The sequence below is a fragment of the Stenotrophomonas sp. NPDC047960 genome (assembly GCF_043204395.1).
In the GTDB taxonomy this organism is placed as follows: Bacteria; Pseudomonadota; Gammaproteobacteria; order Xanthomonadales; family Xanthomonadaceae; genus Stenotrophomonas.
Genome location: NZ_JBIDBX010000002.1, coordinates 284,128 through 341,397, shown reverse-complemented (window position 1 = coordinate 341,397; position 57,270 = coordinate 284,128). Strand labels below are relative to the sequence as shown.

47 protein-coding genes and 1 pseudogene (2 of these 48 cut by a window edge) are annotated in these 57,270 nt (G+C 66.8%); 37 read left to right on the top strand and 11 right to left on the bottom strand.

Translation table 11 applies throughout. The annotated features are described in order from the left end of the window. The 3 genes and pseudogenes from smeD to ACGFZ3_RS07115 form a co-directional block, all read left to right on the top strand. Positions 1-268, top strand: partial view of a multidrug efflux RND transporter periplasmic adaptor subunit SmeD gene (gene smeD, locus ACGFZ3_RS07125; protein WP_392918409.1) — the 3' portion only. 908 nt of this gene lie to the left of the window's left edge; the window shows 268 of its 1,176 coding nt (coding positions 909-1,176); its start codon lies off the left edge, out of view; it ends in the stop codon at positions 266-268. 12 nt (positions 269-280) lie between these two features. After that, the gene (gene smeE / locus ACGFZ3_RS07120; RefSeq protein WP_392918406.1) at positions 281-3,457 is read left to right on the top strand and encodes a multidrug efflux RND transporter permease subunit SmeE; all 3,177 of its coding nucleotides are present in this window, start codon (positions 281-283) and stop codon (positions 3,455-3,457) included. Further along, a pseudogene (locus ACGFZ3_RS07115) lies at positions 3,450-4,842 on the top strand (efflux transporter outer membrane subunit). Before smeE ends, ACGFZ3_RS07115 begins: the two are co-directional and overlap by 8 nt. Positions 4,843-4,900: 58 nt before the next feature. Here the strand turns inward: ACGFZ3_RS07115 and ACGFZ3_RS07110 are convergent. From ACGFZ3_RS07110 to ACGFZ3_RS07100, 3 genes are all read right to left on the bottom strand, one after another. Beyond that, positions 4,901-5,305: a low affinity iron permease family protein gene (locus tag ACGFZ3_RS07110; protein ID WP_392918403.1), complete on the bottom strand. Its 405-nt coding sequence runs from the start codon at positions 5,303-5,305 to the stop codon at positions 4,901-4,903. 69 nt (positions 5,306-5,374) lie between these two features. Next, complete coding sequence (locus ACGFZ3_RS07105) at positions 5,375-5,707, bottom strand: hypothetical protein (protein ID WP_392918400.1); 333 nt, start codon at positions 5,705-5,707, stop codon at positions 5,375-5,377. Positions 5,708-5,900: 193 nt separating this feature from the next. Beyond that, complete coding sequence (locus ACGFZ3_RS07100) at positions 5,901-6,353, bottom strand: nucleoside deaminase (protein WP_392918398.1); 453 nt, start codon at positions 6,351-6,353, stop codon at positions 5,901-5,903. A gap of 71 nt (positions 6,354-6,424) precedes the next feature. Between ACGFZ3_RS07100 and ubiE the strand changes: the two genes are divergently transcribed. The 4 genes from ubiE to ACGFZ3_RS07080 all read left to right on the top strand — a co-directional run bounded on the left by ubiE (position 6,425) and on the right by ACGFZ3_RS07080 (position 10,954). Then, positions 6,425-7,186 carry a bifunctional demethylmenaquinone methyltransferase/2-methoxy-6-polyprenyl-1,4-benzoquinol methylase UbiE gene (ubiE, locus tag ACGFZ3_RS07095; protein ID WP_392918395.1) on the top strand — a complete coding sequence of 254 codons (762 nt, stop codon included), beginning with the start codon at positions 6,425-6,427 and terminating at the stop codon, positions 7,184-7,186. A gap of 68 nt (positions 7,187-7,254) precedes the next feature. Next, positions 7,255-8,121, top strand: a complete 867-nt coding sequence (locus ACGFZ3_RS07090; RefSeq protein WP_392918392.1) for a diguanylate cyclase domain-containing protein — start codon at positions 7,255-7,257, stop codon at positions 8,119-8,121. 60 nt (positions 8,122-8,181) lie between these two features. Then, positions 8,182-10,113, top strand: coding sequence for a M1 family metallopeptidase (locus tag ACGFZ3_RS07085; RefSeq protein WP_392918389.1), 1,932 nt, complete (start codon positions 8,182-8,184; stop codon positions 10,111-10,113). 109 nt (positions 10,114-10,222) lie between these two features. Further along, positions 10,223-10,954, top strand: coding sequence for a hypothetical protein (locus ACGFZ3_RS07080; protein ID WP_392918387.1), 732 nt, complete (start codon positions 10,223-10,225; stop codon positions 10,952-10,954). 247 nt (positions 10,955-11,201) lie between these two features. Here ACGFZ3_RS07080 and ACGFZ3_RS07075 read toward each other — a convergent pair whose 3' ends face one another. Beyond that, entirely contained in the window at positions 11,202-12,140 is a 939-nt protein-coding gene (locus ACGFZ3_RS07075; protein ID WP_392918385.1) for a carbohydrate kinase family protein, read from the bottom strand. A 274-nt stretch (positions 12,141-12,414) separates the two neighbouring features. Here ACGFZ3_RS07075 and ACGFZ3_RS07070 point away from each other — a divergent pair, with 274 nt between their 5' ends. The 8 genes from ACGFZ3_RS07070 (at position 12,415) to ACGFZ3_RS07035 (ending at position 22,598) form a co-directional block, all read left to right on the top strand. Next, the gene (locus ACGFZ3_RS07070; protein ID WP_038686189.1) at positions 12,415-13,461 is read left to right on the top strand and encodes a rod shape-determining protein; all 1,047 of its coding nucleotides are present in this window, start codon (positions 12,415-12,417) and stop codon (positions 13,459-13,461) included. A gap of 159 nt (positions 13,462-13,620) precedes the next feature. Beyond that, on the top strand, positions 13,621-14,631 hold the full coding sequence (gene mreC / locus ACGFZ3_RS07065) for a rod shape-determining protein MreC (protein ID WP_392918382.1): 1,011 nt from the start codon (positions 13,621-13,623) through the stop codon (positions 14,629-14,631). Beyond that, the gene (gene mreD / locus ACGFZ3_RS07060; protein WP_282247217.1) at positions 14,628-15,113 is read left to right on the top strand and encodes a rod shape-determining protein MreD; all 486 of its coding nucleotides are present in this window, start codon (positions 14,628-14,630) and stop codon (positions 15,111-15,113) included. Before mreC ends, mreD begins: the two co-directional genes overlap by 4 nt. A 1-nt stretch (position 15,114) precedes the next feature. Further along, positions 15,115-17,178 carry a penicillin-binding protein 2 gene (gene mrdA / locus ACGFZ3_RS07055; protein WP_392918378.1) on the top strand — a complete coding sequence of 688 codons (2,064 nt, stop codon included), beginning with the start codon at positions 15,115-15,117 and terminating at the stop codon, positions 17,176-17,178. Beyond that, positions 17,175-18,287 (top strand): rod shape-determining protein RodA, encoded by a 1,113-nt coding sequence (gene rodA / locus ACGFZ3_RS07050; RefSeq protein ID WP_392918374.1) that lies wholly within the window; start codon positions 17,175-17,177, stop codon positions 18,285-18,287. Before mrdA ends, rodA begins: the two co-directional genes overlap by 4 nt. 609 nt (positions 18,288-18,896) lie before the next feature. Then, positions 18,897-20,042 (top strand): lytic murein transglycosylase B, encoded by a 1,146-nt coding sequence (gene mltB / locus ACGFZ3_RS07045; protein WP_392918371.1) that lies wholly within the window; start codon positions 18,897-18,899, stop codon positions 20,040-20,042. Beyond that, positions 20,039-21,283, top strand: coding sequence for a septal ring lytic transglycosylase RlpA family protein (locus ACGFZ3_RS07040; protein WP_392918368.1), 1,245 nt, complete (start codon positions 20,039-20,041; stop codon positions 21,281-21,283). Before mltB ends, ACGFZ3_RS07040 begins: the two co-directional genes overlap by 4 nt. Positions 21,284-21,380: 97 nt before the next feature. Next, a complete protein-coding gene (locus ACGFZ3_RS07035) occupies positions 21,381-22,598 on the top strand; it encodes a D-alanyl-D-alanine carboxypeptidase family protein (protein WP_392918365.1) in 1,218 nt (405 codons plus the stop codon). Positions 22,599-22,694: 96 nt separating this feature from the next. Here ACGFZ3_RS07035 and ACGFZ3_RS07030 read toward each other — a convergent pair whose 3' ends face one another. Then, on the bottom strand, positions 22,695-23,756 hold the full coding sequence (locus tag ACGFZ3_RS07030) for a lipid A deacylase LpxR family protein (RefSeq protein WP_392918362.1): 1,062 nt from the start codon (positions 23,754-23,756) through the stop codon (positions 22,695-22,697). Between the two features lie 192 nt (positions 23,757-23,948). Between ACGFZ3_RS07030 and ACGFZ3_RS07025 the strand changes: the two genes are divergently transcribed. The 8 genes from ACGFZ3_RS07025 to gnd all read left to right on the top strand — a co-directional run bounded on the left by ACGFZ3_RS07025 (position 23,949) and on the right by gnd (position 31,819). Further along, positions 23,949-24,227 (top strand): DUF493 family protein, encoded by a 279-nt coding sequence (locus ACGFZ3_RS07025; protein WP_392918359.1) that lies wholly within the window; start codon positions 23,949-23,951, stop codon positions 24,225-24,227. Next, positions 24,215-24,922 carry a lipoyl(octanoyl) transferase LipB gene (gene lipB, locus ACGFZ3_RS07020; protein ID WP_392918356.1) on the top strand — a complete coding sequence of 236 codons (708 nt, stop codon included), beginning with the start codon at positions 24,215-24,217 and terminating at the stop codon, positions 24,920-24,922. The genes ACGFZ3_RS07025 and lipB overlap by 13 nt, the downstream gene beginning before the upstream one ends. A gap of 18 nt (positions 24,923-24,940) precedes the next feature. Then, a complete protein-coding gene (gene lipA, locus ACGFZ3_RS07015) occupies positions 24,941-25,951 on the top strand; it encodes a lipoyl synthase (RefSeq protein WP_392918353.1) in 1,011 nt (336 codons plus the stop codon). A 311-nt stretch (positions 25,952-26,262) separates the two neighbouring features. Next, on the top strand, positions 26,263-26,412 hold the full coding sequence (locus ACGFZ3_RS07010; RefSeq protein ID WP_392918349.1) for a hypothetical protein: 150 nt from the start codon (positions 26,263-26,265) through the stop codon (positions 26,410-26,412). A 113-nt stretch (positions 26,413-26,525) separates the two neighbouring features. Continuing rightward, positions 26,526-28,703 carry a carboxy terminal-processing peptidase gene (locus tag ACGFZ3_RS07005; protein ID WP_392918345.1) on the top strand — a complete coding sequence of 726 codons (2,178 nt, stop codon included), beginning with the start codon at positions 26,526-26,528 and terminating at the stop codon, positions 28,701-28,703. Between the two features lie 220 nt (positions 28,704-28,923). Beyond that, positions 28,924-29,610, top strand: coding sequence for a DUF2242 domain-containing protein (locus tag ACGFZ3_RS07000; protein WP_392918342.1), 687 nt, complete (start codon positions 28,924-28,926; stop codon positions 29,608-29,610). Between the two features lie 13 nt (positions 29,611-29,623). Beyond that, on the top strand, positions 29,624-30,910 hold the full coding sequence (locus ACGFZ3_RS06995) for a hypothetical protein (RefSeq protein WP_392918339.1): 1,287 nt from the start codon (positions 29,624-29,626) through the stop codon (positions 30,908-30,910). 3 nt (positions 30,911-30,913) lie between these two features. Then, on the top strand, positions 30,914-31,819 hold the full coding sequence (gene gnd, locus ACGFZ3_RS06990; RefSeq protein WP_392918336.1) for a phosphogluconate dehydrogenase (NAD(+)-dependent, decarboxylating): 906 nt from the start codon (positions 30,914-30,916) through the stop codon (positions 31,817-31,819). A gap of 2 nt (positions 31,820-31,821) precedes the next feature. On the opposite strand, the gene ACGFZ3_RS06985 is transcribed toward gnd, so the two are convergent. After that, positions 31,822-32,865, bottom strand: coding sequence for an oxidoreductase (locus ACGFZ3_RS06985; RefSeq protein WP_392918333.1), 1,044 nt, complete (start codon positions 32,863-32,865; stop codon positions 31,822-31,824). 173 nt (positions 32,866-33,038) lie between these two features. Between ACGFZ3_RS06985 and ACGFZ3_RS06980 the strand changes: the two genes are divergently transcribed. The 4 genes from ACGFZ3_RS06980 (at position 33,039) to ACGFZ3_RS06965 (ending at position 37,387) form a co-directional block, all read left to right on the top strand. After that, positions 33,039-33,416, top strand: a complete 378-nt coding sequence (locus tag ACGFZ3_RS06980) for a BON domain-containing protein (protein ID WP_392918330.1) — start codon at positions 33,039-33,041, stop codon at positions 33,414-33,416. Positions 33,417-33,605: 189 nt separating this feature from the next. Beyond that, positions 33,606-35,426, top strand: coding sequence for an ATP-binding protein (locus tag ACGFZ3_RS06975; RefSeq protein ID WP_392918327.1), 1,821 nt, complete (start codon positions 33,606-33,608; stop codon positions 35,424-35,426). Continuing rightward, positions 35,423-35,863, top strand: coding sequence for a response regulator (locus tag ACGFZ3_RS06970; protein ID WP_392918323.1), 441 nt, complete (start codon positions 35,423-35,425; stop codon positions 35,861-35,863). Before ACGFZ3_RS06975 ends, ACGFZ3_RS06970 begins: the two co-directional genes overlap by 4 nt. A 3-nt stretch (positions 35,864-35,866) precedes the next feature. Beyond that, positions 35,867-37,387: an ATP-binding protein gene (locus ACGFZ3_RS06965; protein WP_392918320.1), complete on the top strand. Its 1,521-nt coding sequence runs from the start codon at positions 35,867-35,869 to the stop codon at positions 37,385-37,387. A 50-nt stretch (positions 37,388-37,437) separates the two neighbouring features. Here ACGFZ3_RS06965 and ACGFZ3_RS06960 read toward each other — a convergent pair whose 3' ends face one another. Next, complete coding sequence (locus tag ACGFZ3_RS06960) at positions 37,438-38,175, bottom strand: 20S proteasome subunit A/B (RefSeq protein ID WP_392918317.1); 738 nt, start codon at positions 38,173-38,175, stop codon at positions 37,438-37,440. A gap of 84 nt (positions 38,176-38,259) precedes the next feature. Here ACGFZ3_RS06960 and folK point away from each other — a divergent pair, with 84 nt between their 5' ends. Further along, positions 38,260-38,742 (top strand): 2-amino-4-hydroxy-6-hydroxymethyldihydropteridine diphosphokinase, encoded by a 483-nt coding sequence (folK, locus tag ACGFZ3_RS06955; protein WP_392918314.1) that lies wholly within the window; start codon positions 38,260-38,262, stop codon positions 38,740-38,742. A 208-nt stretch (positions 38,743-38,950) separates the two neighbouring features. On the opposite strand, the gene ACGFZ3_RS06950 is transcribed toward folK, so the two are convergent. Further along, the gene (locus tag ACGFZ3_RS06950; protein ID WP_392918311.1) at positions 38,951-39,688 is read right to left on the bottom strand and encodes a pteridine reductase; all 738 of its coding nucleotides are present in this window, start codon (positions 39,686-39,688) and stop codon (positions 38,951-38,953) included. A gap of 55 nt (positions 39,689-39,743) precedes the next feature. On the opposite strand from ACGFZ3_RS06950, the gene ACGFZ3_RS06945 reads away from it, so the two are divergent. After that, positions 39,744-40,928: a class I SAM-dependent methyltransferase gene (locus tag ACGFZ3_RS06945; protein ID WP_392918308.1), complete on the top strand. Its 1,185-nt coding sequence runs from the start codon at positions 39,744-39,746 to the stop codon at positions 40,926-40,928. A 1-nt stretch (position 40,929) separates the two neighbouring features. Then, the gene (locus tag ACGFZ3_RS06940; protein WP_392918305.1) at positions 40,930-41,319 is read left to right on the top strand and encodes a VanZ family protein; all 390 of its coding nucleotides are present in this window, start codon (positions 40,930-40,932) and stop codon (positions 41,317-41,319) included. A gap of 200 nt (positions 41,320-41,519) precedes the next feature. Here the strand turns inward: ACGFZ3_RS06940 and ACGFZ3_RS06935 are convergent, their stop codons facing one another. The 3 genes from ACGFZ3_RS06935 to ACGFZ3_RS06925 form a co-directional block, all read right to left on the bottom strand. After that, positions 41,520-43,856, bottom strand: coding sequence for a family 20 glycosylhydrolase (locus ACGFZ3_RS06935; RefSeq protein WP_392918303.1), 2,337 nt, complete (start codon positions 43,854-43,856; stop codon positions 41,520-41,522). 90 nt (positions 43,857-43,946) lie between these two features. After that, entirely contained in the window at positions 43,947-46,610 is a 2,664-nt protein-coding gene (locus ACGFZ3_RS06930) for a TonB-dependent receptor (protein ID WP_392918300.1), read from the bottom strand. Between the two features lie 62 nt (positions 46,611-46,672). Then, positions 46,673-47,644: a glucokinase family protein gene (locus ACGFZ3_RS06925; RefSeq protein WP_392918890.1), complete on the bottom strand. Its 972-nt coding sequence runs from the start codon at positions 47,642-47,644 to the stop codon at positions 46,673-46,675. Between the two features lie 414 nt (positions 47,645-48,058). On the opposite strand from ACGFZ3_RS06925, the gene ACGFZ3_RS06920 reads away from it, so the two are divergent. The 7 genes from ACGFZ3_RS06920 to ACGFZ3_RS06890 all read left to right on the top strand — a co-directional run. Beyond that, the gene (locus tag ACGFZ3_RS06920) at positions 48,059-49,351 is read left to right on the top strand and encodes a sugar MFS transporter (RefSeq protein ID WP_392918298.1); all 1,293 of its coding nucleotides are present in this window, start codon (positions 48,059-48,061) and stop codon (positions 49,349-49,351) included. 42 nt (positions 49,352-49,393) lie between these two features. Beyond that, the gene (locus tag ACGFZ3_RS06915) at positions 49,394-50,461 is read left to right on the top strand and encodes a LacI family DNA-binding transcriptional regulator (RefSeq protein ID WP_392918296.1); all 1,068 of its coding nucleotides are present in this window, start codon (positions 49,394-49,396) and stop codon (positions 50,459-50,461) included. A gap of 7 nt (positions 50,462-50,468) precedes the next feature. Continuing rightward, positions 50,469-51,497 carry an SIS domain-containing protein gene (locus ACGFZ3_RS06910; protein WP_392918294.1) on the top strand — a complete coding sequence of 343 codons (1,029 nt, stop codon included), beginning with the start codon at positions 50,469-50,471 and terminating at the stop codon, positions 51,495-51,497. Beyond that, a complete protein-coding gene (nagA, locus tag ACGFZ3_RS06905; protein WP_392918291.1) occupies positions 51,497-52,645 on the top strand; it encodes an N-acetylglucosamine-6-phosphate deacetylase in 1,149 nt (382 codons plus the stop codon). Before ACGFZ3_RS06910 ends, nagA begins: the two co-directional genes overlap by 1 nt. Then, entirely contained in the window at positions 52,642-53,709 is a 1,068-nt protein-coding gene (locus ACGFZ3_RS06900; protein WP_392918288.1) for an acyltransferase family protein, read from the top strand. The genes nagA and ACGFZ3_RS06900 overlap by 4 nt, the downstream gene beginning before the upstream one ends. Positions 53,710-53,840: 131 nt before the next feature. Further along, positions 53,841-56,813: an autotransporter domain-containing protein gene (locus tag ACGFZ3_RS06895; RefSeq protein WP_392918284.1), complete on the top strand. Its 2,973-nt coding sequence runs from the start codon at positions 53,841-53,843 to the stop codon at positions 56,811-56,813. Positions 56,814-56,876: 63 nt separating this feature from the next. Beyond that, positions 56,877-57,270 carry the 5' portion of an IclR family transcriptional regulator gene (locus tag ACGFZ3_RS06890; RefSeq protein WP_392918281.1) on the top strand. It continues 326 nt past the right edge of the window, so 394 of the gene's 720 nt are visible here — the first part of the coding sequence; it begins with the start codon at positions 56,877-56,879; its stop codon lies off the right edge, out of view.

Genomic DNA, 57,270 nt, shown 5'->3' with positions numbered 1-57,270 from the left:
GGTGCCCATGCAGGGCGTCGCCCGCGACGCCAAGGGCGACACCAGCGCCATGGTGGTCGGCAAGGACAACAAGGTCGAAGTACGACCGGTCAAGGTCAGCCGCGCGCTGGGCAGCAAGTGGCTGGTCGAAGACGGCCTGAAGCCCGGCGACAGGGTCATCGTTGAAGGCCTGCAGAAGATCCAGCCGGGCATGCCCGTGCAGGCCGCCGAGATGGGCGCCGCGCCGGCCAAGCCGGCCACGCCGGCGGCCGCGGCCGACAAGCAGTAAGCGGAGAATTCCATGGCTCGTTACTTCATTGATCGCCCCATCTTCGCGTGGGTGATTGCGATCATCATCATGCTCGCCGGTGCGCTGGCGGTGCTCAAGCTGCCGGTGTCGATGTACCCGGAAGTGGCACCGCCCGCCGTCGAGATCAGCGCGTCCTACCCGGGCGCATCGGCCAAGGTGGTCGAGGACTCGGTGACCCAGATCATCGAGCAGAACATGAAGGGCATCGATGGCCTGATCTACTTCTCCTCCAACAGCTCGGCCAACGGCCAGGCCACCATCACCCTCACCTTCGAAAGCGGCACCGATCCGGACATCGCCCAGGTCCAGGTGCAGAACAAGCTGCAGCTGGCCATGCCGCTGCTGCCGCAGGAAGTGCAGCGCCAGGGCATCAACGTGGCCAAGTCCAGCAGCGGCTTCCTGCAGGTGATCGGCTTCGTCTCCAACGATGGCAGCATGGATGCCAATGACATTTCCGACTACGTCGGCTCCAATGTCGTCGATCCGCTCAGCCGCGTGCCCGGCGTGGGCAACATCCAGGTGTTCGGTGGCAAGTACGCCATGCGCATCTGGCTGGACCCCAACAAGCTGCACACCTACAAACTCTCGCTGGATGACGTCACCGCGGCGATCACCGCACAGAACGCCCAGGTGGCCATCGGCCAGCTCGGCGGCGCGCCGTCGGTCAAGGGCCAGCAGCTCAACGCCACCATCAACGCGCAGGACCGTCTGCAGACCCCGGAACAGTTCCGCAACATCCTGGTCCGCGGCGGCACCGATGGCAGCGAGCTGCGCCTGGGCGATGTCGCCCGGGTCGAGCTCGGCGCCGAAAGCTATGACTTCGTGACCCGCTACAACGGCAAGCCCTCCAGCGGTATCGCCATCACCCTGGCCACCGGCGCCAACGCGCTGGATACCGCCAATGGCGTGCGCGCCGCGCTGGAGGACCTGAAGGAAAACTTCCCGGCCGGCCTCGAATCGGTGGTGCCGTATGACACCACCCCGTTCGTGCAGGTCTCGATCAAGGGCGTCATCAAGACGCTGATCGAAGCCATCGTGCTGGTGTTCGTGGTGATGTACCTGTTCCTGCAGAACTTCCGCGCCACCCTGATCCCCACCATCGCCGTACCGGTGGTGCTGCTGGGCACGTTCGGCATCCTGGCCGCGCTGGGCTTCTCGATCAACATGCTGACCATGTTCGCCATGGTGCTGGCGATCGGCCTGCTGGTGGACGATGCCATCGTGGTCGTGGAGAACGTCGAACGCATCATGTCCGAAGAAGGGTTGTCGCCGTTGGAGGCCACCCGCAAGTCGATGAGCCAGATCACCGGCGCACTGGTCGGCATCGGCCTGGTGCTGTCGGCGGTGTTCGTCCCGATGGCCTTCATGAGCGGCTCAACCGGCGTCATCTACCGGCAGTTCTCGGCCACGATCGTGTCCGCGATGGCGCTGTCGGTGCTGGTCGCCATCGTGCTCACCCCGGCGCTGTGCGCCACCATGCTCAAGCCGCTGAAGAAGGGCGAGCACCACGTGGCACACAAGGGCCTGGCCGGTCGCTTCTTCGGCGGCTTCAACCGCGGCTTTGACCGTTCCAGCGAAACCTACCAGCGCGGGGTCAAAGGCATCCTGGCGCGGCCGTGGCGCTTCATGGCCATCTTTGTGGCGCTGGCCGTGGCGATGGGCGTGCTGTTCGCGCGCCTGCCCAGCTCGTTCCTGCCCAATGAAGACCAGGGCATCCTGATGGCGCTGGTGCAGACCCCGGTCGGCGCCACCCAGGAACGTACCCTGGAGGCGATGTACAAGCTGGAAGACCACTTCCTGAAAAACGAAACCGACGCCGTCGAATCGGTGTTCTCGGTGCAGGGTTTCAGCTTCGCCGGCATGGGCCAGAACGCGGGCATGGCCTTCATCAAGCTCAAGGACTGGAAGGAGCGCGATGCCGACCAAGGCGTCGGCCCGATCACCGGGCGTGCGATGGCCGCACTGGGCCAGATCAAGGACGCCTTCATCTTCGCCTTCCCGCCGCCGGCCATGCCGGAGCTGGGCATCGGTTCGGGCTACACCTTCTTCCTGAAGGACAACAGCGGCCAGGGCCACGAGGCCCTGCTCAACGCGCGCAACCAGCTGCTGGGCGGCGCCGGGCAGAGCAAGCTGCTGGCCAACGTGCGCCCGAATGGCCAGGAAGACACCCCGCAGCTGCGCATCGACGTGGACGTGGAAAAAGCCAACGCGCTCGGTCTGTCCACCAGCTCGATCAACAGCACCCTGGCCGCCGCGTGGGGCAGCAGCTACATCGATGACTTCATCGACCGGGGCCGGGTCAAGCGCGTGTACGTGCAGTCCGATGCGCCGTTCCGCATGAACCCGGGCGACTTCAACCTGTGGTCGGTGAAGAACAGCGCCGGTGAGATGGTGCCGTTCAGTGCCTTCGCCTCCAAGCGCTGGGATTACGGTTCGCCGCGCCTGGAGCGCTACAACGGCGTGTCGGCGATGGAAATCCAGGGTGAGCCCGCACCGGGCGTGGCCTCGGGCGACGCCATGGCCGAGATCGAACGCATCGCCAAGGACCTGCCGCCGGGCTTCGAGATCGAATGGACCGCGCTGTCCTACCAGGAACGCCAGGCCGGTTCGCAGACGCCGCTGCTGTACACGCTGTCGCTGCTGATCGTGTTCCTGTGCCTGGCTGCACTGTATGAAAGCTGGAGCGTGCCGACCTCGGTGCTGCTGGTGGCGCCGCTGGGCATCCTTGGCGCGGTGCTGGCCAACACCATGCGCGGCATGGAGCGCGACATCTACTTCCAGGTGGCGATGCTGACCACGGTGGGCCTGACCAGCAAGAACGCGATCCTGATCGTGGAGTTCGCCAAGGAAAACCTGGAGAAGGGCGTGGGCGTGCTGGAAGCCACCATGCACGCGGTACGCGACCGCCTGCGGCCGATCATCATGACCTCGCTGGCCTTCGGCCTGGGCGTGCTGCCGCTGGCCATCGCCTCCGGGGCCGGCTCGGGTGCGCAGCGCGCGATCGGCACCGGCGTGCTCGGCGGCATGATCGTCGGCACCGTGCTGGGCCTGTTCTTCATTCCGCTGTTCTTCGTCGTGGTGCAGAAGCTGTTCAACCGCGGCAACAGAAACAGTGGGTCCCGACCGTCGGTCGGGACGAACTCCAATCAAGGTGACACCCATGAATAAGGCGCTCCTTGCCCTGGCCATGACCGCCGCCCTCTCCGGCTGCGCCATGCTCGAGCCGCGCAGTACCGAGGTCCCCGGCGATCCCGGCGCAGTGGCCGGCCACCACTTCCACCGCTGCGGCGGTGGAAGTGGCCGACATCGGCTGGCGCGATTACTTCGTCGACGAACGCCTGCAGTCGCTCATCGCCCAGTCGCTGGAGAACAATCGCGACCTGCGCGTGGCCGTGCTCAACGTGGACAAGGCGCGCGCGCAGTACCGCATCCAGCGTGCTGATCGGGTGCCCGCGCTCGGCGTGCAGGGGCAGATGACCCGCAGCGGCGGCGATGTGCCGGTCACCGAGCAGTTCAGCGCCAACTTGGGCGTGGTCGAGTTCGAACTGGACCTGTTCGGCCGCGTGCGCAACCTGAGCCAAGCGGCGCTGCAGCAGTACTTCGCCGAGGCGGCCAACCGCCGCAACGCGCAGTTGTCGCTGGTGGCCGAAGTGGCCAATGCGTGGCTGACCCTGGGCGCCGACAGCGAACAGCTGAAGATCGCCGAGGCGACCCTGGCCACCCATGAGGATTCGCTACGCCTGAGCGAGGCACGGCACCAGCTCGGTGGCGCCTCGGCGCTGGAGCTGAGCCAGACCCGCACGCTGGTGGAAACCGCGCGCACCGATGTGGCCCGCTACCAGGGCCAGGTCGCGCAGGACCGCAACGCGCTCGCGCTGCTGGCCGGTGGCCCGATCGACGAGGCGTTGCTGCCCGACAGCGAAGCCACCGACGTGGCCGCAGTGCGCGCGGTGCCGGCGGGCGTGCCCGGTGAGGTGCTGCTGCGCCGCCCGGACGTGATGGCGGCCGAGCACACGCTGCTGGCAGCCAATGCCAACATCGGCGCCGCACGCGCGGCGTTCTTCCCGTCGATCAGCCTTACCGGCAGCGTCGGGTCCACCTCGTCGGAACTGTCGGGGTTGTTCGACTCGGGCACCCGCGCGTGGAGCTTCATGCCCACGCTGAACCTGCCGATCTTCCAGGGTGGCAAGCTGCGCGCCGGGCTGGGCGTGGCCAATGCCAACCGCGATATCGCGCTGGCGCAGTACGAGAAGGCGATCCAGTCCGGCTTCCGCGAGGCCGCCGATGCACTGGCGCTCAACGACAGCCTGGATGCGCAGCTGTCTTCACAGCAGGCGCTGGTGGCGGCGGCCGAGCAGGCACGGACACTGTCGCAGGCGCGCTATGACGCTGGGCTGGACAGCTTCCTGACCCTGCTCGACGCGCGGCGGACGGCGTACACCGCGCGGCAGTCGCTGGTGACCACGCAGTTGAACCGGTTGTCCAACCAGGTCGCCTTGTACAAGGTGCTGGGCGGCGGGTGGTATGAACGCGGCGACGTTGCCGCGCGGTGATGGGGTAGGTGGGACACGCCATGCGTGTCAACGCGGCGCCGGAACGACACGCGCGGCGTCAGCCGTTCGGTTTGTCGGCCCGCACCTTTTCCAGGGCTTTTGTCGCATCGCGTGCCATCTGCTCGTAGGTGCGGCGAATCTCTTCCAGCCGCTCCTCATCCAGTTCTTCAAGGTCCAGCAGTTCGTTGTTGGCCTCGGCAGTCACCCGGATCAGCTCGTCGAGCTTGATCTGGATCGCGGCGGTGTCGGCGTTCTGGCTGTGCTGGATCAAAAACACCATCAGGAACGTGATGATGGTGGTGCCGGTGTTGATCACCAGCTGCCAGGTGTCGTTGAATTTGAATACCGGCCCGCTCAGGGCCCAGATCAGCACGATGCTGACCGCACTGAGGAAGGTCCACGGCGTACCCGCCGCGTAGGCCGCCTTCTTGGCGACGAGGTTGAAGACGCTGCGAAGTTTCATGGGTGCCAGGGCGGTGGATCGGGACCCATCAATGGCAGGCGCGCCGTGTAGGCGTCGTGCAGCCGCGGCTCAGGCGGTGGCGGTCAGGCGCGGGCGGGCATTCTGGTCGTGCTGGCTCATCAGATACACGTGTTCCCATACCTGTTCAACGAACCTGCGTGCCTCGTCCGGACTCAGCTTCGCCATGATCTGGCCCGCATAGTGGCTCTGGAAAGCCTGCTCACGGTCTTCATCGCTCGCCTTGGGATGGGTGATCAGCGAATCGCAGGCGAACTTGATCCAGGGCATGTAGTGCCCGAACGAGGCGGACGGAAGATCGCCGTCCGAGTGCTTCTGTCGCCAGTAACCGACTTCAGCGTCCACATTGATCACGGCGGGGATGGAAAGCGGGACAGAGGACATGGTTGCTTCGATTCGAATGAAGGAAAGGCATGCTGATAGTGCGTAACCGCCGGTGCATGCAGCGTCATGGCGATGTGCAGCGGGTGTGCGCGGGGCCCCATTCAACTGAAGCATTCATGACTGCGCTGCGCCGTCCGCATGAGGGACGGCGCATCCGGCATGTTCGACTGCGCCGATGCGCAGCAACCGGCGCTTACTCGCCGATGTCTTCGTTCCAGACCTCGGGATGTGCGGAGATGAATCCGCCCAGCAGGTCGATGCATTCCTGGCTCTGCATGTCGATCACCTGCACGCCGTTCTCGCGCAGCCAGTCGATGCCGCCCTGGAAGGTGACCGATTCACCGACCACCACCGTGCCGATGTTGAACTGGCGCACCAGGCCACTGCAGTACCAGCAGGGGGCCAGGGTGGTGACCATGATGGTGTCCCGATAGCGGCGCTGGCGGCCGGCCTTGCGGAATGCATCGGTCTCCCCGTGCACGGACGGGTCGCCTTCCTGGACCCGGCGGTTGTGGCCGCAGCCGAGCAGGCGGCCGTCGTTGTGGTAAAGCGCCGCGCCGATGGGGATGCCGCCCTCTGCCAGGCCCTGGCGGGCTTCGGCAATGGCGGTCTGGAGCAGGGCGGCGTAGTCGGGAGTGCTGATCATGGGCGGTCCGTTCAACTGAAGGGGCCATCATAAGGTGCCGCCGGCCGGCCAGCGGTGCGATAATCGGGGCCATGAGCGAATCCCCCTACAAGACCGGCACCACCCATTTCGGCTTCCGCGATGTCGCCGCCAAGGACAAGCAGAAGCTGGTGGGCGAAGTGTTCACCTCGGTCGCGCGCAACTACGACCTGATGAACGACCTGATGAGCCTGGGCATCCACCGGGCGTGGAAGCGCTACTACGTGGCCACCGCGCAGGTGAAGCCGGGCGACAGCGTGCTCGACCTGGCCGGCGGCACCGGCGACATCGCCGCACTGCTCAAGGAACGCGTGGGCGACGACGGCCAGGTGGTGGTCGGCGATATCAATGCCGGCATGCTCACCGTGGGGCGCGACCGCCTGACCAACCGCGGCCTGGTGGCCGGCCTGGATTTCGTCCAATGCAACGCCGAGGCGCTGCCGTTCCCGGATGCCAGCTTCGACCTGGTGACCATCGCCTTCGGCCTGCGCAACGTGACCGACAAGGACGCCGCCCTGCGCGAGATGTACCGCGTGCTCAAGGTGGGCGGCCAGGCGCGGGTGCTGGAGTTCTCCGAAGTCACCGCCGACTGGTTCAAGCCGATCTACGATTTCCACTCGTTCAAGATCCTGCCCAGGCTGGGCCAGCTGTTCGCCCGTGACGGCGACAGCTACCAGTACCTGGCCGAGAGCATCCGCAAGCATCCGCCGCAGGAACAGCTCAAGACCATGATGGGCGAGGCCGGTTTCGCGCGCTGCCATTACAAGAACCTGACCGGCGGCATCGTGTCGATCCACTCCGGCTACAAGGTTTGAGACACCGGTCCGGTTCCCGCTGAGGGAGCTCGGCCACACTGCAGGCAGGTTGCCAGAGAGGGCCTGCCATGCGTCTCTACCGCGGCCTGGCCCGCGTGTTTCCCCGTTCGTTCAGCGCCAAGCTGATGACGGTCGTGTTCATTGGCGTACATGTGCCGCTGCTTGTGCTGCTGCTGTGGATGGCCTTCAGCGGCCGCTACCAGCAGGAGACCATGTGGGCCGTGGTGGGCGTGGTGCTGGGCGCCACCCTGGTGGGGACGGGCATGGCGATGATGGCGCTGTACCGGCTGATGGCGCCGCTGCGCCAGGCCGCCGAGGCGCTGGAGGCGTATTACGACGAGCAGCGCCTGCCGCACCTTCCGGACCTGGGCCACGACGAAATCGGGCGCCTGCTGCGCGGGATCAACCGCAGCCTGCACGGTGTCGATGCCGGCCTGCGCGACCTGCGCCGCAGCGTGCTGCTCGACCCGCTCACCCAGGCGCTGAACCGGCGCGGCTGCGAACAGGCGCTGGCCGATTCGGCCCGGCAGGCGCAGGCGCGGCGGCAGCCGCTGACCCTGTTCGTGGTCGATCTGGACAACCTCAAGCCCATCAACGACGCGCACGGCCACCTGGCCGGCGACCAGGTGCTGGTGCGGCTGGTGGTGTCGGCGCGGCAGTGGCTGCAGCCCGGCGACTGGATCGGGCGCTGGGGCGGGGATGAGTTCCTGCTGGCGGTGCACGATAGCCACGAGGTGGCCTGCCGGCGGCTGAGGGAGTGGCTGGAACGACTGGCCGGGCCGGGCGACCCGGCCGACCCGCCGCTGAGTGCCAGCGCGGGCGCCGCCGGATACCGGCCGGGCGAGGACCTGCGCGAGTTGTACCGGCGTGCCGATACCGCGATGTACCGGGCCAAGGCCGCCGGCGGCGCCCGGCTGTTGTGCGAGGGTGACTGAATGGGGAATAAGGCGTAGACGGGGGTAAACTGGCGGTTTCACCCTGATCGGTCCCGATTCATGCGATCCCCGTTCCTGCTGATTCCCCTGGCCGTCGCGCTTGCCGCCGGCTGCTCCAAAGAGCCCGCCGCGCCGACCGCGGCCCCCGCCGCCCAGCCGAGCGCCGACACTGCCGTGAAAGCCGTCAACCGCAGCCACGATGAAAGTTCCTACGCCGAACCGGACAAGGTCGTCATCAAGGACCTGGGCCTGGACCTGAAGCTGGATTTCGACAGCAGGCAGATCGGCGGCACCGCCACCTACACCCTGGAGTGGAAGGACAAGGCAGCCAAGCAGCTGGTGCTGGACACCCGCGAGCTGACCATTGAAAAGGTCGAAGCCGTCGCCGCCGATGGCACCACCGCGCCGCTGCAGTTCGTGCTGGCGGCGGCCGACAAGGTATTCGGCAGCAAGCTGACCATCGAAGCCCCGCAACAGCCGGGCAAAGTGCGGGTCACCTACCACACCGCGCCGACCGCCTCGGGCCTGCAGTGGCTGGAGCCGTCGATGACCGAAGGCAAGCAGCTGCCCTTCATGTTCAGCCAGTCCCAGGCCATCCACGCGCGTTCGTGGGTGCCGCTGCAGGACACCCCGAGCGTGCGCTTCACCTATAGCGCGCACGTGGCCTCGCGCCCGGACGTGATGGTGCTGATGAGCGCCGACAATGATCCCAAGGCCGCGCGTGACGGTGATTACACCTTCAAGATGCCGCAGCCGATTCCGTCCTACCTGCTGGCCATCGCCGCCGGCGACCTGGTGTTCGAGCCGATCTCCGGCCGTTCCGGCGTCTGGGCCGAACCGACCATGGTGGGCAAGGCCGCCAAGGAGTTCGAAGACACCGAGAAGATGATCGGTGCAGCCGAGAAGCTCTATGGCGAGTACCGCTGGGGCCGCTACGACATGCTGGTGCTGCCGCCGTCGTTCCCGTTCGGCGGCATGGAAAACCCGCGCCTGACCTTCGCCACCCCGACCGTGATCGTGGGCGACAAGTCGCTGGTCTCGCTGGTGGCCCATGAGCTGGCGCACAGCTGGTCGGGCAACCTGGTGACCAACTCCAGCTGGAAGGACATCTGGCTCAACGAAGGCTTCACCACCTACGTGCAGGGTCGCATCACCGAAGCGCTGTATGGCCAGGAAATGGCCGAGATGGAGCGCGAAATCGACCAGAACGACCTGCTGGCCGAGGTCAAGGACATGAGCCCGGCCGACCAGGCCCTGGCGCTCCCGCCGCTGACCGAACGCGATCCGGACGAGGCGCTGAGCAACGTGGCCTACGTCAAGGGCTCGTGGTTCCTGCAGTTCCTGGAACAGCGCTTCGGGCGCGAGGTGTTCGATCCGTTCCTGCGTGGCTGGTTCGATGACCATGCGTTCCAGAGCGCCAACACCGACCAGTTCGTCGAATACCTGAAGAAGAACCTGCTGTCCAGGAAGCCCGGCGCGGTGACCGACGCCGAGCTGAAGGCATGGCTGGACGAGCCGGGCATCCCGGCGTTCGCCACCAAGGCGCGTTCGCGCAACTTCTCCATCGTGGATACCGCGCGCATTGCGTGGCAGGGCAGCGGCAAGCTGCCGAGCGCGCAGATCACCAGCGAGTGGGGTACCCAGGAATGGGTGCACTTCATCGACGGCATGGGCAAGACCCTGCCCGTGGACAAGCTGGCCGCGCTGGACAAGGCATACGCGTTCACCGGCACCGCCAACGGCGAAATCGCCATGCGCTGGTACCCGCTGGCGATCCGCAGCGGCTACCTGGAGGCCAATGAGGCCGCCGGTGCCTTCATCGAGCGCGTTGGTCGCCGCAAGCTGATCCTGCCGATCTACGCCGAACTGGTGAAGACCCCGGAAGGCCTGGCATTCGCCAAGGCGGCCTTCGAGAAGGCCAAGCCCAGCTACCACCCGATCACCACCGCATCGGTGCAGGACATGCTGGACAAGGCAAGCGCCGGCAAGTAACCGCCAGCACTGCGTTGATCAGGAACGGCGGGGGAAACCCCGCCGTTTTTCATTGTTAAAGTAGGCAGGTGACGCCCGCTGGCGTCCTCGCTGACACCTGGAGCCCGTAATGAAACGACTGATCCTTGCCGCCACTTGTGCGCTCGCCCTGGCTGCCTGCAGCAACCCGGAAGAAGAGCGCAAGGCGCAGGAAGCCGCGACCGCCGCCGCCAAGGCACAGCAGGAAGAGAAGGCCGAAGGCGTGGCCAAGCAGTACGACATGGCCGTGGCCGCGCAGGACTGGGAGCGCGCGCGCATCCATGGCGGTTCGCTGCTGGACCAGTACAAGGACACCGATGTGGCCGCGCGGATCGAGCCGGGCTACGCCGAGGTCAAGGCCAAGGCCGAAACCGCGCGCGAGCTGCGCCGCATGCAGGGCCTGTGGCAGTACAACCAGGTGCCGGTGGGCAGCAAGGGCAACCAGGTCTCGGCGTCGATCTACAGCAAGGAGCGCGTGGATGTGGACGGCAGCGGCCCCAAGCCGGTGCAGCTGATCTTCCGCGACCACCCCGAGTGGAAGCGCCATGCCTACCTGGTGCTGCAGGCCGGTGATTTCCGCTGCCCGCAGTGCACGGTGAAGGTGACCGTCGACGACGGCAAGCCGATCTCGATGGCCGCCTGGCGCCCCAAGACGGATGAGGCCATCGCCATGTTCATCACCGACCAGAAGGCGCTCTGGAAGCTCGCCCGCAAGGCCAAGACCATCACCATCGAATTCCCGGTCAAGGCCGGCGGCACCCGCACCGCAGTATTCGAAACCGGCGGCGTAGACGCCAGCCGAATGCCGAATTGGTGGAATTAACCGAGCGGTGAGGCAAAGTGTCGACCAACGATCGACACCTACCGAAATGACGGGCACCCCATGGCCCGATATCACGCGACCCGGTAGGTACCGACCGTTGGTCGGTACGGACGGCAAGGGTACTTTGCTGGAGAAACAGCCCCCTTCTGTTAAGGGGGCGCGCCGACAGGCGCGGGGTTAGGTGGAATGCAATGGGGCCCGCGATTCGCCAACGGCGAATCGTGGGCAGCGGTTGATCGCAGCGCGATCAACCGTTAAGCGCGTAACCGAACTGCTGTTTGAACTGCTCGTTGAACTCTTCGAACGTGAAACGCTGGTTCTGGGTACCCGGGTGCTCCACCTTGAGCGCGCCCATCAGGTTGCCCATGCGGCCGATGGTCAGCCAGTCGTAGCCCTTCTCGATGCCGTAGATCAGGCCGGCGCGGAAGGCATCGCCGCAGCCGGTCGGATCCACCACGCGACGCTCGTGCGCCGGCGGGATGTCATAGGTCTTTTCCGGGGTGTGGATGACCGCGCCCTTGGGGCCGCGGGTAGTGATGTAGGCCTTGACCCGGCTCACGATCTCCTTTTCGTCCCAGCCGGTGCGCTCCTGCAGCAGGTTGGACTCGTAGTCGTTGACCACCACGTAGTCGGCCTGCTCGATGAAGGTGCGCAGCTCCGGGCCGTTGAACAGCGGCATGGCCTGGCCCGGGTCGAAGATGAATGGCACGCCGGCCTCGAAGAACTCCTGCGAGTTCTGGATCATGCCCTCGCGGCCATCCGGGCCGACCAGGCCCAGGGTCACGCCCGGTACGTCCTTCACGTGGTTCTCGTAGGAGCGCATCATCGCGCCCGGGTGGAAGGCCGTGATCTGGTTGTTGTCGTGGTCGGTGGTGATGAACGCCTGCGGGGTGAACAGCTCGTCGATCACCTTGATCCGGCTCAGGTCGATGCCCAGGCCCTGGAAATACTCGCGGTACGGGCCGAAGTCCGAGCCCACCGTACCCATCGGGATCGGCTCCCCGCCCAGCAGGTGCAGGTTGTAGGCGATGTTGCCGGCGCAGCCACCGAACTCGCGGCGCATGCGCGGCACCAGGAACGACACGTTCAGGATGTGCACCTTGTCCGGCAGGATGTGATTCTTGAACTGGTCCGGGAACACCATGATGGTGTCGAAGGCAAGAGAACCACAGATCAAAGCGGACATCGATTAAGGCCTATGCGGAAGGGGTCTGAGGCCCGGCAGGCGGGCAACGAAACGGCGCCCTCAGGCGCCCAATGGCGCAAAGGTTAACGGGTGCGGCGCCGCAGGGCCAGAACCCCGGCTGTCCGGATTGGGCTGAATGGCCGCCAAGGCTGGCGTTGACGGACATTTCTCCTTGCTCGCGCACAGGGGGATTGCTAGGCTTGTCGACCTCGAATTCTGCCCAATTTTTCGCCATCCCGCGTTGGGCGCGACACCCCTCAGGATCAACTCCCAGATGTTCAAGAAACTGCGTGGCATGTTCTCCAATGACCTGTCCATCGACCTGGGCACGGCCAATACCCTCATCTACGTGCGCGGGCAGGGGATCGTGCTGAACGAACCGTCGGTCGTGGCCGTGCGCCAGGACCGTGCCATCGGTGGCACCCGCTCGGTGGCCGCCGTCGGCGCTGAAGCCAAGCAGATGCTGGGCCGTACCCCGGGTCACATCACCACCATTCGCCCGATGAAGGACGGCGTCATCGCCGACTTCACCTACACCGAGGCGATGCTCAAGCACTTCATCAAGAAGGTGCACAAGTCGCGCTTCCTGCGCCCGAGCCCGCGCGTGCTGGTCTGCGTGCCGGCCGGTTCGACCCAGGTCGAGCGCCGCGCCATCAAGGAATCGGCCGAGGAAGCCGGAGCCCGCGATGTGTTCCTGATCGAAGAGCCGATGGCCGCCGCGATCGGCGCCGGCATGCCGGTCACCGAAGCCCGTGGCTCGATGGTCATCGACATCGGCGGTGGCACCACCGAAGTGGCGGTGATCTCGCTGAACGGCATTGTCTATTCGGCCTCGGTGCGCATCGGCGGCGACCGTTTCGACGAGTCGATCACCAACTACGTGCGCCGCAACCACGGCATGCTCATCGGTGAAGCCACCGCTGAGCGGATCAAGGTCGAGCTGGGCTGCGCTTACCCGCAGGCAGAGGTCATCGAGATGGAAATCTCCGGCAGGAACCTCGCCGAGGGCGTGCCGAAGATGATCAAGATCAATTCCAACGAAGTGCTTGAAGCCCTGCACGAACCGCTGTCGGGCATCGTCAGCGCGGTCAAGCTGGCGCTGGAGCAGACCCCCCCGGAACTGTGCGCCGACGTCGCCGAGCGCGGCATCGTGCTGACCGGTGGCGGCGCCCTGCTGCGCGACCTGGACCGCCTCATTTCCGAAGAAACCGGCCTGCACGTGCAGGTGGCTGACGACCCGCTCACCTGCGTGGCCCGTGGGGGCGGTCGTGCGCTGGAGCTGGTGGACATGCACGGCAACGAGTTCTTTGCGCCGGAGTAAGCCGTACCGGTCCTGTGTGTTGGACGCGCCCCTGCGGCGTGATGCCCGCTGCGTGCCCGCCACGCCGGGCATCGCAGCGCCGGGGCGTTGTTGCATCCTGGTGCCGCCGAACATGGCGGCACCGCGCTCCCTTTCCACCTTGTCCAGTCGAAGCCAGTCGTGCCGCCCTACGCCGGTCCTCCCGTAGCCTCCCGCCAGGGTGATGCCAGCAGCCCCCTGCGGCTGCTTGCCTATCTGGCCCTGGCCATCACCCTGATCGTGCTCGACGACCAGGCCGGCTGGCTGGCGCGCGCACGCGCCCAGGCCAACGTGCTGGTGCAGCCGGTATGGGCACTGGCCGGACTGCCGGGCCGGCTGGGCACGCAGGTCAAGGACAACGCTGCCAGCCACGGCCAGCTGGTGGCTGAAAACCGCGAGCTGCGCAACCAGCTGCTGATCGCCAATGCACGCCTTACCCGCCTGCAGACCGCCGCGCTGGACAACGCGCAGCTGCGCGAGCTGCTGAACGTGGCCGAGCGCAGCGGACTGGACGTGCAGTTGGCCCCGATCCTGGACATCGACCTGGACCCGGTCCGGCAGCGCCTGGTGCTGGCTGCCGGCACCCGCGATGGCGTGCACACCGGGCAGGCGGTGATCGATGCCGGTGGCCTGATGGGGCAGGTGATCGCCACCACCGGCAGCACAGCCACCGTGCTGCTGCTCACTGACCCGGACCACGCGGTGCCGGTCACCGTGGCCCGCAATGGCGTGCGCCTGATCGTGTACGGCCGCGGTGATACCCTGGAACTGCGCGACATTCCGCTCAGTGCCGGGGTGGAAGTAGGCGACGAGATCGTCACCTCCGGCCTCGGCGGCCGTTTCCCGGCCGGTTTCCCGGTCGGAAAGATCACCGCCCTGCGCCCGGACGACACCCACGCCTTCCTGGTCGGCGAACTCAAGCCCGCCGCCCAGCTCGACCGCGGCCGCGACGTACTGCTTTTGAGACCGGGGGCAGCAATCCGCGTGCCTGTGGCACGCGAACTGCTTCAGCCGGATTCGTCTGCGACCAATCCGGCTGCCGGGGGGGCATCCCCCCTTGTCCCCGCGCCTTCGGCGCGCCCCCTTGGACAACAAGGGGGCTCCTCGCCGGCGACATTGGTGCCGCCATTGTCAACGGGGCCGACCCCATGAGCCGCCTGCGCGACAAACCCTGGGTGCTCCCGGTCAGCATCGTGCTGGCGCTCCTGCTGGGCCTGCTGCCGTTGCCGGCGCTGCTGCAGCCGCTGCGTCCGTACTGGCTGGCGCTGGTGCTGGCGTACTGGGTCATCGAGGCACCGGACCGGGTCGGTCTGGGCGTGGCCTTCAGCTGCGGCGTGATCGCCGACCTGCTCTACGGCGGCGTGCTCGGCGAACAGGCGCTGCGGTTGGTGATGCTCACCTTCATCCTGCAGCGCTTCCGTGCGCGCATCCGCTTCTTCCCGATGTCCCAGCAGGTGCTGGCGATCGGCGGCCTGCTGTTCAACGACCGCATCGTCAGTGCCGTGGTCCACATCGCCGTGGGCGAGCCGACCCTGCCATGGTCGTACTGGTGGGCGCCGCTTCTGGGCATGGGCCTGTGGCCGCTGGTGTTCGTGCTGCTCGACGCAGTCCGTTTCGGACGTCGCGGGCGCTGACATGTACGTGCGCCGCCAGGCCAAGAATCCGCGCGCCGAAGCCGAGCAGTTCCGGCGCCGTGCCGCGCTGGGCTTCCTTGGCGTGCTGGTCTGCCTGGTCGGGCTGGGCGGCTGGTACTTCAAGCTGCAGGTGCTGGACCACGACATCTACGCCACCCGTTCTGAAGCCAACCGCATCAAACCGCGGCCGGTGGTGCCCGGGCGCGGCATGATCTACGACCGCAACGGACGCCTGCTGGCCGAGAACGTGCCCGCCTTCCGGCTGGACATCACCCCGGACAAGGTCAAGGACATGGATGCCACCCTGGCGGGGTTGGCGAAGATCCTCACGATCACGCCGGAAGACCTGGAAACCTTCAACAAGTCGCGCAAGGCCCGCCGCAGCTTCCTGCCGGTAACGCTCAAGCTGCGGGTCACCGATGAGGAGATGGCGCGTTTCGCGGTGGACCGCTGGCGCTATCCCGGGGTGGAGCTGGAACCCTACCTGACCCGTCGCTACCCCTATGGCGACCTCTTCGCGCACATCATCGGTTACGTCGGCCGGGTCGACGACAAAGACCTGGAGACGCTGGGCGAGGGCAATGCTGCGCTGACCCACATCGGCAAGTCCGGGCTGGAGCGCTATTACGAGCAGCAGCTGCGCGGCAAGGTCGGTTACGAACAGGTCGAAACCAACGTGCAGGGCCGGGCCATCCGCACCATCGGCCGGGTCGCGGCGCAATCGGGCAACGACCTGCGCCTGTCCATCGATGCCGACCTGCAGCGGGCCATGGTGGCGGCCTTCGGCGATTTCGACGGCGCCGCCGTGGCGATGGATCCGCGCACGGGCGAGATCCTGGCCATGGTCAGCCTGCCCTCTTACGACCCGAACCTGTTTGTCAACGGCATCTCGCATGCCGACTTCAAGGCACTCAACGACAACCCCTCGCGGCCGCAGTTCAACCGCCTGGTGCTGGGTGGCGTAGCGCCCGGCTCGACCATCAAGCCGCTGATCGGCCTGGCCGGGCTGGACAGCGGCGTACGCAAGCCCGAGGACAAGGTTCTCTCCACCGGCATGTTCTACCTGCCCGGCACCTCGCGTGGCTGGGGCGATGCCAACCGCGGCGGCCACGGCTGGACCGACCTGCGCAAGTCGATCACCCAATCGGTCAACACGTATTACTACAAGCTGGCGCTGGACCTGGGCATCGAACGCTTCGACCACTACATGGGTTACTACGGCTTCGGCGAGCCGACCGGCATCGACCTCACCGGCGAGATCGGCGGCATCCTGCCGTCGCCGCAGAACAAGTACAAATCACGCAAGGAACGCTGGTATCCCGGGGACACGGTCAATGTCAGCATCGGCCAGGGCGACTGGAAGGTCACCCCGCTGCAGCTGGTGCATGGGGTGGGCGGCATTGCCGATGGCCAGCTGCGCACTCCGCATCTGGTGATGCAGCAGCGCGAGAGCTTCGACGCGGATTGGGTGTCCACCCCTGTCGGCAAGAGCAAGCCGGTGAGCCCCAGTCCCGGCAACCTGCAGGCCGTGCGCGAAGGCATGATGGGCACCATGCGCCCGGGCGGCAGTGGCGCGCGGGCGGCGGCCGGCGCGCCGTACACCATCGCCGGCAAGACCGGCACCGCCCAGGTGATCAGCCGGCGCGGCACCGCGGCGGTGAACCCCAAGAGCCTGCCGATGCACCTGCGTCACCGCTCGCTGTTCGTGGGCTTTGCCCCGGCCGAAAACCCGGTGATCGTGCTGGCCATTGCCGTCGAAGGCGGTGGCTACGGTGGCTCGGCGGCGGCGCCGATCGCGCGCAAGCTGTTCGATGCCTGGCTGCTGGGCAAGATGCCCGAGGGCATGGAGCCGCTGGACAGCCTGCGCGGCACCACCGCGATCGGCATCACCGCCGTTGAGGGCGACAGCGCCGCGCGCGAGGCCGGCGACGCCGCTGCCGCTGCGCTGGAGTCGTTGCCGGTGCTGGTGGGCCTGCCCGAACCCGCCCCCGTGCCTGTCCCCATGCCCGGTACGCCCCTGGTGCCCGCCGCCCAGCCACCCGCCCCGCCGGAGCGCACGCGATGAAGGACTTTCTGCGCTGGGCACGCGACATGGTCGTGCGCTTCTGCAGCACCCTGGACTGGGTCCTGTGCCTGGCACTGGGCGCGCTGATGCTGATCGGCCTGGCCGTACTCAAGAGCGCCGGCGGGGATGGCCTGGTGTTCGCCCAGGGCGCGCGCTTCGTGGTTGGCCTGGGCGCGATGTGGGCGATTTCGCGGATGCCGATCCTGCGCATCCGCTCGGCCACTCCGCTGATCTACGCAATATCCATGATCCCGCTGCTGGCCGTGTTCGTGCTCGGCACCGGCAAGTACGGCCGGCAGTGGCTGGATCTGAAGCTGTTCTACCTGCAGCCGGCCGAGCTGCTCAAGGTGAGCCTGCCGATGATGGTGGCGTGGTACCTGCACCGCATGCCGCTGCCGCCGCGCTTCTCCACGGTGATGGTCAGCGCGGTGATCATCGGGGTGCCGACCGGGCTGGTGATGCTGCAACCGGACTTCGGTACCGGCGTGCTGATCGCCGCCAGCGGCGCGTTCGTGCTGCTGCTGGCCGGACTGCCGTGGTGGTGGGTGGGCGTGGCGGTGGGCGGTGTTGCTGCGGCGGCCCCGGTTGCCTGGATCTGGCTGCTGCGGCCTTACCAGAAGGATCGCATCATGATGTTCCTGGACCCGGAAATGGACGCGCTGGGCGCCGGCTGGAACATCATCCAGTCCAAGATCGCCATCGGTTCCGGTGGTTTCGACGGCAAGGGCTGGGGGCAGGGTTCGCAGTCGCACCTGAATTTCATTCCCGAACAGACCACCGACTTCGCCTTTTCCGTGCTCAGCGAGGAATTCGGCTGGATTGGCGTGGCGCTGGTGCTGTTCCTGTATCTGGTGGTGATCGGGCGCTGCCTCTGGATCGCCTCACAGTCGCGCGATTCCTACTCGCGGCTGTTGGCCGGCGCCACCGGCCTGGCCTTCTTCGTCTACGTACTGGTCAACGGCGGGATGATCTCGGGCCTGCTGCCCGTGGTGGGCGTGCCGATGCCGCTGATCAGCTACGGCGGCACGTCGGCGGTCTCGCTGCTGGCCGGATTCGGGTTGGTCATGGCCGCACGAAGCCACAACCCGGTGCACGGCGGCTATAGCTGAGCGGGGCTCCCCCTGGCGGCATTCTGTCGCGCGGCCGGGAAAACGGATATGTCTAGTCAAAACTTCGGCGGCTGAGCGGCGCAATTCTGCGCAGATTCGTTATTGCAGTGTGATGGATATGCCGAAACCGGCACTCAGGCTGCAGTAAGCGTCAAGTTGCCGTCAAGAAAGTGGGATGAAGCGCACAAATATGAATGCGCTTGATTACGATCAATGGACTTGTCGCAATCGGCCTGCACAATGGCGGCCCGCAAGCAGCTGCGCATCGAGCCAAGCGACGCGCCAGGCACTGCGGGACGTAGTTGACCTAACGGGTACAGGGGGTGCGGCGTTGCGCTGGGGAGTAGCGCGCCGTGCCAGTATCGACCGGGTCGGTAGCCCGGTTGCGCCCATGGGGATGGGGGCGCAACCGGACGACCTTATCCGCCTTCGGCAGATTAGGTCCGGGCATTCTTCCTTCCTGGCCACCCGATCCGGAACCGCCGGGCATCCGCCCCGGGCACGTTAGGTTTACACGTGGTCTTAACGAACTCGCCGTACTTCAGGCAAATCGTTGGGATTCATGGTGTTAGGGGTTTTATTTCATCTTTGACCTGCTAACCTGCGGCGATGATTCGACGCACCTTGGCTTGCATGCTTACGCTCGGTTTGGTTGCCTGCGCGACCCAGCCGCACTCCCCGTCACCGCCGCCACAGGCGTCGGGTGCGCCCAACAAGCCGGGGGTTGCCCACAAGGGGCCCGCCGAAGCGGCGCCGGAAAGCGCCGCCGCCGCCGCGCCGCCGGTCGACCTGACCCCGGTACCGTTTGAAGTGGCACGCGCCAATTTCGTGCGCGAGACCGCCGCGCGCTACGGCATCCCCGCTGGACAGATCGAGGCCACGCTGGCCCAGGCGCAGGTGCGTGATCCGATCATTGCCGCCATGTCGCGCCCGGCTGAACGGGTCAAGCCGTGGAACGAATACCGGCCGATGTTCATCAGCCAGGCGCGGATCGAGGGCGGCAGGAAATTCCTTGCCCAGCACCGTGATGAACTGATGCGCGTGCAGGAGCGCACCGGCGTCCCGGCCGAAGTGATCGTGGCAATCATCGGCGTTGAAACCAGTTACGGCGCCAACACCGGCAGCTACCGCGTGCTCGATGCGCTGTATACGCTGGCCTTCAACTACCCGCGCAGTGGCGACCCGGCCAAGCTGGAACGCGAAGTGCGCCGCGAGCTGTTCTTCCGCGATGAGCTGGCGCGCCTGTTCGCGCTGAGCCGCGACGAGAAGCTCGACATCCTGTCCATCAAGGGCAGCTATGCCGGCGCGATGGGCATGGGCCAGTTCATGCCGTCCAGCTACCTGGACTTCGCCGTGGACGGCAACGGCGATGGTCGCCGCGACCTGTTCACCAGCTACGACGATGTGTTCTCGTCGATCGCCAATTACTTCGTCAAGAAGGGCGGCTGGGTGCGCGGCGGCCCGGTTGCGGTGCCGGCCACGCTTGCCTCCGGCCGCGCGCCGTTTGACCCCACCGACTGGACCCCGAGCTGGACCCTGCCTGATCTGGCCCAGCGTGGTTATCAGCCCACCGCAGCGGTACCGGCCGGGCTGACCGCCACCCCGATCACGCTGGAAGGCAGCACGGGCAAGCAGTACTGGCTGGGCTTCCAGAACTATTACGCGATCACGCGCTACAACCTGTCCAAGATGTACGCGATGGCCGTGTACCAGTTGTCACAGGCAATCGCCGGCCAGGAGCTGCCGCCGGCATGAACGTACGCGCACGCTGCAGATGGACGCTGCCCGGCCTGCTGATCCTGGCATTGGCGGCCTGCAGCAGCGCGCCCAAAAAACCGGCCACCGCCGGCGGCACGACCGGCAAGCCCGGCGGCACGCTGGTACAGGGGCAGGGCAAGGGCAAGGGTGGGCGTCCGGCGCACTGCCCTGAAGGCTCCCCGTACAAGGCCGCCGCCGAGGATCCCAGTACGCGGGGTGATTACCGCGCGGGCGGGCTGTACAAGCCGGGCGTCAATGACAGCACGCCCACCTACATTCCCAACGTGGCCTGCATTCCGGAACCGGACGTGGTGGACCTGCCGCGCTCGGCGATCGGCAACAAATCGCCCTATGTGGTGTTGGGCAAGAGCTATCAGGTGCTGGACCGGCCAAAAGGCTACGCGGAGAAGGGCACCGCGTCCTACTACGGGGCCAAGTTCCATGGGCGGCTCACCTCCAACCGCGAGGTGTATGACATGTACGCCTTCACCGCCGCGCACAAGACGCTGCCGCTGCCGAGCTTCGCGCGGGTGACCAACCTGGACAACGGTGAGTCGGTGATCGTGCGCGTCAACGATCGCGGCCCGTTCCATGATGGCCGGGTGATCGATCTCAGCTACGCCGCCGCCGTGCGCCTGGGCATCACCCAGCGCGGCACCGGCAACGTGGAAGTGCGCGCGCTGACCCCGGGCGAAGACAACCTGCTGGCCGACAAGCCTTCGCGCCGTGAGCGGCGCACGGCTGAAGCGGCCCCGACCGTGGCCGCCACAACGCCACCGGCCGCGGTACGCCGCGCCAGCGAAATGGACAGACTGGTTGGCGCATTGCCGGCCCCTGCCGCACATCCGGTGGGCGCTGCCCAGCCGGCAACGACCCAGGCGGCGACGCTGGATTCGGGATCCGTCGCGGTGAGCACACTGCCAGCGGCCGCACCCGGGATAGCCGCTGCGCGCCCCACCGCCGTGCCGGTCCCGCCCGCACCCCGCCCCTCGCTGCAGCAGCAGGTGGGCAATGTGCTGCTGCAGGTGGCCAGCTTCGCCAGCCGCGAAAACGCCACCAAGGCCTTGGGCCAGCTGTCCTCGGCCGGCATCGTCGGCGCCAGCATCAGCGACATCGTCAGCGGTGGCCGTACGCTGTGGCGCCTGCGTGTGCCGGCGGCCGACCATGCCAGCGCCTCGGAACTCGCCGGCCGCATTGTCGGTCTGGGATTCGGGTCGCCGCAGATCGTGAAAGAGTGAATGCGTCCTCCCGGGCGCGTCTGCGTCCCGGCACCCCGTGGGCCTACAATGGCCGTCCCTGTAACCCCCTTGGCGCCCTTCTGGAGCTTGCTGTCCGATGAAATTCCGCTTTGCCGCTGCTGCCATGGCCACGACCCTGTTCGTGGGCATGGTCTCCGCCCAGACCCCCTTGCCGACGCCGGCCCCGGCACCCGCTCCTGCCGCCGCCGCCCCCGTCACCGTGGCCACTCCGCCGGCGCCCAAGCCCAGCGTGGCCAAGGCCTGGATCCTGATGGATTACGCCACCGGGCAGGTGCTGGCCGGCGAGAACGTCCATGAACCGCTGGCGCCGGCCAGCATCACCAAGGTGATGACGTCGTACGTGGTCGCCGCCGAAGTGAAGAACGGCAAAGTCCGCACCGACGATCAGGTGATGATGAGCGAGCGCGCCTGGCGCGAAGGTGGCGCCGGCACTGACGGCAGCTACAGCGGGTTCCCGGTCAACCAGACCGCGCGTCTGGAAGACATGGAAAAGGGCATGGCGATCCAGTCGGGCAACGACGCCGCCATCGCGCTGGCCGAACACGTGGCCGGCAGCGAAGAAGCCTTCGCCTCGCTGATGAACAGCTACGCCGCCAGGATCGGCATGAAGGACTCGCACTTCGTCAACGCCCACGGCCTGAGCGCCGAAGGCCACCGCACCACCGCCTACGACCTGGCGCTGCTGGGCCGTGCGTTCGTGCGCGACTACCCGGAAACCTACGCGTACAACAAGGTGAAGGAATTCACCGTGGGCAATATCACCCAGCCCAACCGCAACCTGCTGCTGTGGCGCGACCAGAGCGTGGACGGCATCAAGACCGGGCACACCTCCGAAGCCGGTTACTGCCTGATGAGCTCGGCCCAGCGCGGCGACCAGCGCCTGATCGCGGTGGTGCTGGGCGGTGCGTCGGAGAAGCAGCGCGCCGATGACAGCCTGGCGCTGCTCAACTGGGGCTTCCGCTTCTTCGAAACGCACCGCATGTACGAGCCGGGCAAGGCCGTGGCCGAACACAAGGTGTGGAAGGGCAAGGCCGATACGCTGCAGCTGGGCGTGGCCCAGCCGCTGCTGGTGAGCGTGCCGCGCGGTCGTTACAACGATCTGAAGCCGAGCATCGACGTGCCCAAGACCCTGGAAGCGCCGTTTACCGCGGGCCAGGCAGTGGGCACGCTGAAGGTGACCCTGGACGGCAAGGTGGTGGCGCAGGCCCCGCTGGTGGCGGTGGCCGCCGTGGAAGAAGCCGGCTTCTTCAAGCGCCTGTGGGACAGCTTCTGGATGTGGTGGGAATCGGAATAACGGTTTCCCACGGAAGAGGCAAAAAAAAGACCGGCGGATGCCGGTCTTTTTTCTTTTCGGTGTACCGACCAACGGTCGGTACCTACAGCCGGTCGCTTAGAGCGACCGGCTGATCGTGAAGGACCCGTAGATCGGCGACTGGTCCTGCAGGTCGAACTCGCGGGTGCTGTGGTAGCGGGCGAGGGCGAACTTCCAGCGGTTGTACATCACCGCCAGGCCGTAACCGCCCTGGGCGACCCAGTTGCGCTTGTCCACGCTGTGGCTGTTGCGGAAGGTGTTGCCGTCCAGGGTGATGTCCCGGATCACCCAGGCCGCATCGGTGGTGGCGAACAGGTGGAACGACCAGCCCGTGGGCTTGCCGCCGCGGGTAGGCGCGGTGTTTTCGCCGGCCGGGCGCAGCGGTGTGCTGCCGAAATCATCCGGCAGCTTCCAGCCGAAGCGGACTTCGCCACCGGCGTTAAGGTGGGTGGCGAGGTTGCCGACCGCGCCGCCGTAGTGGCTGATCGCATCCCAGCCCCAGCCGGCCAGGTTGTCCTCGGCATCGCCCCAGCGGTGCATGCGCTCATGGGTCAGCATGAACACCGGCTCGTTGCGCAGCTGGTTGTCCCAGCCCTGGAATTTCTCATCGCCGAGCGCGTCATGCACCGCGTCCTGCACTTCCTTGCCCAGTGCCCACGGCCCGACCACGCCAAGCGCCAGCTGGGTGGTCTGCAGGCGGTCGCCCCTTCGGGCGTTGTATCCGAAGCTGCCGATCAGCACGCCGGCATAGGGCCGGTCGTCCTCGATCACGTCGCGGCGGGTGAAGTCCTTGGGTGTGTAGATCTGCTGCGCGAAGCTGAAGATCATGTTCTGCTGTTCGAACTCGCCGGGGGCGAGGCGTTCGAGATGGCGGTTCACCCAGCGGGCAAGCCGAGGCAGGCAGGGATCGTCGGTGTAATCAACCAGATTGGGCGAAACAAAGGTGATCTGCGCCCCGTTGGTGTAGCCCTGGTCCTGGTCCGCGCCGCCGAAGAGATCGTTGTCGACGCGGAAGTTGACCTGCGGCGGGTGCTCGCGCATGGCGTCGGGCCCGCATTGTTCGGCTGCCTGTACCGCAGGCGCGGCTGCTGCAAGAACACCGGCAAGTGCGGCCGGTACCGCGTATCGCTTCAGAAGCATAAGATCCCCGCTGATGGTTTATTCATTTTTAAGCGGGAGCAGGGTATTCAGGGCGTGATGCCCTGACCAGCGCCGCGCGCGCACTGGTGCGTCTTGTTCGTGAAGACCGATCTTCACGTAATGTTCGGCGCAGCTGTGGGCACGATCGCGCAGCGCTTGGGTTCAGGCGTTTCCATCCCCATAATCGGGGGCATGGAAATCAAGTCTGACAATCCCGAACACGGCTTCCAGTTCCCCGGTCAATTCGAGCTCAGCGCGATGGGCGCTGCGAACATCGGTCTGGAGCACGAACTCCCGCAGCTGCTGCATGTGGCGGGTATCCAGGTGCTCAAAGAGCGCATCACCTGGAAGACCTCGTCCAATGGCAAATACGTTGCCGTGAAGCTGGTCTTCAAGGCCGAAAACCGCGAACAGCTGGACCTGGCCCATGAGGCGCTGCGCAGCCATCCGGAAGTGAAGTGGACGCTGTAACCGGCGGCGATTCGAACGCTGCACCGGGCCAGCGCCCGGCGCAGCCGGCCATCGTGCGCGACCTGGGGCGCCAGCCCTATGCGCCGGTCTGGCATGCAATGCAGCGTTTCACGGATGCGCGCAACGACGACAGCCTGGATGAGCTGTGGGTGGTTGAGCACGACCCGGTATTCACTCTGGGCCAGGCCGGCAAGGACGAACACGTGCTGGCCCCGGGCGATATTCCGGTGCTGCATGTGGACCGTGGTGGCCAGGTGACCTATCACGGGCCGGGCCAGATCGTGGTCTATCCGCTGCTGCAGCTGCGCCGGCTGGGAATCGGGGTGCGCGATTACGTGTGCCGGATCGAGCAGGCGATCATCGATACGCTGGATGAATGGAATATCGGCGCTGAACGGCTGGATGGCGCGCCGGGGGTGTACGTGGGCGGGGCCAAGGTGGCCGCGCTGGGCATCCGGGTCCGCCGCGGCAGCACGTTCCATGGCCTGGCCTTCAATGTGGCCATGGACCTGGAGCCGTTCCACCGCATCAATCCCTGTGGCTACCAAGGGCTGCAGGTAACCTCGGTGGTAGACTTGGGGGGACCGTCCGGCATGGCGGCCGTCAAGCCGGTACTGCTGGGCCATCTGGCCCGCCAGTTCGGGTTGGACCTCCAGCCTGCCACGGACCTGCCCGATCTGACTGACGCGGCCTGAGCGCCGCCGACCAAGGCCATGACTGAAACCACCGCTCGCATCATTCCCCTGCAGGTCGTGCAGGGCGACACGCCGTCCGCCGCGCCGTTGCAGGCCGGGGTCAAACAGCTGGGCGGTGACAAGATCGGCCGCTCGCCGGTGCAGTTCGCCGACGCACCGGTGCTGCGCAAGCCCTCGTGGATCCGGGTCCGGATTCCATCGGGCAACGCGGTACAGACGCTGAAGGCCAAGCTGCGCGAGAACCGCCTGGTGACGGTCTGCGAAGAAGCCAGCTGCCCCAACATCCATGAGTGCTTCAGCCATGGCACCGCGACATTCATGATCCTCGGCGAGGTCTGCACGCGGCGCTGCTCGTTCTGCGACGTGGCCCACGGCCGACCGAAGCCGCCGGACGCGAATGAGCCGGCCAGCCTGGCGCAGACCGTGGCGGACATGGGCCTGAAGTACGTGGTGGTGACCAGCGTGGACCGCGACGACCTGCGCGACGGCGGTGCCCAGCACTTCGCCGACTGCATCGGGGCGATCCGGGCCAGGTCGCCGAACACGCGCATCGAGGTGCTCACCCCGGACTTCCGCGGCAAGGGCCGCATGGAGCGGGCGCTGGACATCCTGGCGACCAACCCGCCGGATGTGTTCAACCACAACATCGAAACCGTGCCGGACCTGTACCGCAACGTCCGCCCGGGCGCGGATTACCAGTGGTCGCTGACGCTGCTGAAGAACTTCAAGGCACAGCACCCGTCGATCGCGACCAAGTCCGGCATCATGCTGGGCCTGGGCGAGGACATGGACCAGGTGCGGGCGACCATGCGCGACCTGCGTGCCCACGACGTGGACATGATCACCATCGGCCAGTATCTGCAGCCGACGGCGCACCACCACCCGGTGCTGCGTTACTGGACGCCCGAGGAATACAAGGAACTGGAGGTCTACGGCTACGAGCTGGGCTTCAGCCACGTGGCCTCCGGCCCGATGGTGCGTTCTTCGTACCACGCGGATGTGCAGGCCAAGGGCGCTGGCGTCGCCTGAGCTTCCGTCAGACGCGGCTGCCGGTGAATCGAGCGCCGGGGCGGCATACCCTTTCCGGCGAATGTCCCCCGGCGTCGGCCAGAGGCCGACACCTCCTCCTTTACTTCGCCTCCAAGGGTATGCCGCCCCGGCACTCGACCCACCGGCGTTGCACCCCGCCTTCTGCTTTTCCATCGCTAACCGCAAGCCTTGCCCCGTCGCGGCCGGCAGGCTCCTGGCAAAGTAAAGGAGGAGGCCGTCGCCGCAGGGCGACCGCCGGGGGACATTTGCACAGGGGCCTGCCGGCCGCGGCGGGGCCCTGAACGCTCGCGATGAACCTGATCGAAGACCGTCAAGGCTTCCCGGCGCCTGAATGCCTGCCGACCGCCGAATGGTTCAGGCCGCCGCGCGGTTTCGCCCCTAAACCCCTTTCCACGCGGCAATTCCGCGTCATTCACAATTTGATACAGGCCGCCGTTTAGGCTGGAAATCCGCGTTCTGGCGCGGTGGATGACAAACCCCGCAACTTTCGGCACTGTCGTGTGGTCTGATCCGCACGCAGTCTCCCCGTTGGCAAGGTGCCATGAGCAAGTCGATGAAATTCAAAGCCCCCGCATTCCTGATGGCCCTGGCGCTGACCGCGCCGCTGGCGCTGGCTGCCTATGCCGATTCGCCGGCGCTGCCGTCGGCGGCCACGGCCGACCAGGTGACGACCTCCAAGCTGGTGTACGGGCTGCTCTCGGACAGCCGCTATGCGTACCGGCCGCGCGCGCTGGATGCGGCGACCTCCAAGGACGTGTTCAAGCGTTACCTGGAATCGCTGGACGGCAGCAAGCAGTTCTTCACCCAGGCCGACATCACCAAGTTCGCACCGTTCGAGTCGAACATTTCGTCGGCCATCCGCGGCGGTGAGCTGGAGCCGGCGTTCCAGGTGTTCGCGGTGTACAAGCAGCGGGTTGGCGAGCGCGTGGGTTACGCGCGCAAGCTGCTCAAGCAGGATTTCGATTTCAGCAGCGATGAGCGCTTCGAGTACGACCGCAAGGACGTGCCGTGGGCGGCCAGCAGCGCCGAGCTCGACGACCTGTGGCGCAAGTCGGTCAAGAACGATTGGCTGCGCCTGAAGCTGGCCGGCAAGCAGCCGGCCGAGATCCGCAAGACGCTGGACAAGCGCTACGCGCAGCTGGAGAAGTCGGTCAACGAACTGAAGGGGGAGGACGTGTTCCAGTTCTTCCTCAATGCCTATACCAGCGCGGTCGATCCGCACACCGATTACTTCACCCCGCGCACGGCCGAGAATTTCAACCAGGCCATGTCGCTGTCGCTGGAAGGGATCGGCGCGCAGCTGCAGCGCCAGGATGACATGGTGGTGATCCGCGAGGTCATCGCCGGTGGTCCGGCCGCCGTGAACGGCACGCTCAAGCCGGGTGATCGCATCGTGGGGGTGGGCCAGGGCAAGTCGGGTCCGGTCGAGGATGTGATCGGCTGGCGTATCGACGACGTGGTAGCCAAGATCCGCGGCAAGAAGGACACGCAGGTGCGGCTGGAATTCATTCCGGCCGAGGAAGGCGTGGACGGCAAGCCGCACATGCTGGTGCTGACCCGGCAGAAGGTGCGCCTGGCCGAGCAGGCAGCGAAGGGCGAAACGCTGACCATCCCGGCCAAGGATGGGGCACCGGCGCGCAAGGTCGGCGTGATCAAGCTGCCCACGTTCTACCAGGACTTCGAAGGCCGCCGCCGTAATGCGGCCGATTACGCCTCGGCCACGCGTGATGTGGCCAAGCTGTTGGCTGGCTTCAAGAACGACAAGCTCGATGGCGTGGTCCTTGACCTGCGCAATAACGGTGGCGGTTCGCTGGACGAGGCGATCGAGCTCACCGGCCTGTTCATCGAACAGGGCCCGGTGGTACAGGTGCGCGAATCCGGTGGCCGGGTCACGGTCAACAACGATCGCAGCGAAGCAGTGGCGTGGGACGGCCCGCTGGCCGTGCTGATCAACCGCGGTTCGGCTTCGGCTTCGGAAATTTTCGCCGGCGCCATCCAGGATTACGGCCGTGGGCTGGTGATCGGTGAAACGACCTTTGGCAAGGGCACCGTGCAGAACATCGTCGACCTGGACCGTTGGCCCAGCGGTGAGGCCCAGCGCTTCGGCCAAGTCAAGCTGACCATCGCGCAGTTCTTCCGCGTCAGCGGCAGCAGCACACAGCACAAGGGCGTGGTGCCGGACCTGGCCTTCCCGGCCAGCGTGGACGCCACCGAGTACGGTGAAAGCACCTACGACAACGCGCTGCCGTGGACCCGCATCGCCGCCGTGCCGCACACCCAGTACGGCAACTTCGGCCCGCTGCTGCCCAAGCTGGAAACCCTGCATGCCTCGCGCATCGCGTCGGACAAGGAATTCCAGTGGTGGAATGAGGACGTGGAGCAGTTCCGCACCGAAGCGGCCAAGAAGTACATCTCGCTCAACGAGGCCGAGCGCCGCACCGAGCGCGAGCGCCAGGAAACCCAGCGCAAGCAGCGTCAGGCAACCCGCAAGGAGCTGGGCCTGGACCTGGATCCGCTGGCCGATGACAGCAACGACGATGGCCTGACCGGCAACGAGCGCGACATCGTCAAGGATGCCGCCCGCGAGAAGGCCGCCGAAAAGCGTCCGGACCCGCTGCTGCGCGAGTCGGCCGCGATCCTGGCCGACGCGGTGAACCTGTTGGCGGAGGACCGCCCGTTGTCGGCGCAGGTGCTGCCGCAGTCGACCGCGGCCGGCCGCTGGGCTGACTGACGGGAGCGCACGACCAACGGTCGTGCGCTACCTGGTATCGGCCAACGGTCGTGCGCTACCGGGTGTCGGCGCACCGGGCCGGTAGGTCACGACCGTTGGTCGTGACCGCGTGAACCAACGGAAAACGAAGGGCCGGCGGAAACGCCGGCCCTTCGTGTTTAGACCCCACGCATACGCCGCCGGGCCTATGCTCAGGCGATCCCCTCCTGCAGGAGCGCCCATGCGGCCTTCCCATGCACTGGCGGCCAGCCTCCTGGCCGTGACCCTCAGCGCCTGCGGTGGCCGTGCCGCCGACAGCACCCTGCTGCGTGAATCCTTCGATTCCGGCGACATGTACTCGCGCACCGTGCCGGGCACCCCGGCGCAGGCCTGCGAGGCGGCCCGGCGTACCTTGCTGAGCCAGGGCTACGCGATTGCCCGCGCCGATCCGGACGCGGTCGAAGGCAACAAGAATTTCCAGCCGCGCGAAGACGAGCATGAGCAGCTGGTGCTGCGCATTTCCTGCGCCGCGCGCGGCGATGAGGCGCTGGTGTTCATCAGTGCGGTGCAGGACCGCTATGCGTTGAAGAAGAGCCCGACCTCGGCCAGCGTAGGCGTGGGCGCGCTGGGGTCGGTGTCGCTGCCGTTCGGCAGCAACGACGATTCGCTGGTGAAAGTGGCCAGCAGCACCGTGCAGGACGGCGACTTCTACCGCCGTTTCTTCACCCGCCTGCAGCAGTACCTGCCAGCGGCCAAGGCCAGCACGCCCGAGCCGGCACCCGCGACGGTTCCGCCGGCCCCCGTGCCGCCGGTGACGCCGGTTCCCGAGCCTGCGCAGGCGCCGGTTCCTGCATCGGTCCCGGCACCGCCTGCCACGCCCACGCCGCCCCCGGTGCCCGCCAGCGATACGCCAGACGCCGTGCACTGAGCGGGCGCGAAGCATGCCGGGCAGGGGCCGTCATCCCTCGCGCAGACTGCGCGCCGTGGGCGTACTGCTGACCGCGACAATGGGCGTGCTTGCGGTCGCGGAAGGGCGCACCGAGCCGGGCGCCTGCGTGCAACGGCTGGTCGAACGCCTTGGTTGGCAGCTCCAGGAAGCTGACATCGCCGCGCCCAGCGTGCACGGTGGCCCCGTCTGCGAGCGCGCCGACCTGCGCGAGGCGCAGGCTGCCGGCGATCTGCAGGTGCAGCTGCCGCGTGCGTGGCCCGGCCCACAGCGCGAGCGTTTCCTGCGCGCCCTGCTGGACGATCCGGCGACCGTATGCGCCTATGCGTTTGAACTGGGCAAGGCCACGCGTCGTGCCGCCACCCGCCTGCAGGACAACCCCGGTTACCGTTTTTCGGGTCTGCAGCTTGGCTGGATCGGCTTTGGGCCGGCCGGTGCACGTGCACAGGGCTGGCAAGGCTTCCGCAGCCTGGGGCGCGGCTACCAGCCACACGGATCCAACAGCGCGGCCGTGCAGGCCTTCTATGAGGGCCGGGTGCGCAGCGAATGCGGGGTAGGCCGGCAGGTGGCGCAGTTGGCCACCCAGCGCGAGCTCTATGGCGATACCGCGTTCGATAAGGCGTTTACCCCCGGCGAACTGTCCATCGGCACCTTCCTGACCCTGCACGACACCGACAGCATCCTGCTCGGCCACCATGCTGGCGGGTTCTTCGCCGATGGCAAGGCGGTGCGCACCTCGCAGCGCGGGCGCCAGGCGTTCGTCGGGGCGCCGGGCTTCATCGAGCACGTGTTCGATCCGGTGTACCTGGATGACATCAACAACCAGGCCGAGAACTTCGTCATCGTCGACGTGGGCGCGGCGGCCGCCGAGGCGCTGCGCATCCACGGGGGCTTTGCCTACTACGACCGCATCAACCGCCGGATCTGGGAGGTGGCCGGGCGCATGCCGGGGCCTGGGCTGCGTCGCTTCGAGCGGCTGCTGGCCGAGCGCGACCCGGCGCTGCGCGCTGCGTTGCCGGCCGACCAGCAGCCGCTGCTGGCTGAACTGGACGCGCTGCTGGACGATCCGTTCTATCGGGAGTTCGTGATTTATGTGCACCCGCGCGGTATACGTCCGGTGGGCTATCACATCGCACGCCTGCTCGACCGCAATCCGCGTACGCCGTTCGCGTTCGAGCTGGGCCTGCACAACCTGCACACCACGCTGTACCACCGCTGGATCCAGACGCAGCTCCAGCAGTGCACGGCAGCGTCAACCTATTCGCAACCCGAGCAAAGGTGAGTCATGGAAATTGCAATGATTGGACTGGGGCGCATGGGCGCCAACATGGCCGAACGGCTGCATCGCGGCGGCCACCGCGTGATCGGCGTGGACCCCGGTGAAGCGGCGCGCACCAGCGCTGCCGGGCGCGGCTTCGAAGTGAGCGCGACGGCGGCCGAGGCGCTGGCGAAGCTGTCGGTACCGCGCGTGGTGTGGCTGATGGTGCCGGCAGGCGAGGTGGTCGACCAGACCCTTGCCGCGCTGTCGCCGCATCTTTCCGAAGGTGACGTGGTGATCGACGGCGGCAACTCGTATTACAAGGATTCCATGCGCCGCGCCACGCAGCTGCTCGAGGAGGACGTGACCTTCCTTGACTGCGGCACCAGTGGCGGCGTGTGGGGCCTGCAGGAAGGCTACAGCCTGATGATCGGTGGCGACGCGGCCGCCGTCGAGCGCGTCGGTGCGATCTTCCGCACCCTGGCCCCGGCCGAGGATCGCGGCTGGGTCCACGCGGGACCAAGCGGGGCCGGCCACTACTGCAAGATGGTCCACAACGGCATCGAGTACGGAATGATGCAGGCCTATGCCGAAGGCTTCGCGCTGATGCAGCGCAAGACGGAGTTCAACCTCGACCTGGGCCAGGTCGCGGCGGCCTGGCAGCACGGCAGCGTGGTGCGGTCCTGGCTGCTGGACCTGAGTGCCGACGCCTTGGCCCGCAACCCGCAACTGGACGGTATCGCGCCGTTCGTGCCCGATTCCGGCGAAGGCCGCTGGACGGTGGCCGAAGCGATCGACCTGGATGTCTCCGCCCCGGTGATCACCCTGTCGCTGCTGGAGCGGCTGCGCTCACGCGAAAAGAATTCCTTCAGCGACCGCATGCTTTCCGCGCTGCGCAACCAGTTCGGCGGCCACGCGATGGTCAAGGAATAGCCTTACCGAAGATCCACGCGCCGGCCGCTGTCGGCGCTTTCACGGCCGGCCTCCAGCAGCCGCATCAGTTGCAATGCTTCTCCGGTGCTTACTGGCGCTTCGCCTTCGCCGAGAATCGCATCGCGGAACGCCGCGTAGAACCGGCGATAGTCGCCAATGGCATTGTCCACGGTCTGCCGATGGACCTTTCCTTCGGCATCCACCTGCACCCGTTGCCCATGCTGCGGGTCCAGGCCCCAGCCCGGGGCGCCCGGGGCGATGCCCTGGCGCAGCTGGTCTTCCTGCACATCCAGGCCTTCCTTGAGATAACTGCCGGCGCTGCCATGCACGGCGAACCGTGGCGCCGACGCGGCCACCAGCGAACCGGCATGCACGATGGCGCGCATCGCCGGGTAGTGCAGCACCGCGTGGAAGTAGTCGTCGCTGCGCGCGCCGTCGCGCTGCGCGGTGATGTCGGCGCTGATCGCCTCGGGCCAGCCGAACAGCTGCAGCATCTGGTCCAGCAGGTGCGGGCCCAGGTCCATCCACAATCCGCTGCCCGGCACATCGCTCTCGCGCCAGCGATCGCGCACCTGCGGGCGGAAGCGGTCGAAGTGCGAATGGCATTCGGCAACGCGGCCCAGCGTGCCGGACGCCAGCACAGTGCGCAGGCTCAGGAAGTCGGCGTCGTAGCGCCGGTTCTGGAACACGCACACCACGCGTTCGGCGTCGCGCGCCGCATCCACCACCGCCACTGCTTCGGCCGTGCTCAAGGCGAATGGTTTGTCGACCAGTACGTGCTTGCCCGCGCGCAACGCCGCCAGGGCCAGCGGTGCATGCTGTGCATTGGGCGTGGCAATCACCACGGCATCTACTGCCGGGTCCGCCAGCAGCGGTGCCACGTCCGCATGGATGTGCACATCGGTGAAGCTGCGCAGCAGCCGCTCGCGCTGCGAACTGACGATGCTGTGCAGGGCAATACCCGGCGTGTGCTGGATCAGCGGTGCATGGAAAACGCTTCCAGCCAGTCCGTATCCGATCAAGCCGACCTGCGCGATCGTGGTCATGTCTGCAGCTTCCAGGTTTGCGTACGGTAGGAATGATTGCAAATGATGCAGTGCGGAAACATGAACCGTCATCGGGATGAACCTGAGCGGTTCACGGCAGCGTGATCCTGCAGCGACGTGTTGTCCACGCCCCGGCGCCGACACTGGACCCACTAACCAGGGAGACACCGCACATGACCAACACTACCCGTAATCTGCTTGCTGCTTCGCTCGCTTTCGGCATGCTGCTGGGCACCTCGGCGGCCATGGCCAAGGACCCGCCGAAGACCACCGACAAAGCCGCCATGACCCACGCGGACATGCACGACTCGTCCGAGCCGGTGACCGATACCTGGATCACCACCAAGGTCAAGAGCGAGCTGATCGCCACCAAGAACGTGTCCGGTACCGAAGTAAAGGTTGAGACCGTCAACGGCGTGGTTTCGCTGTCGGGCACGGTGGATTCCAAGGCCGAGCATGACAAGGCCATTGCCAAGGCCAAGGCCATCAAGGGCGTGAAGAGCGTCGACGCGAGTGCGCTGATGGTTGCTTCGGCCGCCGCCAAGCGCTGATCCGCTGCACCAGATGAACACGGGGCGCGCCGTCAGGCGCGCCCTTTTTCGTGGCCGGCGGTGCTGTCCGCTCCCGTCCCGTATTCACGTTGGTGTGGAGTATATTCAGGAGGTCGCCGCTGTCGGCATCGTCGCTGGTCATGGATGACGCAGGCGGCGGAAGGGGAACATGCACGCCAACGAGGGTCTATGGCACTGGTTTTCAGTGATGAACTCTGGGACCGCTGGCGGTTGCCGGCCCTCGGCCTGGCGGCCGTGGCCATCATCGTGGTGCCATGGCTGACGTTGCGCCGCCTGTCCGACGAGAACCTCGACGCGATGCGCTGGGTCACCCACACCCAGGACGTGGGCGTTGCCGTGTACCAGTTGCAGGCCGACGTGCGCGACGTGGAATCGGCGGCACTGACCCTGTCCAAGGGCATCGACGCGCCAGGACTGCGCGAGCGGCTTGACCAGGCCCGCCACATCCCGGCGCGGCTGGCGCGGCTGACCGAGCTGACCCGCGACAATCCCGAACAACTGGTGCGCATCGGCCGCATCCAGTCACTGCTCGACCGGCGCATGGAGCTGGCCGCCGAGCTGGCGCGTTCCAGCCCCGACGACGACCAGCGCCAGCTGGTGCGGGACCTCACCACCCGCTACCCGATCCGTGGTCTGATCGAGGAGCTGCAGGACCGCGAGGAAGAACTGCTGGCCCAGCGTTCGGCGGTGTTCGCCCAGCAGCAGCGCCAGAGCGAGCTGGTCTCGTGGACCGCGCTGGTGGTCCAGTTGCTGTTGCTGGGCCTGGTGCTGTGGCTCCTGCATCGGCAGATGCTGCACCGCGCTACCGCCGAACGCGCCACGCGGCGTGCCTCGGCACGTGCGGCATCGGTGCTCAATACGGTGCGGGAGCCGATTGTGCTGCTTGACCGCGAATTGAGGGTCCAGCTGCACAACCCGGCGTTCTCCGAGCTGTATGGCCTGCATGACGACGCGGTCACCGACGGGCGTGCCCTGGAGACGCTGGGTGATGGCGCCTGGAGCGATCCGGCGGTGCGCCAGCGGCTGATGGACGTGCTGCTGCGCGGCCGTGAACTATGGGACTTCGAGCACGAACAGCGCACCGATGATGGCCAGGTACGCATCCTGCTGATCAACGCCAGGCGCATGCCCCTGCCGGATCGCGACGACGAAGTGGTGCTGATGACGATCACCGACGTGACCGTGCAGCGGGCCGTACAGCAACGCGTGGAGGAACTGAACCGCCAGCTCGAAGGCAAGGTGGAACAGGTGTCGGAGGTCAATCGCGAGCTGGAAGCCTTCAGCTATTCGGTGTCGCACGACCTGCGCGCGCCGCTGCGCCACGTCGCCGGTTTTTCGGACAAGCTGGCGCGGCATCTGGGGGAGGGTGTGGACGAAAGATCCCGCCACTACCTCGACGTGATTGCCGGCTCGGCGCGGCGCATGGCCGCACTGATCGACGACCTGCTGGTGTATTCGCGGCTGGGCCGTGCGGCGATGCGCCTGCAGGCGGTGGACATGCAGTCGCTGGTGGCGGATACCCGCGCGCTGCTCGACGCCAACGCCCGGAGTGACGCCGAGCAGGCCGGGGTGACGCGGCGCATTGAATGGAAGATCGCGCCGCTGCCGGTCCTGGTCGCCGACGACAACATGATGCGCCAGCTGTGGTTGAACCTGCTCGGCAATGCCGTGAAATACTCGGCCCACGCCGAACCGGCGCGCATCGAGGTGGCGTACGCGCGCCAGCCCGATGGCAGCCACCTGTTCAGCGTGCGCGACAATGGTGCCGGTTTCGACATGGCCTACGCCGACAAGTTGTTCGGGGTATTCCAGCGCCTGCACAAGGCCAGCGAATACCCCGGTACCGGCATCGGCCTGGCCAGCGTTCGCCGCGTGCTCGCCCGCCACGGTGGCCGCATCTGGGCCGAATCGGCGGTGGACCAGGGTGCTGCGTTCCACTTCCTGCTGCCTTCCTCTCTCGACGCACTCAACAAAGGCCCCGTCGCATGACCGCTCTTCGCACCATCCTGCTTGCCGAGGACAGCCCCGCCGATGCTGAAATGGCCATTGACGCCCTGAAGGAAGCGCGCCTGGCCAACCCCATCGTCCACGTCGAGGACGGCGTCGAGGCGATGGACTACCTCCTGCGCCGTGGTGCCTTCGCCAACCGTGACGAAGGCCTGCCTGCGGTGCTGCTGCTGGATATCAAGATGCCGCGCATGGATGGGCTGGAGGTGCTGCGACAGATCCGCAGCGCCGAGGAGCTCAAGCGCCTGCCGGTGGTGATCCTGTCCTCCTCGCGCGAAGAGAGCGACCTGGCCCGCAGCTGGGACCTGGGTGTCAATGCCTATGTGGTGAAGCCAGTGGACGTGGACCAGTTCTTCGGTGCCGTGCAGACGCTGGGAAAATTCTGGGCGGTGATCAACCAGGCCCCGGAGGTCGAATAACCCATGCCGCTCACTGGCCCCCCGCTGGGACACCTGCGCATCCTGCTGGTGGAGGATTCGCCCGAAGATGCCGAGTTGATGTGCGGGCAGATGCTCGACGCCGGGCTCGAGGCCAGCTTCGAGCGGGTCGAGACCGCTGCCGAACTGCGCGATGCGCTGCTGAGGTTTGCGCCTGACATCGTCCTCTCCGACCTGGCCATGCCGGGTTTTTCGGGGAACCAGGCATTGGAAATCGTGCGTGGCTGGCACCCGGATGTCCCCTTCATCTTCGTCTCGGGCACCATCGGCGAAGAGAACGCGGTGGCCGCCCTGCACCAGGGCGCCAACGATTACATCATCAAGCACCAGCCGGCGCGGCTGCCCTCGGCGGTCGCGCGCGCCGTGCGCGAGGCGCGCGGCACCATCGACCGCCAGCGGGTGGAAGCGGAGCTGATGCGCGCGCAGCGGCTGGAAAGCCTGTCGCTGCTGGCCGCTGGACTCAGCCACGACCTGCGCAACATCCTGCAGCCGCTGCTGATCATGCCCGAGCTGCTCAAGGCGCGTACCGACGATCCGCAGCTCCACCACCTGGCCGACGTGATTGCCGAATGTGGCCGACGCGGGCATGAAATGGCCGAATCGATGCTGTCGTTCGTGCGCGGCTCGCGCAGCCCGAGCGAGCGGATCCAGATCACCCACCTGTTCGAAGCGATCGAGCTGCTGTTGCGCAGCACCCTGCCGGCGCGGGTCAGCCTGCACCTGGACGTGGACGGCGCTGACCTGGCCGTGGATGCCAACTACACCGAGCTGCAGCAGGTGCTGTTGAACCTGGCGCTGAACGCGATCCAGGCCATGCCCAATGGCGGCCGGTTGACCCTGCGCGCGGCGGCCGATCCGGATGCGGACGGCCGGGACTGGCTGCGCATCTCGGTGTCGGACGAGGGCGTGGGCATGAGTGCCGAGGTGCTGGCGCACCTGTTCAATCCGTTCTTCACCACCAAGGTCAATGGCACGGGACTCGGGCTGATTTCCTGCAAGCGCATCATCGAGGGCGCCCAGGGCAGCATCCGGGTGGAAAGTACGCCGGGTGTGGGCAGCTGCTTCGAATTGCGGCTGCCAATGCACCAGGAGACGGTAGACGCTGAACCGCAGGCACAACCGGTAGCGGCAGGCGCGGGCCAGTCAATCCTGGTCGTGGATGGTGAAGCCACCCGCCTGTCGCTGCTGGGCAATGCCTTGTCCAGCCAGGGCTACCACCTGCAGCTGGCCTCGGATGGCGGCGCTGCGCTGCGCTGGATGCAGCAGGAGGCGATGCCGGCACTGGTGATCGCCGATGCCGGGGCCAAGCTGCTTTCAGCCAGCCATCTGCTCGATGAGATGGCCGCGCTGGGCTATCGCGGCCCGGCGCTGGTGCTGGAGGACGCCGAGGTTCCGGTACCGCTGGAAACCTTCCCGGACGGTGTCGAAGTGCACGTGCTGCGCAAACCGCTGGAAATGCAGCAGGTGTTCCGCTCGGTGGCCGAGGCGCTGGCGTTCACGCGGTAGGTCACGACCGTTGGTCGTGACCCTGGGGAATGCCGACCAACGAGCGGTGTCTACGCGTCTTCCCAAGGGAAGCTGGGCAGGCTGGCCACGGCGTGTTCCAGCCGGCGCGACCAGTTGCCATGGATCTCCGCATACAGCGGGCTGTCGCCGGCCAGGCGCATGCGGTGGCTGACGCGCAGGTCACCGGCGCGCAGCAGCACCAGGTCGATCGGCAGGCCCACTGAAAGGTTGGAACGGATGGTGGAATCCAGGGACACGATCGCCGTGCGCGCCGCATCATCCAGTCGGGTCTGCGGGCGGATGATCCGGTCCAGGATCGGCTTGCCGTACTTGGATTCACCGATCTGGAGGTAGGGCGTTTCCGGTGAGGCGGCAATCGCATTGCCCAGTGGATAGATCATGTACATGCCCGGGTGTTCGCCGCCGACCTGGCCACCCAGGATCAGGGTCGCCTGGGTGTTGACCCCATCATGGCCGTGTTCGGGACTGCTGCATTTGACCTGGCTGTCCACGAGCACCCGACCCACATACTCGGCTACCTCGAACAGGTGCCGGTAGGCGCGCAGGTTCTCCGGCCGCTGCTCCTCGATGTCGCGGTGCAGCCGGGAGATCAGCAGCTGGGTGGTGGCCAGGTTGCCGGCGGCCATGATCACGAACGCGGCCTCGCCGGGAAACTCGAATTCGTGCAGCTTGCGGTGCACGCGTACGTCGTCCAGCGACGCGTTGGTACGGGTATCGGCGGCGAAGACCAGGCCCTCGTCCACCACAATGCCGACGCAATAGGTCATGTCGGTGTCCTATGATGTGCACCCCGATTCTACGCGGAGCCCCTGTTGGCCCTGCGTGGATTCGCCTCACCTACGCTGAATACCATGACCACTGTGCTCCTCAGCCTGGGCAGCAACCTGCAACCGCAGCAGCACCTTCACGCTGCGGTGGCCGCGCTGCGCGGGCGTTTCGGCGATATCCGGGTGTCCCCGGCGTACCGCACCGCCGCCGTGGGCTTCGACGGCCCGGCCTTCCTCAACAATGCGGTCGCGATCGAGACCGATGAGCCGCTGGAGGAGCTGGACCGGTGGCTGCATGCGCTGGAGGACGCGCACGGGCGGGACCGCAGCGGGCCGCGTTTCAGCGACCGTACGCTGGATATCGACGTGGTGTTCTACGGCGACCTGATCGTGGAGGGACCGGGGCACCTGCGGATTCCGCGCCCGGAGCTGAAGCACGCGTTCGTGCTCAAGCCGCTGGCCGATATCGTGCCGGACTTCATCGACCCGGTCAGTGGCCTGGACCTGGCCACGTTGTGGCGGGCGCATCGGCAGTTCGGCGACGAATTCGAGGTGGTCGAGGTGTGACGACCAACGGTCGTCACCTACCGGTGATCGGGTAGGTATCGACCGTTGGTCGATACGGTTGATCGGGTAGGTATCGACCCGTTGGTCGATACGGTTGATCGGGTAGGTATCGACCGTTGGTCGATACGGTTGATCGGGTAGGTATCGACCGTTGGTCGATACGGTTGATCGGGTAGGTATCGACCGTTGGTCGATACGATGCCGGCAATCAGGTCAACTGCCGACCGCCATCCACCCGCAACGTGTGCCCGGTCACGAACGGGGCATCGCTGACCAGCCAGTAGACCGCCTCGGCGATCTCCTCCACCGTTCCGGTGCGGCCCAGCGGAGTCCGCGCCAGCAGCGCCTGCTGGGCGAAATCGTCCTTGCCCTGTTCGGGCCACAGGATCGCCCCCGGCGCCACCGCATTGACCCGCACCTTCGGCGCCAGCTCCAGCGCCAGCGAGCGGGTGATCATTTCCAGCGCCGCCTTGGCCGCGGCGTACACCGGGTGGTCGCGCATCGGCTGGGTGCCGTGCAGGTCGGTGAGGTTGACGATGCAGCCCTGGTGCCGGCGCAACTGCGGGGCGGCGGCCTGCGCCAGCAGCAGCGGCGCACGGGCATTCACCGCGAACAGGTCGTCCCACTGCGCGGCGGTGATCTGGCCAAGCAGGGTGGGGTAGAAGTTGGAGGCATTGTTGACCAGCGCATCCAGCCGCCCGAACTGGGCCACGGTCTGTTCCACCAGATCCGGCAGGGCGTCGGCGTCGCGCAGGTCGGCCTGCAGGGCCAGCACGCTGCCCGGACGCAGCATGTCCAGGTCAAAGGCCATCTGCTGCAGTTCGGCCGTGGAGGTGTGTGCGTGCAGCACCACCGACCAGCCACAGGAATGGAACTGGCGGGCAATGGCCGCGCCGATCCGGCGCGCACTGCCGGTGATCAGCACGACGGGTGTGGTGGCGGTCATCGGGGCTCCTTCCTGCTCGGCTATGCTGTGCATTGTCACCGCAATCGCCCGCACCATGCATTCTTCCCTGCCCACGCCCGATGCCGACGCCCTGGCCCACAGCGACGAACTGGCCGCCGCGCTGCGCGCCGAGATCCTCGCCAACGGCGGCGCCATGCCCTTTGCCCGGTTCATGGAACTGAGCCTGTATGCGCCGGGCTGGGGCTATTACAGCGCCGGCGCCAGCAAGTTCGGTGCGGATGGCGATTTCACCACCGCGCCGGAACTGGGGCCGCTGTTCACCGCGACCGTGGCCAACGCCGTTGCCCCGGTGATGCAGCAGCTCGGCCCGCAGGCGCGCTTCCTGGAGCTGGGCGGCGGCAGTGGCGCATTTGCCGAGATTCTGCTCAAGCGCATGCTGGAACTGGATGCGCTGCCGGAGCGCTACGCGATCCTGGAGCCCAGTGCGGACCTGCGCGAACGTCAGCGCGAGCGCCTCGAGAAGGCGCTGGTGCCACCGCTGTTCGCCCTGGTCGAATGGCTGGACCGCCCGTTCGATGATGACTGGGACGGCGTGGTGTTCGCCAACGAGGTGATCGACGCCCTGCCAACCCCGCGCTTCCTTGCCCGTGACGGCATGGTCTATGAGGAAACCGTAGAGCTGGATGCCGACGGGCGCTTCATCCGCGGCGCGCAGCCGGCCGATGCCATGCTGACCTCGGCCGTCCGGCACCTGGAGCGCTACCGGGAAAAGCCGTTCGCCGATGGCTACCGTTCCGAGCTGCTGCCGCACCTGCCGTACTGGATCCAGGCGGTGGCCGGCGGACTGAAGCGCGGCGCGATGCTGTTTGTTGATTACGGCTACCCGCGCAACGAGTACTACCGCGATGACCGCGACGATGGCACCGTGCGCGCCTTCTACCGCCACCACGTGCACAACGACGTGTTCCTGTGGCCGGGCCTGCAGGACCTGACCGCGTCGGTGGATTTCACCGCGCTGGCCGAAGCCGGTACCCATGCCGGTTTCGAGCTCGCCGGCTACTGCACGCAGTCCAGCTTCCTGCTTGGCAATGGCCTGGATGGATTGCTGGCACTTGCCGAGGAGCGTGCCGACGAGATCGGCAAGCTGCGCCTGCGTGACCAGGTGAAGAAACTCACCCTCCCCAGCGAAATGGGCGAGCGCTTCCAGGTGATGGGCTTCCAGCGCGACGTGGATTTCGACCCGGCGTTCCTGCTCGGCGACCTGACCTGGCGGCTCTGAGATGACCGAAACCGGAATGCTGAAGCCGCTGCGCTTCCCGCGCGTGTGGCTGGGCCTGTGGTGGCTGGCGATCGCGGTCACGATCGTGGTCTGCCTGATCCCGCCGCCGCCACTGGCATTGCCGCAGAACAGCGACAAGGTCGAGCACTTCCTGGCGTACTTCCTGCTGGCCTCGGCGGCGGTGCAGATCTACCGCACGCGCGCGGCGCTGCTGTGGGCGGGTGCCGGGCTGGTGCTGCTGGGCGTGGGCATTGAATTCCTGCAGGGGGCACTGACCACCGACCGCCTGGCCGACCCGATGGATGCGCTGGCCAACAGCGTTGGCGTGGTCGCCGGCATGGCGGTGGCCTTCACGCCGTTCCGTGACCTGCTCATTCGGATGAAAGGCTGATCGGGGTAGGGTCGGTTCCCAAACGACCGCCGATAACGGTTGTAACCCCGGTAACGCATTGCAATCAACGACAACGGCATTTGCTTCGGTGCAGGTCATGCGTTACCGGGCGTTGACTTGTTCACTGCGGTCGTTCGGGAACCGACCCTACCCCATTCCCCCGACAGCGGTGCCGGCCATCGGCCGGCACCCCTGATCGATCAATGCGGTACCAGCTCCAGCGTGTCCAGCACCCACATGGTGGGGCGGGTGTCGCCGGTGAAGCGCACGCACAGGTCCTGGCGGCCCTTCAGTGAACGCGGCAGCGCCGCTTCCAGCGTGATGAAGCCATCGGCACCGGGCTTGGCCGGCAGCGCCACGCTGGCCAGCGGCTTGCCATCGCACTGTGCGTTGAGGATGTCCATCTCGCCGTGTGCGCTGCGCGCAGGCACGAAGCGCCGCTGTGGCTCGTCGTGGGCCAGCTGGAAGTAGTACGGAATCTGCCCTGCGCGCACCCGCAGTTTCGCAATGCCCTCCACATCCGCGCCTTGCCACAGCCAGCACGGGTTGAAGATGTTGACGTTGAAGATGGCGCGTTCGCCGTCGGCCGGGCCATCGTCCTCCAGCCGCAGCAGCAGCTTGCCTTCGCCGGGGCACATCGCCAGATGCTCGTCGTTGCGGATCAGCAGCGACTGCGCGGTGATGTCGAAGCGGCTCGCCGATTTGGCCAGCGCCTGCCCGTTGAAGAAGGCAGCAGCCTGTACGCCCACCGGAAGCGGCTGGGTCAGCGGCGCGACGTAGCGCGGCGACTTCGCCGTGACCGCGCTGCCATCCACGCTGTAGCGGATGTCATAGTTGAGCGGGGTGCGCAGGGCCAGGGTGGCGGTGCCGGCCTTGCGGTCGTCGGTGACGTCCGCTTCCACTTCGAACGGCGTCTGCGCATACGCGATGCCCATCGCCTGCCAGCGCTGCAGCTGCGAGGGCAGCCGGGCCAGGAAGTCGGCGAAGTTGCGGCGGTCACGCGGCGTCCAGCCGGTTTCGGCGACCGCGGCCAGACGCGGGAACACGTTGTGGTGCAGCCGCGCCACGCTCCGCGTGTGCTCGGTGAACATGTTGGCCTGCAGGCCCAGGATGTGCTGCTCCTTGTCCCTGGCCAAGGCATCCGGCACCGGCTCGAAGCCATATACGCGGGCCAGCGGGGTGGTCAGCGGTCGGCCCGGCGGCTCGTTCTCCGAGTTGGTCTGCAGGTAGTCCATGTACATGTCGGTCACCGGCGACATCACCACGTCGTGGCCTTCGCTGGCGGCCTTGAGGCCACCCTCTGTGCCGCGCCAGGACATCACCGTGGCTTCCGGCGGCAGACCGCCTTCGAGGATCTCATCCCACCCGATCAGGCGGCGATCGTGCTGCTCCAGGAATTTCTCCAGGCGCTTGATCAGGTGCGCCTGCATTTCATTTTCAGTGCCCGCGCCCACCGCGCGCATGCGTTCCTGCACGCGTGGGCTGGCTTCCCACTGGTCCTTGACCGCTTCGTCGCCGCCCACGTGGACGTACTTGGCGGGGAACAGTTCGATGACCTCTTCAAGCACGTTCTCCAGGAACTGGAACGTGCTCTCCTCGGTGTTGAACAGGTTCGGGAACACGCCCCATTCGCTGAGCGGCTGCAGCGGGGTATTGAGGGTGCCCAATTCCGGATACGCGGCAATCGCTGCAGTGGCATGGCCCGGAACGTCAATTTCCGGAATGACCTGGATGTGCAGCGCGGCCGCATACGCGATCACCTCGCGGATCTGCGCCTGGGTGTAGAAGCCGCAATATGGGCGCGGCGCGCCGGTGGCCGGATCGCGGCCGCCATCGCCGGCCGGGATGCGGCAGCTGCCCACCCCGGTAAGCTTCGGGTAGCGCTTGATCTCCATGCGCCAGCCCTGGTCATCGGTGAGATGCCAGTGGAAGGTGTTGAGCTTCTGTTCGGCCATCGCGTCGAGCACGCGCTTGATCTCGTCCAGGCTCTGGAAATGGCGGGCCGAATCGAGCATCAGCCCGCGCCAGCTGAAGCGCGGCGCATCGTCGATGCGCAGCGCTGGTACGGCGCCGCTGCTGCTACCGGTGAGCAGCTGTGACAGGGTAGCCGCGCCATAGAACAGGCCGGCTTCGGTGGCGGCCTGCACGGTCACGCCACGCGCGTCGCTGCGCAGCTGGTAGCCCTCTGCGCCGGTTTTCAGCGTTCCGTCGAGCACGAAGCGGATGCCATCGGTGCCCCGGGTGGTGGACGGCTGCAGGGCGGGCCCGCCACTCTGGCGCAGCATCGAGGCGAACTGGCCGGCCACGCGCGCGGCTGCGGCGCCCTGCGCGCGCAGCGCGGTGGTGGCGGTCACGGTGTAATCGGCACCGTCCAGGCGTTCGACCTGGGCGGGGGCGGGAATCAGGGGGAGCGAGCCGGGCAGGGCGCGCGGGCCATCGGGGGCCTGGGCATCGGTGGCATGTGCCAGCGGGGCCAGCGAGAGCGCCAGGGCCAGCGGCAGCAGCGAAAGCGAGGTACGACGGGTGCGGGTGTGCATCGGGTCATTCCTTTGGTGCGGGTTAAAAAAACGGGCCCGGATGTCCGGGCCCGTTTCTGGTGTACAGCTTTACCACATGGCGCGGAGCTGTCAGTACTTGAAGCGGAAGTTCAGGTAGTACTGGCGCCCGTTGGAGTAGAACGAGGTCGGAATGGACGCGCTCTGGTAGTACTTGTAGGTCGGGTTGTTGAGGTTCAGGCCGTCCAGGGTGATGCTCATCCACTTGGTCGGCGCGTAGCTCAGCGAGGCCGAGAGCGTGCCGAAATCATCCTGGTAGTACGGGTTTGCACCGGACAGGCTGATCAGGAACGACGAACGGCGGGTATAGCTGACGCGTGCACCGAAGGTTTCGTTCTCGAAGAAGGCGCCCACGTTGTAGGTGTTCTTCGAGGTACCCAGCAGGTTGTGGCTGCCGTCGGCCCAGGTGTGCGCCGAGCTGCCGTTGGCGTAGGTGTAGTTGGCGTTGAAACCGAAGTTCTCGCCGATCGGCTGCTCGTACGCCACTTCCACGCCGGTGACCTTGCCGTCGGCATTGATCGGGGTGGAGACGGCGTAGGTTTCAAGCTGGTTGGTCAGTTCGCTGAAGAGCTGCTTGTTGATCACGTCGAACGCAACGTAGTCCTTCAGGTCGATGTGGTAAGCACCGACCGACAGCAGGCCGCGCGGCATGAAGTACCACTCCAGGTTGGCATCCAGGTTGCTGCCGATGGTCGGCTTCAGTTCCGGGTTGCCGCCACCGCCGGTCTTGTTCAGGTCCGAACCCCAGGCAGACGCACCCAGTGCCGAGTAATCGGGCAGGGTCTGGGTCTGCGATGCGGCTACGCGCAGTACCAGGTTGTCGTCCAGGTCGAACTTGATGTTGGCGCTCGGCAGCACGCGGCTGTGCTTGTTCTGGAAGGCCTGGCGCTGCCACATGCCAAACAGGCTGCTCACGTCGGCGCGCGAGGCATCGGCGACCGCCAGGTAGGTGTCGATGTCCTGCTTGATGTCTACGTAACGCAGGCCGACATTACCGCTCCACCAGTCACCGGTGAAGTTGGCCTGCACGTAGCCGGCGAAGTTCTTTTCCTTCACCTTCCACTCGGCGCCATAGTTGTGGCGGCCGGTCGGGCCGTCATTGTTGGACAGCCAGGTGGAGTTGTTGAGAATCGCCGTCTTCAGCGCGTCCGGCGTGTAATACCAGATGTCGCGCGGGAAGTTGCCGCCGATGCCGCTGGCGAAGTTCCCCGGGTAATTGCCGGTAGCGCTGCCCTGCAGGGCCGACCAGATGTCGCCCGGGCTGGCGCCTTCCGGCGACAGTGCTTCACGCTCGTGGTCGGCGAAGCGCAGGCCGAAGTCGATCGAGCTCAGCGCGCCCCCATTGGTGAAGTACTGGTTGAAGTCCAGCGACGCCCAGTCTTCCTTGTCTTCCGCCTTGACCTGCTGGTTGCCCCAGGTCCCGAAGCTGCTTACGCCGCTCGGGCTGGTGTCGCCGCCCACGGCCCAATCCACCGGCGAGCCTGCGCCGTGGGTGGCCCAGCTGGCGCCGCCGCCCTGGCCCAGGGTGACTTCGGCGATGAACTGACGCGGCGTCTCGCCGGTGCCCTTGGTGGTACCGGCCTGGAACTTGGCGGTCAGATTGTCGTTGATCGCCCAATCGGCATCGAAGGTGACATAGCTGGTCTTGGCCGTCGCTTCACGGTAAATCATGTCGTACACGGCGTAGTTGGTGCCCGGTACGCCCGCGTAGGTGGCGTTGCTCAGCACGCCATCGGTGATGGTGTAACCGGGGTTCGGCGCCTGCGACGCGGCGAAGTTGCCACCCCACATCATGTAGTTGCGGTTGTAGTTGTTTGCTTCCAGCTCGGACGTGAAGCCGCTCAGGCCGAGGGTCAGGTCGTCGATCGGCTTCCACTGCAGGGTGACCAGGCCACCCTTGCGCTCACGGGTCTGCTCGAACAGGGTCGAACCCAGCAGGCCGGGCACGTTGACGCCGACCAGGTCCGGGTTGGTTGCCGCTACCGGGTCGGTGGCCTTGATCTTGAAGAAGCCGCCCGGGATTTCCTGCGCCTCGCGGCGCAGCTCGCGCTTCTGGTAGAAGCCCTGCACCATCACGCCGAAGGTGCTGTCGGCGTTCTTGTAGTTGAACAGGCCCGAGAACTGCGGATCGGTGGAGTCGGCCTGGTCTGAACGCACCGCGCCCAACGACGCTTCAGCGCTCAGCTGCTTGGAGAATGCCAGTGGCTTGCGGGTGATGATGTTGACGGTACCCGTGGTGCCGCCGTCCTGCAGCTTGGCCTGCGAGGACTTGTTCACTTCCACCGAGCTGACCAGTTCGGACGGCAGCAGCGAGTAGCTGACGCTGCGGCCAACGTTGTTGCCCTGGCTGAGCACGAACCAGTCGGCCGAGCCGACGCTGTGGCCGTCGATCAGGGTCTGGGTGAGGCTGGGGCTGGTGCCGCGCAGGCTGACGCGGTCGGCCTCGTCGAAGCCACCTTCGTCGGCGCTGGCAGAGCTGATGTTCACGCCCGGCAGGCGCTGCAGGGTATCGGCCACGTTGTGCGCCGGCAGCTTGCCGACGTCTTCGGCGGTCACCACTTCCAGGCGCGCATTGGCTTCACGCTTGGTGTCGAGCGATTTCTCCATCGAACCGCGGATACCGGTGACGGTCACGGTGTCCAGGTCGGTTGCGGTGGGCTGTGCTTCCTGCGCCTGGGCGCCGAAGACGATACAGCTGAAAATGGCTGCCGAAAGCAGGCTCTTGCGGTGGTTCATGATGTCTCTCCTCATCAATCGTTGGTGCGCCAGCGACGGCGTGCGGTTTGCGAAGCGTGCGTTCAAGCGTCCGTGCGGCCGAGGTACCAGCTGGCGGCGCCGATGACGCCCAGCTGCCCGTGCTCGACCACCTTCACGGGTATGCGTTCCAGCGCCTCGCGCATCGGCCCCTTGTTGAGGTACCGGGAAACGAAGGTGCTGTTCAACAGGTATTCGCGGATCTGCGGCAGGATCCCGCCGGCCAGGTACACGCCACCATGGGCGCCGTACTGCAGCGCCATGTCACCGATGGTGCTGCCGAGCAGGCCGCAGAACACGTCCAGGCTCTGGCGGGCCAGCGCGTCCTGGTTGCTCACGGCCGCCGCGGTGATCGCATCGGGCGTGGCCAGCACGGCGGGCTGGCCTTCGATGGCGCACAGGGCGCGGTAGAGGTTCATCAGGCCCGGGCCGGACAGCGCATGTTCGACCGAGACGTGGGCAAGCTCGCGCTGCATCTGCCGGACGATTGCCATTTCCAGTTCGGTGCTCACCGCCAGCGTCGGCTGGCCGGCTTCGGTGGCCAGCACCACTGCGCCATGCGCGGTCGGGATCCACAGCGCCGCACCCAGTCCGGTGCCCGGGCCGACCACCAGGGTCGGGCCGCGCGGGGCGGTGGCCGGGCCGGTCAGCTGCAGCACGCCGCTGGCATCGACCTGCGCGGCGGCGTAGGCCACGGCCTCGAAGTCATTGACGATGTACACCGTTTCCAGGCCCAGGTCGGCCTCGATCTGCCGTGCCGACAGCGGCCACGGCACGTTGGCGGTGATTACCGTGCCGTCTTCGCGGGCATAACCGGCGGTGGCCACCACGCAGTGTGCGGGCCGCTCGCCATCGGCGATGAAGGCTTCCAGGATCGCGCTGAGGCCGGCGTAGTCGGCGTTGCGGAACTTGCGGTACTCGAGCAGCTGGACCGGATGGGCCGGGTCATGGCTGGCCTGCACGCGGCCCACGCGGACATGCGTGCCGCCCACGTCGGCCGCCAGGAACGGCGGCATCGAGAGGAGGGCATTGGCCGATACGGCGTGGGCGGCTGCGGTCACACGGGCTCCCTTGGGATACGTACGGCCAGGTCTGGACCCCGGCGATTGAGCGGAGTCTGTAATCGTTCTGACAACGATGTCAACGACAACCTCACACTTTCGATGCTGCGCCGCAGCGACCTACGTCACAGGAAAACGTTTTCAGTGTACTCCCGTCAAGATTTCGTAAAGCCGTTGCAAACAGAGGCTGTGTGAAGGCGTGGCGGGGCGTTGCGAGGATTCTGTGCACCTGCAGCATGGGGTTTTCCGCGATCTGCGCGGAAACCAATTGTTGACAAAGCCGGGTGGCCCATCGAATAAATGTGACAACGTTGTTCCCAGCCACTCTTCCGACGCCGCCCGCGCGCCGTCGACGCAGGAGCCTTCAAGATGTCTGCCGTGCCTGCTGCTACCGCGCGTTCGAGCGTGGCCACTTCGATCCTCATCATCGGCGTGCTGTTCTTCCTGATCGGCTTCTTCACCTGGCTCAATGGCCCGCTGATCACCTTCGTCAAACTGGCCTTCGAGCTGGACGAAGTCGGCGCCTTCCTGGTGCTGATGGTGTTCTACCTGTCCTACTTCTTCCTGGCGCTGCCGGCCTCGTGGATCCTCAAGCGCACCGGCATGAAGAAGGGCCTGAGCCTGAGCCTGCTGGTGATGGCCGCCGGTGCAGTGGTGTTCGCGCACTTCGCCCAGCAGCGCTGGTATCCCGGTGCGCTCAGCGGCCTGTTCATCATCGGCAGCGGCCTGGCCCTGCTGCAGACGGCGGTGAACCCGTACATCAGCATCCTGGGCCCGATCGAAACCGCCGCGCGCCGCATCGCGCTGATGGGCATCTGCAACAAGATCGCCGGCATGATCGCCCCGTTCCTGATCGGCACCCTGGTGCTGCACGGCATCGGCGACCTGTCCGAGCAGGTGGCCAGCGCCGACCCGGTGACCCGCAACGCACTGCTGGATACCTTCGCGGCGAAGATCCAGATGCCTTACATGGCCATGGCCGGCCTGCTGGTGGTGCTTGCGGTGGGCGTGCTGTTCTCGCCGCTGCCGGAAATCAAGACCGCCGAAGCCAACGCCACCCCGGCGCGCGCGCCCGGCCTGGCCGAACGCAGCAGCATCTTCCAGTTCCCGCACCTGTGGCTGGGCGTGCTGTGCCTGTTCGTGTATGTGGGCGTGGAAGTGATGGCCGGTGATGCCATCGGCACCTACGGGCACGGTTTCGGCCTGCCGCTGGACCAGACCAAGCTGTTCACCTCCATCACCCTGTTCGCCATGCTGGTGGGCTACCTGGCCGGCCTGGCGCTGATTCCGCACCTGGTCTCGCAGTCGCGCTACCTGAGCATTTCGGCCAGCCTGGGCGTGCTGTTCTGCATCGGCGCGCTGTTCACCCACGGCTATGTGTCGGTGGGCTTCGTGGCCGCGCTGGGTTTTGCCAACGCGATGATGTGGCCGGCGATCTTCCCGCTTGCGATCCGCGGGCTCGGTCGGTTCACCGAAACCGGCTCGGCACTGCTGGTGATGGCCATCGCCGGGGGCGCGATCATCCCGCAGGCGTTTGCCGTGCTGAAGCAGCATTTCGACTTCCAGTGGGTGTTCGCGGGCCTGATGGTGCCGTGCTACCTGTACATCCTGTTCTACTCCCTGCGCGGCCACCGGGTCGGGCTGCCCCGCGACGGGCAGTGATCGGCGATCATGGACGCCCAACCGGTGACCCAGGAAAAGAGCATGCGCAGAGCGACCATCAAGGATGTCGCCGAACGGGCCAAGGTGTCGTTGAAGACCGTATCGCGGGTCATCAACAACGAACCGTCGGTCATGCAGGCCACGCGCGCGCGCGTGCTGCGCGCCATTGCTGAACTCGATTACGAGCCCGATCCCGCCGCGCGCAACCTGCGCACCGGTACGACGCTGGTGATCGGGCTGGTCTATGACAACCCCAACCCGTACCACATCATCGGCGTGCAGAACGGCGTGCTCGCCGCGTGCCGCGAGACGGGCTTCGGACTGCAGATCCACCCCTGTGATTCCAGTTCGCCGATGCTGGCCGAAGAGCTCGCCGACTGGGTGCAGCGTTCGCGCCTGGCCGGGCTGGTGCTGACAGCGCCGATGTCCGAACGTGCCGACCTGGTCGCCGCGCTGACCGCGCGTGGCATCAAGCTCGTGCGCATCATCGCTGCCACCGCCGATCCGCAGGATGGCGCGTGCGTGTTCGTGGACGACCGCGAGGCCGCCTACGAAATCACCGAACACCTGATCCAGCTTGGCCACCAGCGCATCGGTTTCCTGTGGGGCGGTTCCTCGCACCGGTCCAGCGGCGAACGCCACGCCGGTTACGAAGCGGCGCTGCGCGACTACGGCATGACCGTGGACAAGCACCTGGTGGTGCAGGGCGACTACACCTTCGACGACGGCTTCCGTGGCGCGCGCCGCCTGTTGGCGCTGCGGGAACCTCCCACCGCGATCTTCGGTTCCAACGATGAAATCGCCGCCGGCGTGCTCGCGGCGGCCAAGTCGGCCGGCATGAACGTGCCCTACGACCTGTCCATCGCCGGCTTCGAGGACAGCCCGTTCTCGCGCCAGTCGTGGCCGCCGCTGACTACCGCCAAGCAGGCCACCGAAGACATCGCGCGGCACGCCGCGCGCCTGTTGATCGCGCAGCTGCGCAGCGATGCGTACGACGATGCGCCGCTGCAGCTGCAGAACCAGGGCTTCGTCCCGCAGCTGGTCGTGCGCGGTTCGACCGCGCCGATGCGGCCGGTCGGCACGCGGCCCCCCACCCCCGAAACCACCTGAGTCCCGCATGTCCCTGCCAGCCCCGCACGACACCCTGATGTTCCGCGAAGCCGCCGAAGCGGCCGACGTGATCGCCGCGCAGTTCGCGCGCAACGAAGCGACGGTGCAGACGCTGGCCGCGACCCTGCGGGCGGCGCCGCCGCCGTTCGTGGTGACCTGCGCGCGTGGCAGTTCCGACCACGCCGCCACGTATGCCAAGTACCTGCTGGAAACCAGGCTCGGCCTGGTGACGGCCTCGGCCTCGCCGTCGGTGGGGTCGGTGTACGAATCTCCGCTGCAGCTGCGTGGTGCGCTGTACATCGTCATTTCGCAGTCCGGCAAGAGCCCGGACCTGCTGCGCAACGCCGAGGCCGCGCGCGCGGCCGGTGCGCGCGTGGTGGCACTGGTCAACGTGGAAGATTCGCCGCTGGCGCAGCTGGCCGAAACCGTGATTCCGCTGGGCGCGGGCGCCGAGCGCAGCGTGGCAGCCACCAAGAGCTACCTCGCCTCGCTGTCGGCGATCCTGCAGCTTGTCGCGTACTGGAGCCAGGATGCCGGGCTGATCGCCTCGCTGCGCACGTTGCCCGACGCACTGCGCCAGGCCTGGAACAGCGACTGGTCCGCACTGACCGACGGCCTGGTGGCGGCGCACAACCTGTTCGTGGTCGGCCGTGGCCTGGGCCTGGGGGCAGCGCAGGAAGCGGCGCTGAAGTTCAAGGAAACCTGCGGCCTGCACGCCGAAGCCTACAGCTCGGCCGAGGTCAGGCACGGGCCGATGGCGCTGGTGGGCCCGGGCTTCCCGGTGCTGGCCTTCGCCCAGCCCGATGAAACCGGCGCGGGTACCCGCGCGGTGGCCGCCGAGTTCGCCGCGCGCGATGCGCAGGTCTGGCTGGCCGCCCCGGATGGCGACCTGCCGCTTCCGCCAGCGCCACACCCGGCGTGTGCGCCGCTGCTCACCGTGCAGGCGTTCTACAAGGCCATCAACGCGCTGGCACTGCGCCGCGGGCACAACCCGGACCTGCCGCCGCACCTGAACAAGGTTACGGAGACCGTCTGATGAAGACCGTCCTGCGCAATGCCCGCATCCTCACCGCCGACGGCTTCCGCGATGACCTGGCGGTGGTGATCGAAGCCGGGCGCATCACCGCGCTGGTCTCCGATGCCGCGCCGCAGCTGGGCAGTGCGGCCGAGCAGGTGGACCTGGGCGGTGGCTGGCTGCTGCCCGGGTTCATCGATGCGCAGGTCAATGGCGGTGGCGGCGTGCTGTTCAACAACACGCCCGACGTGGAAAGCCTGCGCGCGCTGGCCGCCGCGCACCGCCGCTTCGGCACCACCGCGCTGCTGCCAACGCTGATCAGCGATGATGTGCAGGTGATGCGCAAGGCGATCGACGCTACCCGCCAGGCGATTGTCGACGGCGTACCCGGGGTGATTGGCATCCACCTGGAAGGACCGTATATCGCACCGGCACGCAAGGGCACGCATGACGCGAACAAGTTCCGCGTACCCGATGCCGACGAAATCGCCATGGCGGCTTCGCTCGACAATGGCGTGACCCTGCTGACCCTGGCGCCGGAGCGGGTGCCGCTGGACAGCATCCGTGCGCTGGTCGAACGTGGCGTGATCGTGGCCGCCGGGCACACCGCGGCGACGTATGAGGAAGCGCGCGCAGGGCTGGATGCCGGCATCCGCGGTTTCACCCACCTGTACAACGCGATGTCACCACTGACCGGGCGCGAACCCGGCGCGGTGGGCGCGGCGCTGGAAGACCGCGGCAGCTGGGTCGGCATCATCGCCGACGGCGTGCACGTGCACCCGGCCAGCCTGCGCGTGGCGCTGGCGACCAAACCGCAGGGCAAGGTCATGCTGGTCACCGATGCGATGCCGCCGGTGGGTGCCGACAACCCCAGCTACGAACTGTATGGCGAAGTGATCACCGCCGTGGACGGGGTGGTGCGCAATGCGGCCGGTTCGCTGGCCGGTTCGGCGCTGGACATGGCCACGGCCGTGCGCAATGCGGTGCAGCTGCTGGGCCTGTCGCTGGAGGAGGCCGCGCGGATGGCGTCGCGCTATCCGGCGCAGTTCCTCAACGTGGATGACCGCCTGGGCGAAATTGCCGAGGGCTACCAGGCCGACCTGGTGCTGCTCGACGAGGCGCTGCAGGTGCGCGCCACCTGGATTGCCGGCCAGCGCGAGGACGCATGAACACTGCCGCATCATCGCGCATGGGCTCCATCGATGCCCTGCGCGGACTGACCGTGGCCGCCATGCTGCTGGTCAACAACCCGGGCGACTGGAGTCACGTGTATCCGCCGCTGCTGCATGCGGACTGGCACGGCTTCACCCCGACCGACCTGATCTTCCCGCTGTTCCTGTTCATTGCCGGCGTCTCGATGGCCTTCAGTCTCGTGCCGCGCGCCGTGGACCCGGGCGCGCGCGCCGCGCTGGGCCGCACGCTGCTGCAACGCGCGCTGCGCATTCTCGTCGCCGGTGCGTTGCTGCATGTGCTGGCGTGGTGGTTGTTCGAGCTGCCGGCCTATCGGCTGTGGGGCGTACTGCAGCGGATCGCGCTGTGCGTGGCGGTGGTCGGGCTGCTGGCCATCCACACCCGGCAATGCACGCAGTGGGCGGTATTGGGGGTCCTGTTGCTGGGCTATGCATCGCTGCTGCTGGGGGCCGACACGCTGGAGCCGTGGCTCAACCCGGTCAGCCGCGCCGATACCGCGCTGTTCGCACCGTTCCTCTACAAGTACGACGCCATCACCAGGCTCGGGCATGACCCGGAAGGCCTGCTCAGCAGCGCCGGTGCCATCGCCACCACGTTGCTGGGGTTGATTGCAGGGCGCTGGCTGCGTGCCGGCAGCCTGGGCGCACTGGCCGGACTCGCGCTGGTGCTGCTGGGCGGCGGCCTGCTGCTGGCACCGGTGCTGCCGTTCAACAAGAACCTGTGGACGCCCAGCTACGTGCTGTGGACCGGTGGCCTGTCGATCATGGCGCTGCTGCTAGCGCATCTTCTGGTCGACCGTTACCGCTGGCCGGCGCTGGGCCGCCGTTTTGGTGTCAACGCGATTGCCGCCTACCTCGGTTCGTCGGTCATGGCGCTGGTGCTGATCGCCAGTGGTGCTTGGGCGGCGTGTTGTGCCTCGCTGCTGCAGCTGTTGCCTTCCATGCCGGAACTCGCGTCGCTGATGTGCGCGGTGGGCTTCGTCCTGGTCTGGTGGGCCGTCGCCTGGGTGCTGGATGCGCGACGGATCTACCTCAAGATCTGACTCCTCACGGTTCCTATACCCGGCCATCACATCTCGGCCAGTAAGACTACGCGCACGGGGGCAGTAGTTTTACTGGAAAAAGCACGCTCAGTCGTACAACCGTATTCCTTCCTATGGAAAAGGATCGGGTCATGCTCCCCAGGATCGCGTTGTCGAGGCACCCCTTGGCCGACTGCATTGGCCGTATCACCCGCCTGGCCTGTGGCGCCGCGCTGCTGGCAGCCGCCAGTCCCGCTTGGGCGGGTTGCGATAACACCGCACCGGCTACGGGCCAGACAGTCACCTGTACGACCAGTCCGCCCAGCCCCCAGACCACGGCCATCACCAGTGTCGTCGGCTCCAGCAACGTCACCATCAACGTGCAGAGCGGTGCGCAGCTGGTGGTCGCTGGAGGCGCATCGATCGGGCTGAATGGCGGGGCGGGGCATCTGATCGACAACCGCGGCACGATCAGCAACACCGGTGGTGGCGCCATCGTGACCAATGCCGCCACGACCGTCATCAACCGTGGCGTCATCAGTGGGTCCAGCGGCATCATTTTCGGGACCGGCGCCGACCGCTTCGAGATGCTGGGCGGTACGCTCAGTGGCGGGGTTCTCCAAGGCGTGGGGAGCGACTCGATCGTCATCCGCGACGGAACGATGGACCGCATCGATCAGGGTGACGGCGAGGACAGCCTGGAGGTCAGCGGCGGGACCGTGACCGGCACGGTCCAGCAGGGATCGGGCATCGATACGTTCCTGATGACCGGAGGTACCATCGGTGCGTTGCTGCAGGGCGATGGGCTTGATCGCTTCCGCATGACCGACGGGCGCATCGTCGGCGCGTTCGATGATGGTGATTATGGCGAGATGACCGGCGGCCGCATCGGCCGGGTCAACATGAAGCTGGAAGACAATACCTTCCTGATGTCCGGCGGCACCATCGACGGCAATCTCGTCACAGGCTTCGGCAACGACACCATCGTGCTGTCCGATGGCTACATCGGTGGCAACATCAGCGTCAGCGGTGGCAACGATTCAGTCACGATCACCGGGGGCACCGTTCGCGGTGAGATCCGTCTCAGCTTCGGCAATGACCGCGTCGACTGGAATGGCGGTGGCGTGGTGCATGGCCTGGTCGATCTGGGCGAAGGCGATGACACGGCGACGTTGGGAAACCTCAATGTTTCCCACTTGGGTGCACTGCCTGCCTTCACCGGAGGCCTGGGCAACGACACCTTGAGCATGGGCAACGTCAAGACCAGCGGCGTGGCGCGCTTCACTGGTTGGGAAGCGGTGGCGCTGCGCAATGACACCCAGCTCACCTTCGATGGCGACCTGGTCCTTGGCGACAGCGCCAGCGGCACCGGCACGCTGGACGTGGATGCCACCAGCACGCTGTTCGCCGGCGGCGTCACTGCCGGCATCGTTGGCTTCAATGCGGCGTTGCCGGTGAGCGTGACCAATGCCGGGTGGATCGATCTGACCAACGGCACCAATGGCGCAGGCGACGTGTTCACCATTGCCGGCAACTACACCGGCAACGGCGGCGCACTGTACCTGGACACGGTGCTGGGCGCGGACGATTCCGTATCGGACCGGCTGGTGATCTCCAAAGGGGTTGCCGGCGGCACCACCGGCGTGGGCATCCTCAATGCGGGCGGAGCGGGGGCCGAGACGATAGCGGACGGCATCATGGTCGTGCAGGCCATCAATGGCGCCAGCACCAGCGCTACCGCTTTCGCGCTTTACAGTCCGGTGGCGGCCGGCGCGTTCGAGTACTTCCTCTTCAAGGGTGGCGTCAGCGCAGGGAGTGGCGAGAACTGGTATCTGCGTTCGACCCTGGTCAACGGCGTGGCCGCCGCAGCGGCTGCGCCTCCCACGGGTCTGGGCTCGGTCACGCCTGAGCCACCGCCGCCGGAGGCGCAGGGGGCGCCGCCGCCTGCGCTGCCGCCGCCCCCCTCACCGGATGTACCGGAGAACCCAGATCCGGTGGCCGCAGAACCCGCGCCGCCGCCGGAGCCGGCCCCGCCGCCGCCGGTGCCGGAACCGCAGGTGGAGGCGCCGCCACCGGTGCCAACCGAGGTGGCTGCTGTTCCCGGCCCATTGGCGGTGCCGCCGACGCCGGATGCACGTCCGTCGGAAGCGGCCATCGTGCCCCTGTACCGGCTGGAGACCAGTGTGTATTCGGTGGTGCCGCCGCTGCTGCGCGAGGCCAGCCTGGCCAGCCTGGGCACCTTCCACGAACGTCAGGGCGAGCAGCGCATCCTGGCCGGGCAGGGCGGCGTGCCTGCTGCCTGGGCGCGGCTGGTCGGGCAAAGCCACGACCAGCACTGGGAAGGCGATGCCCAACCCGGATTCGACGGAGATATCCAGGGCGTGCAGGCCGGGTTGGATCTGTACGCCAACGCTGAGGGCGGCCACCGCGATCAGTTCGGTGTCTTTGTCGGGCGCACCCGCGCGCAGGGCAACGTCAACGGCTTTGCGATCGGGTGGGAGAACGTCGCGGTGGGCAGTACCCGCCTGGACGACAAGCACGTGGGGCTGTACTGGACGCGCGCGGGCAGCGCCGGCGGCTACCTGGACGTGGTGGTCATGCAGAGCCGTTACGACGGAGAAGCCACATCCGCGCGTGGCATCGGGATCGACGTGGATGGCGACGGCACCACGGCGTCGGTGGAGCTCGGCAAGCCGCTGCTGCGCTTCGGCCAGTCGGCCTGGTGGCTGGAACCGCAGGTGCAGGTGATCTGGCAGCGCACCTCGGTGGACGATGCCGCCGACCGCATCGCGCAGCTGCGCTTCAATGCCGACAATGCCTGGACCGGCCGGGTCGGCCTGCGCCTGGCTGCCGACTACGACATTGCCGGCAACGGGTGGCAGCCGTACTTCAAGCTCAACTACTGGCAGACGCTCGACGGCGAAGACCGCATCGACTTCGACAGCAACCGCATCACCAACCAGCAGGATTCGCGCGCGCTGGAAGTCGGCTTCGGGGTGGTGGCGCGCTTCAACGCCAATGTCAGCGCGTTTGCGGTCGCCGACTACACGCGCGACCTGGAAAGCAGCCGTCAGAAGGAACGCAAGGTGATCGAAGGCACGGTCGGGATGCGGTTCGATTTCTAGCGGGAACCGGGCATTGTGTTGCTATTGGTGGCATTACCTCCGGCGGGGAAGTACGCTTTCCGGATGCGAACCAAGCCAAATGCCCAGCCCAACCAGAGCCTGATCGACGGTATTGCGACCCTGCAGGCGCTGGCGTCCTCGCCCGAGCCGGTGGGCTGCCGCGAACTGGCCCGGCAGCTGGATGCCAACCCCACCCGGGTCAACCGGCTGCTCAAGACGCTGGCCTACCTGGGCATTGCCCGGCAGACCGCCGACCGCAAATACACCGCCGGGCCGGGCATGCACGTGCTGGCCGCGCAGAGCCTGTTCGCCTCCGGGCTGATCCGCCGCGCGCTGCCCGTGCTGGAGCACCTGCGCCGGTTCGGCCATACCGTGGCGCTGGGCGTGCTGTGGAACGACAGCGTCAGCTACCTGTTCCATGCGCCGCCGGGCATCGAGGCGGCGCGGGGCCTGGGCC

Bases quoted from the DNA above. Each gene is read 5' to 3' on its own strand.
- smeE (WP_392918406.1), top strand. From the start codon at position 281: ATGGCTCGTTACTTCATTGATCGCCCCATCTTCGCGTGGGTGATTGCG.
- ACGFZ3_RS07110 (WP_392918403.1), bottom strand. From the start codon at position 5,305: ATGAAACTTCGCAGCGTCTTCAACCTCGTCGCCAAGAAGGCGGCCTAC.
- ACGFZ3_RS07105 (WP_392918400.1), bottom strand. From the start codon at position 5,707: ATGTCCTCTGTCCCGCTTTCCATCCCCGCCGTGATCAATGTGGACGCT.
- ACGFZ3_RS07100 (WP_392918398.1), bottom strand. From the start codon at position 6,353: ATGATCAGCACTCCCGACTACGCCGCCCTGCTCCAGACCGCCATTGCC.
- ubiE (WP_392918395.1), top strand. From the start codon at position 6,425: ATGAGCGAATCCCCCTACAAGACCGGCACCACCCATTTCGGCTTCCGC.
- ACGFZ3_RS07090 (WP_392918392.1), top strand. From the start codon at position 7,255: ATGCGTCTCTACCGCGGCCTGGCCCGCGTGTTTCCCCGTTCGTTCAGC.
- ACGFZ3_RS07085 (WP_392918389.1), top strand. From the start codon at position 8,182: ATGCGATCCCCGTTCCTGCTGATTCCCCTGGCCGTCGCGCTTGCCGCC.
- ACGFZ3_RS07080 (WP_392918387.1), top strand. From the start codon at position 10,223: ATGAAACGACTGATCCTTGCCGCCACTTGTGCGCTCGCCCTGGCTGCC.
- ACGFZ3_RS07075 (WP_392918385.1), bottom strand. From the start codon at position 12,140: ATGTCCGCTTTGATCTGTGGTTCTCTTGCCTTCGACACCATCATGGTG.
- ACGFZ3_RS07070 (WP_038686189.1), top strand. From the start codon at position 12,415: ATGTTCAAGAAACTGCGTGGCATGTTCTCCAATGACCTGTCCATCGAC.
- mreD (WP_282247217.1), top strand. From the start codon at position 14,628: ATGAGCCGCCTGCGCGACAAACCCTGGGTGCTCCCGGTCAGCATCGTG.
- mrdA (WP_392918378.1), top strand. From the start codon at position 15,115: ATGTACGTGCGCCGCCAGGCCAAGAATCCGCGCGCCGAAGCCGAGCAG.
- rodA (WP_392918374.1), top strand. From the start codon at position 17,175: ATGAAGGACTTTCTGCGCTGGGCACGCGACATGGTCGTGCGCTTCTGC.
- mltB (WP_392918371.1), top strand. From the start codon at position 18,897: ATGATTCGACGCACCTTGGCTTGCATGCTTACGCTCGGTTTGGTTGCC.
- ACGFZ3_RS07040 (WP_392918368.1), top strand. From the start codon at position 20,039: ATGAACGTACGCGCACGCTGCAGATGGACGCTGCCCGGCCTGCTGATC.
- ACGFZ3_RS07035 (WP_392918365.1), top strand. From the start codon at position 21,381: ATGAAATTCCGCTTTGCCGCTGCTGCCATGGCCACGACCCTGTTCGTG.
- ACGFZ3_RS07030 (WP_392918362.1), bottom strand. From the start codon at position 23,756: ATGCTTCTGAAGCGATACGCGGTACCGGCCGCACTTGCCGGTGTTCTT.
- ACGFZ3_RS07025 (WP_392918359.1), top strand. From the start codon at position 23,949: ATGGAAATCAAGTCTGACAATCCCGAACACGGCTTCCAGTTCCCCGGT.
- lipA (WP_392918353.1), top strand. From the start codon at position 24,941: ATGACTGAAACCACCGCTCGCATCATTCCCCTGCAGGTCGTGCAGGGC.
- ACGFZ3_RS07010 (WP_392918349.1), top strand. From the start codon at position 26,263: ATGAACCTGATCGAAGACCGTCAAGGCTTCCCGGCGCCTGAATGCCTG.
- ACGFZ3_RS07005 (WP_392918345.1), top strand. From the start codon at position 26,526: ATGAAATTCAAAGCCCCCGCATTCCTGATGGCCCTGGCGCTGACCGCG.
- ACGFZ3_RS07000 (WP_392918342.1), top strand. From the start codon at position 28,924: ATGCGGCCTTCCCATGCACTGGCGGCCAGCCTCCTGGCCGTGACCCTC.
- ACGFZ3_RS06995 (WP_392918339.1), top strand. From the start codon at position 29,624: ATGCCGGGCAGGGGCCGTCATCCCTCGCGCAGACTGCGCGCCGTGGGC.
- gnd (WP_392918336.1), top strand. From the start codon at position 30,914: ATGGAAATTGCAATGATTGGACTGGGGCGCATGGGCGCCAACATGGCC.
- ACGFZ3_RS06985 (WP_392918333.1), bottom strand. From the start codon at position 32,865: ATGACCACGATCGCGCAGGTCGGCTTGATCGGATACGGACTGGCTGGA.
- ACGFZ3_RS06980 (WP_392918330.1), top strand. From the start codon at position 33,039: ATGACCAACACTACCCGTAATCTGCTTGCTGCTTCGCTCGCTTTCGGC.
- ACGFZ3_RS06975 (WP_392918327.1), top strand. From the start codon at position 33,606: ATGGCACTGGTTTTCAGTGATGAACTCTGGGACCGCTGGCGGTTGCCG.
- ACGFZ3_RS06970 (WP_392918323.1), top strand. From the start codon at position 35,423: ATGACCGCTCTTCGCACCATCCTGCTTGCCGAGGACAGCCCCGCCGAT.
- ACGFZ3_RS06965 (WP_392918320.1), top strand. From the start codon at position 35,867: ATGCCGCTCACTGGCCCCCCGCTGGGACACCTGCGCATCCTGCTGGTG.
- ACGFZ3_RS06960 (WP_392918317.1), bottom strand. From the start codon at position 38,175: ATGACCTATTGCGTCGGCATTGTGGTGGACGAGGGCCTGGTCTTCGCC.
- folK (WP_392918314.1), top strand. From the start codon at position 38,260: ATGACCACTGTGCTCCTCAGCCTGGGCAGCAACCTGCAACCGCAGCAG.
- ACGFZ3_RS06950 (WP_392918311.1), bottom strand. From the start codon at position 39,688: ATGACCGCCACCACACCCGTCGTGCTGATCACCGGCAGTGCGCGCCGG.
- ACGFZ3_RS06945 (WP_392918308.1), top strand. From the start codon at position 39,744: ATGCATTCTTCCCTGCCCACGCCCGATGCCGACGCCCTGGCCCACAGC.
- ACGFZ3_RS06940 (WP_392918305.1), top strand. From the start codon at position 40,930: ATGACCGAAACCGGAATGCTGAAGCCGCTGCGCTTCCCGCGCGTGTGG.
- ACGFZ3_RS06935 (WP_392918303.1), bottom strand. From the start codon at position 43,856: ATGCACACCCGCACCCGTCGTACCTCGCTTTCGCTGCTGCCGCTGGCC.
- ACGFZ3_RS06930 (WP_392918300.1), bottom strand. From the start codon at position 46,610: ATGAACCACCGCAAGAGCCTGCTTTCGGCAGCCATTTTCAGCTGTATC.
- ACGFZ3_RS06925 (WP_392918890.1), bottom strand. From the start codon at position 47,644: ATGCCGCCGTTCCTGGCGGCCGACGTGGGCGGCACGCATGTCCGCGTG.
- ACGFZ3_RS06920 (WP_392918298.1), top strand. From the start codon at position 48,059: ATGTCTGCCGTGCCTGCTGCTACCGCGCGTTCGAGCGTGGCCACTTCG.
- ACGFZ3_RS06915 (WP_392918296.1), top strand. From the start codon at position 49,394: ATGCGCAGAGCGACCATCAAGGATGTCGCCGAACGGGCCAAGGTGTCG.
- ACGFZ3_RS06910 (WP_392918294.1), top strand. From the start codon at position 50,469: ATGTCCCTGCCAGCCCCGCACGACACCCTGATGTTCCGCGAAGCCGCC.
- nagA (WP_392918291.1), top strand. From the start codon at position 51,497: ATGAAGACCGTCCTGCGCAATGCCCGCATCCTCACCGCCGACGGCTTC.
- ACGFZ3_RS06900 (WP_392918288.1), top strand. From the start codon at position 52,642: ATGAACACTGCCGCATCATCGCGCATGGGCTCCATCGATGCCCTGCGC.
- ACGFZ3_RS06895 (WP_392918284.1), top strand. From the start codon at position 53,841: ATGCTCCCCAGGATCGCGTTGTCGAGGCACCCCTTGGCCGACTGCATT.